This is a genomic window from Stenotrophomonas sp. SBJS02 (assembly GCF_020428325.2).
In the GTDB taxonomy this organism is placed as follows: domain Bacteria; phylum Pseudomonadota; class Gammaproteobacteria; order Xanthomonadales; family Xanthomonadaceae; genus Stenotrophomonas; species Stenotrophomonas africana.
Genome location: NZ_CP109812.1, coordinates 4,190,509 through 4,246,596, shown reverse-complemented (window position 1 = coordinate 4,246,596; position 56,088 = coordinate 4,190,509). Strand labels below are relative to the sequence as shown.

At 66.3% G+C, this 56,088-nt stretch carries 49 protein-coding genes and 2 pseudogenes (2 of these 51 cut by a window edge); 31 read left to right on the top strand and 20 right to left on the bottom strand.

Annotated elements, in window-relative coordinates; translation table 11 throughout:
* On the top strand, positions 1-315 hold the 3' portion of the coding sequence (locus tag FQS62_RS19580; protein WP_208043878.1) for a PA2169 family four-helix-bundle protein. It extends 138 nt beyond the left edge of the window; only the last 315 of its 453 coding nucleotides appear in the window; the start codon falls outside the window, past its left edge; the stop codon is at positions 313-315.
* A 253-nt stretch (positions 316-568) separates the two neighbouring features.
* Positions 569-1,756 (top strand): CmlA/FloR family chloramphenicol efflux MFS transporter, encoded by a 1,188-nt coding sequence (gene cml, locus FQS62_RS19575; RefSeq protein WP_088480050.1) that lies wholly within the window; start codon positions 569-571, stop codon positions 1,754-1,756.
* Between the two features lie 72 nt (positions 1,757-1,828).
* Here the strand turns inward: cml and FQS62_RS19570 are convergent, their stop codons facing one another.
* Positions 1,829-5,215: an autotransporter domain-containing protein gene (locus tag FQS62_RS19570; RefSeq protein WP_049449081.1), complete on the bottom strand. Its 3,387-nt coding sequence runs from the start codon at positions 5,213-5,215 to the stop codon at positions 1,829-1,831.
* Between the two features lie 188 nt (positions 5,216-5,403).
* Between FQS62_RS19570 and FQS62_RS19565 the strand changes: the two genes are divergently transcribed.
* Positions 5,404-5,604, top strand: coding sequence for a hypothetical protein (locus FQS62_RS19565; protein WP_049449083.1), 201 nt, complete (start codon positions 5,404-5,406; stop codon positions 5,602-5,604).
* Between the two features lie 122 nt (positions 5,605-5,726).
* On the top strand, positions 5,727-6,077 hold the full coding sequence (locus FQS62_RS19560) for a VOC family protein (protein WP_049449085.1): 351 nt from the start codon (positions 5,727-5,729) through the stop codon (positions 6,075-6,077).
* Between the two features lie 15 nt (positions 6,078-6,092).
* On the opposite strand, the gene FQS62_RS19555 is transcribed toward FQS62_RS19560, so the two are convergent.
* On the bottom strand, positions 6,093-6,713 hold the full coding sequence (locus FQS62_RS19555) for a TetR/AcrR family transcriptional regulator (RefSeq protein WP_049449088.1): 621 nt from the start codon (positions 6,711-6,713) through the stop codon (positions 6,093-6,095).
* 126 nt (positions 6,714-6,839) lie between these two features.
* Between FQS62_RS19555 and FQS62_RS19550 the strand changes: the two genes are divergently transcribed.
* Positions 6,840-8,312: an MFS transporter gene (locus FQS62_RS19550; RefSeq protein ID WP_208043877.1), complete on the top strand. Its 1,473-nt coding sequence runs from the start codon at positions 6,840-6,842 to the stop codon at positions 8,310-8,312.
* 10 nt (positions 8,313-8,322) lie between these two features.
* On the opposite strand, the gene FQS62_RS19545 is transcribed toward FQS62_RS19550, so the two are convergent.
* On the bottom strand, positions 8,323-8,628 hold the full coding sequence (locus FQS62_RS19545) for a KGG domain-containing protein (RefSeq protein ID WP_049449091.1): 306 nt from the start codon (positions 8,626-8,628) through the stop codon (positions 8,323-8,325).
* Between the two features lie 244 nt (positions 8,629-8,872).
* On the opposite strand from FQS62_RS19545, the gene FQS62_RS19540 reads away from it, so the two are divergent.
* A complete protein-coding gene (locus FQS62_RS19540) occupies positions 8,873-10,357 on the top strand; it encodes a DUF4434 domain-containing protein (RefSeq protein ID WP_208043876.1) in 1,485 nt (494 codons plus the stop codon).
* Positions 10,358-10,362: 5 nt separating this feature from the next.
* Here the strand turns inward: FQS62_RS19540 and FQS62_RS19535 are convergent, their stop codons facing one another.
* Entirely contained in the window at positions 10,363-10,827 is a 465-nt protein-coding gene (locus FQS62_RS19535; RefSeq protein ID WP_107380472.1) for a MarR family winged helix-turn-helix transcriptional regulator, read from the bottom strand.
* Positions 10,828-10,876: 49 nt separating this feature from the next.
* Between FQS62_RS19535 and FQS62_RS22325 the strand changes: the two are divergent.
* From FQS62_RS22325 to FQS62_RS22320, 3 genes and pseudogenes are all read left to right on the top strand, one after another.
* Positions 10,877-11,789, top strand: a pseudogene (locus FQS62_RS22325) (S41 family peptidase).
* Between the two features lie 98 nt (positions 11,790-11,887).
* Positions 11,888-12,781, top strand: coding sequence for an NAD-dependent epimerase/dehydratase family protein (locus tag FQS62_RS19520; RefSeq protein WP_088480976.1), 894 nt, complete (start codon positions 11,888-11,890; stop codon positions 12,779-12,781).
* 210 nt (positions 12,782-12,991) lie between these two features.
* A complete protein-coding gene (locus FQS62_RS22320; RefSeq protein WP_049449099.1) occupies positions 12,992-15,523 on the top strand; it encodes a methyl-accepting chemotaxis protein in 2,532 nt (843 codons plus the stop codon).
* 78 nt (positions 15,524-15,601) lie between these two features.
* Here the strand turns inward: FQS62_RS22320 and FQS62_RS19505 are convergent, their stop codons facing one another.
* Entirely contained in the window at positions 15,602-15,988 is a 387-nt protein-coding gene (locus tag FQS62_RS19505) for a DUF2628 domain-containing protein (RefSeq protein ID WP_049436940.1), read from the bottom strand.
* Between the two features lie 213 nt (positions 15,989-16,201).
* Between FQS62_RS19505 and FQS62_RS19500 the strand changes: the two genes are divergently transcribed.
* Positions 16,202-16,372: a hypothetical protein gene (locus FQS62_RS19500; RefSeq protein WP_162838397.1), complete on the top strand. Its 171-nt coding sequence runs from the start codon at positions 16,202-16,204 to the stop codon at positions 16,370-16,372.
* 60 nt (positions 16,373-16,432) lie between these two features.
* Here FQS62_RS19500 and FQS62_RS19495 read toward each other — a convergent pair whose 3' ends face one another.
* The gene (locus FQS62_RS19495; RefSeq protein ID WP_208043708.1) at positions 16,433-18,478 is read right to left on the bottom strand and encodes a TonB-dependent receptor domain-containing protein; all 2,046 of its coding nucleotides are present in this window, start codon (positions 18,476-18,478) and stop codon (positions 16,433-16,435) included.
* 490 nt (positions 18,479-18,968) lie between these two features.
* On the opposite strand from FQS62_RS19495, the gene mdoH reads away from it, so the two are divergent.
* From mdoH to hemC, 5 genes are all read left to right on the top strand, one after another.
* Positions 18,969-20,894 carry a glucans biosynthesis glucosyltransferase MdoH gene (gene mdoH, locus FQS62_RS19490; RefSeq protein WP_057499680.1) on the top strand — a complete coding sequence of 642 codons (1,926 nt, stop codon included), beginning with the start codon at positions 18,969-18,971 and terminating at the stop codon, positions 20,892-20,894.
* 50 nt (positions 20,895-20,944) lie between these two features.
* Positions 20,945-21,604, top strand: coding sequence for an alpha/beta hydrolase (locus FQS62_RS19485; RefSeq protein WP_208043709.1), 660 nt, complete (start codon positions 20,945-20,947; stop codon positions 21,602-21,604).
* Positions 21,605-21,607: 3 nt separating this feature from the next.
* Complete coding sequence (locus FQS62_RS19480) at positions 21,608-22,651, top strand: sensor histidine kinase (RefSeq protein ID WP_208043710.1); 1,044 nt, start codon at positions 21,608-21,610, stop codon at positions 22,649-22,651.
* A gap of 10 nt (positions 22,652-22,661) precedes the next feature.
* Positions 22,662-23,393: a LytR/AlgR family response regulator transcription factor gene (locus tag FQS62_RS19475; RefSeq protein ID WP_049449107.1), complete on the top strand. Its 732-nt coding sequence runs from the start codon at positions 22,662-22,664 to the stop codon at positions 23,391-23,393.
* A gap of 554 nt (positions 23,394-23,947) precedes the next feature.
* A complete protein-coding gene (gene hemC / locus FQS62_RS19470) occupies positions 23,948-24,859 on the top strand; it encodes a hydroxymethylbilane synthase (RefSeq protein WP_208043754.1) in 912 nt (303 codons plus the stop codon).
* Positions 24,860-24,996: 137 nt separating this feature from the next.
* On the opposite strand, the gene FQS62_RS19465 is transcribed toward hemC, so the two are convergent.
* Positions 24,997-25,773, bottom strand: a complete 777-nt coding sequence (locus FQS62_RS19465) for a DUF481 domain-containing protein (protein ID WP_049448000.1) — start codon at positions 25,771-25,773, stop codon at positions 24,997-24,999.
* Between the two features lie 106 nt (positions 25,774-25,879).
* A complete protein-coding gene (locus FQS62_RS19460; RefSeq protein ID WP_099589468.1) occupies positions 25,880-26,482 on the bottom strand; it encodes a LolA-like protein in 603 nt (200 codons plus the stop codon).
* 80 nt (positions 26,483-26,562) lie between these two features.
* On the opposite strand from FQS62_RS19460, the gene FQS62_RS19455 reads away from it, so the two are divergent.
* Together FQS62_RS19455 and FQS62_RS19450 are read left to right on the top strand one after the other, a co-directional pair.
* Positions 26,563-27,534, top strand: a complete 972-nt coding sequence (locus tag FQS62_RS19455; protein WP_010481302.1) for a helix-turn-helix transcriptional regulator — start codon at positions 26,563-26,565, stop codon at positions 27,532-27,534.
* A gap of 24 nt (positions 27,535-27,558) precedes the next feature.
* A complete protein-coding gene (locus FQS62_RS19450; RefSeq protein WP_049447998.1) occupies positions 27,559-28,353 on the top strand; it encodes a MetQ/NlpA family ABC transporter substrate-binding protein in 795 nt (264 codons plus the stop codon).
* Between the two features lie 135 nt (positions 28,354-28,488).
* Here the strand turns inward: FQS62_RS19450 and glpK are convergent, their stop codons facing one another.
* The 3 genes from glpK to FQS62_RS19435 form a co-directional block, all read right to left on the bottom strand.
* Positions 28,489-29,988: a glycerol kinase GlpK gene (gene glpK, locus FQS62_RS19445; protein ID WP_049447996.1), complete on the bottom strand. Its 1,500-nt coding sequence runs from the start codon at positions 29,986-29,988 to the stop codon at positions 28,489-28,491.
* A 79-nt stretch (positions 29,989-30,067) separates the two neighbouring features.
* Complete coding sequence (gene glpD / locus FQS62_RS19440) at positions 30,068-31,549, bottom strand: glycerol-3-phosphate dehydrogenase (RefSeq protein ID WP_099589469.1); 1,482 nt, start codon at positions 31,547-31,549, stop codon at positions 30,068-30,070.
* 188 nt (positions 31,550-31,737) lie between these two features.
* Positions 31,738-32,373, bottom strand: coding sequence for an OmpW/AlkL family protein (locus tag FQS62_RS19435; RefSeq protein ID WP_057500508.1), 636 nt, complete (start codon positions 32,371-32,373; stop codon positions 31,738-31,740).
* A 186-nt stretch (positions 32,374-32,559) separates the two neighbouring features.
* On the opposite strand from FQS62_RS19435, the gene FQS62_RS19430 reads away from it, so the two are divergent.
* The 3 genes from FQS62_RS19430 to lpdA all read left to right on the top strand — a co-directional run bounded on the left by FQS62_RS19430 (position 32,560) and on the right by lpdA (position 36,871).
* The gene (locus FQS62_RS19430; protein ID WP_080354816.1) at positions 32,560-33,075 is read left to right on the top strand and encodes a DNA-deoxyinosine glycosylase; all 516 of its coding nucleotides are present in this window, start codon (positions 32,560-32,562) and stop codon (positions 33,073-33,075) included.
* 167 nt (positions 33,076-33,242) lie between these two features.
* Positions 33,243-34,955: a dihydrolipoyllysine-residue acetyltransferase gene (gene aceF, locus FQS62_RS19425; protein ID WP_099589470.1), complete on the top strand. Its 1,713-nt coding sequence runs from the start codon at positions 33,243-33,245 to the stop codon at positions 34,953-34,955.
* A 107-nt stretch (positions 34,956-35,062) separates the two neighbouring features.
* The gene (gene lpdA, locus FQS62_RS19420; RefSeq protein WP_208043593.1) at positions 35,063-36,871 is read left to right on the top strand and encodes a dihydrolipoyl dehydrogenase; all 1,809 of its coding nucleotides are present in this window, start codon (positions 35,063-35,065) and stop codon (positions 36,869-36,871) included.
* 654 nt (positions 36,872-37,525) lie between these two features.
* Here lpdA and FQS62_RS19415 read toward each other — a convergent pair.
* On the bottom strand, positions 37,526-38,344 hold the full coding sequence (locus FQS62_RS19415; RefSeq protein WP_049445053.1) for a hypothetical protein: 819 nt from the start codon (positions 38,342-38,344) through the stop codon (positions 37,526-37,528).
* Positions 38,345-38,801: 457 nt separating this feature from the next.
* Between FQS62_RS19415 and FQS62_RS19410 the strand changes: the two genes are divergently transcribed.
* The 9 genes from FQS62_RS19410 to FQS62_RS19370 all read left to right on the top strand — a co-directional run bounded on the left by FQS62_RS19410 (position 38,802) and on the right by FQS62_RS19370 (position 46,018).
* The gene (locus FQS62_RS19410; protein ID WP_006394654.1) at positions 38,802-39,167 is read left to right on the top strand and encodes a hypothetical protein; all 366 of its coding nucleotides are present in this window, start codon (positions 38,802-38,804) and stop codon (positions 39,165-39,167) included.
* Between the two features lie 30 nt (positions 39,168-39,197).
* Positions 39,198-39,998, top strand: a complete 801-nt coding sequence (gene atpB / locus FQS62_RS19405; RefSeq protein ID WP_057500511.1) for a F0F1 ATP synthase subunit A — start codon at positions 39,198-39,200, stop codon at positions 39,996-39,998.
* 73 nt (positions 39,999-40,071) lie between these two features.
* Positions 40,072-40,377 (top strand): F0F1 ATP synthase subunit C, encoded by a 306-nt coding sequence (atpE, locus tag FQS62_RS19400; RefSeq protein ID WP_005411133.1) that lies wholly within the window; start codon positions 40,072-40,074, stop codon positions 40,375-40,377.
* Positions 40,378-40,483: 106 nt separating this feature from the next.
* Positions 40,484-40,954, top strand: a complete 471-nt coding sequence (locus FQS62_RS19395) for a F0F1 ATP synthase subunit B (RefSeq protein WP_005419512.1) — start codon at positions 40,484-40,486, stop codon at positions 40,952-40,954.
* A gap of 2 nt (positions 40,955-40,956) precedes the next feature.
* Positions 40,957-41,484, top strand: a complete 528-nt coding sequence (locus tag FQS62_RS19390; RefSeq protein ID WP_049445057.1) for a F0F1 ATP synthase subunit delta — start codon at positions 40,957-40,959, stop codon at positions 41,482-41,484.
* Positions 41,485-41,528: 44 nt separating this feature from the next.
* Entirely contained in the window at positions 41,529-43,076 is a 1,548-nt protein-coding gene (gene atpA / locus FQS62_RS19385) for a F0F1 ATP synthase subunit alpha (RefSeq protein ID WP_014038567.1), read from the top strand.
* 97 nt (positions 43,077-43,173) lie between these two features.
* Positions 43,174-44,037, top strand: a complete 864-nt coding sequence (gene atpG / locus FQS62_RS19380; RefSeq protein WP_049445058.1) for a F0F1 ATP synthase subunit gamma — start codon at positions 43,174-43,176, stop codon at positions 44,035-44,037.
* A 38-nt stretch (positions 44,038-44,075) separates the two neighbouring features.
* The gene (gene atpD, locus FQS62_RS19375; protein WP_010481327.1) at positions 44,076-45,482 is read left to right on the top strand and encodes a F0F1 ATP synthase subunit beta; all 1,407 of its coding nucleotides are present in this window, start codon (positions 44,076-44,078) and stop codon (positions 45,480-45,482) included.
* Between the two features lie 113 nt (positions 45,483-45,595).
* Positions 45,596-46,018 (top strand): F0F1 ATP synthase subunit epsilon, encoded by a 423-nt coding sequence (locus FQS62_RS19370; RefSeq protein ID WP_005419509.1) that lies wholly within the window; start codon positions 45,596-45,598, stop codon positions 46,016-46,018.
* 245 nt (positions 46,019-46,263) lie between these two features.
* Here the strand turns inward: FQS62_RS19370 and FQS62_RS19365 are convergent, their stop codons facing one another.
* Positions 46,264-46,647 carry a GtrA family protein gene (locus FQS62_RS19365; RefSeq protein WP_049445060.1) on the bottom strand — a complete coding sequence of 128 codons (384 nt, stop codon included), beginning with the start codon at positions 46,645-46,647 and terminating at the stop codon, positions 46,264-46,266.
* Between the two features lie 83 nt (positions 46,648-46,730).
* On the opposite strand from FQS62_RS19365, the pseudogene glmU reads away from it, so the two are divergent.
* A pseudogene (gene glmU / locus FQS62_RS19360) lies at positions 46,731-48,097 on the top strand (bifunctional UDP-N-acetylglucosamine diphosphorylase/glucosamine-1-phosphate N-acetyltransferase GlmU).
* Complete coding sequence (locus FQS62_RS19355; RefSeq protein ID WP_049445063.1) at positions 48,066-48,599, top strand: GNAT family N-acetyltransferase; 534 nt, start codon at positions 48,066-48,068, stop codon at positions 48,597-48,599. The pseudogene glmU and the gene FQS62_RS19355 overlap by 32 nt, the downstream one beginning before the upstream one ends.
* A gap of 55 nt (positions 48,600-48,654) precedes the next feature.
* Here the strand turns inward: FQS62_RS19355 and FQS62_RS19350 are convergent, their stop codons facing one another.
* From FQS62_RS19350 to FQS62_RS19320, 7 genes are all read right to left on the bottom strand, one after another.
* Positions 48,655-50,007: a sensor histidine kinase gene (locus FQS62_RS19350; RefSeq protein ID WP_049445065.1), complete on the bottom strand. Its 1,353-nt coding sequence runs from the start codon at positions 50,005-50,007 to the stop codon at positions 48,655-48,657.
* Complete coding sequence (locus FQS62_RS19345; protein ID WP_049445068.1) at positions 50,004-51,350, bottom strand: sigma-54-dependent transcriptional regulator; 1,347 nt, start codon at positions 51,348-51,350, stop codon at positions 50,004-50,006. Before FQS62_RS19345 ends, FQS62_RS19350 begins: the two co-directional genes overlap by 4 nt.
* Before the next feature lie 123 nt (positions 51,351-51,473).
* Entirely contained in the window at positions 51,474-51,851 is a 378-nt protein-coding gene (locus FQS62_RS19340; protein ID WP_099589477.1) for a PDZ domain-containing protein, read from the bottom strand.
* Between the two features lies 1 nt (position 51,852).
* Positions 51,853-53,055, bottom strand: a complete 1,203-nt coding sequence (locus FQS62_RS19335; RefSeq protein ID WP_208043592.1) for an ABC transporter permease — start codon at positions 53,053-53,055, stop codon at positions 51,853-51,855.
* A gap of 21 nt (positions 53,056-53,076) precedes the next feature.
* On the bottom strand, positions 53,077-54,381 hold the full coding sequence (locus FQS62_RS19330) for an ABC transporter permease (protein ID WP_049443921.1): 1,305 nt from the start codon (positions 54,379-54,381) through the stop codon (positions 53,077-53,079).
* Positions 54,382-54,391: 10 nt separating this feature from the next.
* Positions 54,392-55,117, bottom strand: a complete 726-nt coding sequence (locus FQS62_RS19325) for an ABC transporter ATP-binding protein (RefSeq protein WP_032129038.1) — start codon at positions 55,115-55,117, stop codon at positions 54,392-54,394.
* Positions 55,118-55,152: 35 nt separating this feature from the next.
* Positions 55,153-56,088 carry the 3' portion of an efflux RND transporter periplasmic adaptor subunit gene (locus FQS62_RS19320; RefSeq protein WP_049443924.1) on the bottom strand. 342 nt of this gene lie beyond the right edge of the window, so 936 of the gene's 1,278 nt are visible here — the last part of the coding sequence; its start codon lies off the right edge, out of view; the stop codon is at positions 55,153-55,155.

Genomic DNA, 56,088 nt, shown 5'->3' with positions numbered 1-56,088 from the left:
GTCAAGGGCCGCATCGTGGCCGCATTGAGTGGCTCGGTTGCAGCCAGCGGTGGCAAGCCTGCCGAGCATGGCACCGTGGTCGGCTCGATGCAGCAGTTCTACGGCAAGGTCCGCGCCGCGTTCGGCGATACCAACTACGGCTATGTGGCCGAGTTGGAGGAATCCGAAGACCGCCTGCTGGGTGCGTTCAAGGACGTGCTGAAGGACAACGAGCTGCCGCCGTCAGTGCGTCAGGAAGTGACCCAGCTGCTGCCGGAAGTGCAGGAATGCCACAACGTGATGCGCGCGCGCAAGCATGCGATGAAGGCGGCTTGATGATCATCGGCGGCCCACTCCCCGGGGTCGCCGCGGCCGGGGCGGCATCGCTGCCCCGGTCACCCTGAACCGGTCGCTGCTACACTCTGACCGGTTCCGCACGGTCAACGATGGACACCATGAACAACGGGAACGGTCCGCAGACAGTTCGCTGAGCCGCAACAACGAAGCAGACGTTGTTGCGGTGCCCATCCCTGCGATGCACGCGAGATGGATGGATCACCGCCGGATTCACTCTGGGCGGAGACTCCCCGTGTTCAATCGACAGGCCCCGCGTTGGGCCCATACCCTGCCATCGGCCATTGCGCTGATGGCGCCGTTCGACCTCCTGGCCTCGCTGGCCATGGATATCTATCTCCCCGTAGTGCCCTTGATGCCCAATGCGTTGGGTGCATCGCCTACGCTGGTGCAATTGACGCTGAGCATCTACATGCTGTTGCTCGGCATCGGCCAACTGCTGTTCGGCCCGTTGTCCGACCGCATCGGGCGGCGGCCGGTGCTGCTGCTGGGGGCGTTGCTGTTCACCGTTGCGTCGTTTGCGTTGGCGCTGTCCAGCAGTGGCGGCGCATTCCTGGCTTGGCGCACCGTGCAGGCGGTGGGGGCGTCGGCGGCATTGGTGGCGACCTTTGCCACGGTGCGTGATGTATACGCGGATACAGCGGAAGGCGCGTCGCTGTACGGGCTGTTCGCTTCAATGCTGGCCTTCGTACCGGCGCTGGGGCCGATGCTGGGGGCACTGGTGGCAACGGCAGCGGGGTGGCGCGTGATCTTCGTGCTTCTGGGCGTGCTTGGCGCGGTTGCCGGCCTGCGCGCGCAACGCCAGTGGCAGGAAAGCCGCCCAGCATCTGGTGCAGAAGCGGGACCGGCACTACAGAGGGTGCTTCGCAGTGGCGCCTTCTGGGCATACACGCTGGGATTCAGTGCGGCGATGGGTACGTTCTTCGTGTTCTTCTCGATTGCACCGCGCGTGCTGGTCGAGCGCATGCAGTATTCGCAGATCACGTTCAGCCTGGCGTTCGCGACCGTGGCACTGGTGATGATCCTCACTTCGCGCGTGGCGAAGCGGTTCATTGCACGCTGGGCGGTACGTGGCACTTTCCTGCGCGGGCTCTGCGTGATGATGGTGGGTGTGCTGCTGATGGCGCTCGCTGCGGTGTTTCCACTGTCATTTGCCAGTGTCGTGCTGCCGATGTGGGGCATTGCGGTGGGGCTGGTGATGGTCGTTTCGGTGGCCGCCCATGGCGCGTTGCGTGATTTCGCCGACGCGTCGGGTACGGCGGTGGCGCTTTACTACGCCGTACAGAGCGTGATCGTGGCCGGCTTCGGGACACTGGCTACCGTCTTGTTGCCAGGGGACACGGTGTGGCCGCTGGTGGCCTATGGCCTGCTGTTGCCCCTGGCCAGCCTGATCGCTGTGGCGGCGTTGCGGTGCCGCACGTAGCCTTGGGCAGTGAATAAAAAATGGGGCGGCCAAGAGGCCGCCCCAACCCGTCAATCGATCATGTGCGTGGCGTTAGAAGCGCACCGACCAGCGCACGTTCGCACTGTGGTCTCGGCTCTCGCTGCCGTACTGGCCGCTGTAGCCCAGATCCAGCTGCTGACGCGGTGTCAGCCACGCGGACAGGCCCAGTTCGGCCACCACGGCGTTGTCGGCAATCGGAGCACCCTCGACCACGAAGGTGGTGCTGCTGTTGGCGAAGGCCAGGTTGGCCACCTGGTTGCGATCACCCGAGGCACGGCGGTAGCCGACACCGCCACGCAGGTGCAACCAGCTGTCCTGCTGGAACGATGCCTTCAGGCCCTTGTCGAAGCGCAGGCCAGCGGTGGCGACCGTGGTGCCGGTGTCGTCCACCTCGCCGTGCAGGGCCGCCGCACCGCCGCGCTCGTTGATCTGCTTCAGATCCACCTCCACGCGCGCGACCTGCAGGTACGGCTCCAGCCCGGCTTCCGGACCACCGAAACGGTAGCCGGCTTCGATGAAGGCCTGGCGGGTGCGGGCGTCGTAGCGTGCGCTCAGGCTGTCGCTGAAGCCCGCGAAGGCCACATCGCGTGTGCTCTTCACCTCGTGCTTGCTCCAGGCCACGCCGCCGCGCAGGCCGAAGCCGCCCCAGGTGTGGCTGGCGTAGGCGCCGAAGTGCGTGTTGTCGATCTTCGACTTGGCGCGGCGGTCCTGCTGCTTCACGTCGGTACGGCCGGTGCCGGCCAGCACGCCAACCTGCCAGCCGGAGAACTCGCGGTCGATGCCGACCAGCAGGCCGTTGCTGTTGGCTTCGGTGCGGGCGGTGTTGGCGTTGCCATCCAGCTTGCTGTTGCCGCCCAGGGCCTGCACCCATGCGCCCGTGGCGTCGCCCGCATCGGCACCGGGTGCGGTGGCACCGGCACGACGTGACAGTGCGGCATCGCGCACATAGCGGCTGCCCTCGACCAGGGCCAATGCCGTGGCCGGATGCAGCTCGCCGCTGAGGCCATCGAGCACGCCACCGACCTGTTGCGGGAACAGCTGCGTCAGCGGCTTGGGCAGGCCCTGGTTGATTGCCAGCACGTCAGCGGCGCCGGCCACCGCGCGTTGATTCGGCGTGGTGGCGGCACTGGCCAGCGAGGCGCCGCGGGCCACGTCGATACGGGTGCCATTGGCACCGTAGGCGAGGCTGAACTGCAGGAACGGCGAGAACGCACTGAAGTCGGTTTTGGCGAACTGGCCGCTGACGCCGCCATCGGCGCGGATGAAATTGAACTGCTCGCCGAGGTAGTAGGTGCCCGGCTCCGGCAGTGCGACCAGAGTGCCGCCGAGGGTGGCGGTGCCGGTCACGTGCAGCTGGTCACTGCGCCCGCCCGGAGCGAGTTCGGCCGCGTAGACACCGGTTGCGCCCTGCACATAGTCGCCATTGATGGTCAACGTGCCGATGGAGTTGCCGGGCGCGATGATGCCGTCCACGCGGGTGTTGCCCAGCGTACCGACACCCTTCAGCAGGCCGTTGGCACCGACCGTGGTGGTGCCGCCGGTCTGCGTGCCGTTGAAGGACACCACGCCACCGTTGACGGTCAGGTTGCTGTCCTTCAGCAGGCCGCTTGCGCTGACCGTGCTCACGCCCCCGGTGGTGTTCAGCGCGGTGGAGACCAGGCTGCCGTTGAGCAGGAACTGGCCACCCTGGACCTCGACCGCAGACGTGAGCGTGTTGGCACCGTTCAATTCCAGCGTGCCGTCCTGCAGCACTGCGCCGTTGAAGGTGTTGTCGCCGCTCAGGCGCAGCCAGCCGATGCCGGACTTGGTCAGCTTGCCGGGGCCACCGATGTCGTTGGTCCAGTCATCCCAGGCATCGCCCTCCCACACCTTCAGGCCACCAGCCTTCTGGTTCATCACCACGTAGGTATCCACGCGCAGCGAGCCATAGCCTTCGATGGCCTTGCGCAGGTCCATCAGGCCCCAGCCGTAGATCTCGTCGATGCCCGGTGCGCCCAGATCGCGCGCGGTGGTCAGCAGCACGTCGCGGACCTGTGCGCTGTCCAGATAGGGGAAGCGTTCGAACAACAGGCCCAGCGCACCGGTGACGTGCGGTGCGGCCATCGAGGTGCCGCTGAGCAACCCATAGCCGTAGGTGGGCACACGCTGGGTGACGTCAAGCGACAGATTGCCGTTGGCATCCACGCCCAGCGCCGCCGCCACTGCGGAATCATCGCCATAGACTGTGGAGTTGATGCCTGAGCCGGGAGCGGCCAGGCACCAGTTGGCGCTGAGGCCGCACTTGTTGGAGGTCAGGCTGAGCGTGAAATCCTGGCCGACGTTGACGACACTGAGCCAGTACTTCTCGATGTCAGCGAAGGCACGCGGAAGGGTGGCATACATGCCGGCGATCGGGCTGGCCGATACGGGAGCCGCAACATCGCGTGCAGGCGAATTTCCCGCTGCCCAGACCTGGATCATGCCATTGGCGCGGGATCCGTCGGCATAGGTTGCGAGGTAATCGCGATCATCCGGATCGTTGTAGATCTGATCCATCAGTACCGCATTGGGCTCATTACTCAGACCCCAGCTATGGTTGACCGCGCGCACGCCCTGGGCGTTCATCTGGGCGTACATGTCGACCACGGCGGACGAATCGGGGCCAACGCTACCCAGTGAGACCACCGAATAGCCGGTTGCCGTACGCTGCCATTCGCTGGCGCTGTTGAAGAAGAGGCGGGCGACGCTGAGATCCGCCCCGAAGGCGACCCCATGCATACCATTGCCGTCGCGGTTGGCGGCGATGGTGCCGGCCACATGGGTGCCGTGTACTTCAAAGCCGATGCCGGGCTGAACATAGGGGCCGGCCATGATCAGGTCGCGAATGTTCTGTGGGACGTTGGCGTTGAAGCCGACGTAGCTTACCTGCACGTCGTCGCCATCGCTGGAGAAGCAGGCGCCGGGACCCGTGAGCTGTGTGGTGTTGGTGCAGTGCGAACCGTCGGCCAGCAAGTCGGCAATGTGGATGCTGCGATGGTTCTTCCCGGCGAACTCTGGATGGTCCAGGCCGGTGCCGCTGTCGAACACACCCAGGCGGATGCCGGTACCGGTCAGGCCCCGCGCATAGGCGTGGTCTGCGTTGGTCGCGGCCAGTCCCCAGTCGGCGTTGAATTCGTTCGTGCGCCAGCTGGCCGGATCACCTGGCTTACCGGGAATCGACGTGGCGCTGGCTGCTGCTACGGGTGTTGCGGCCGACAGGTTCGCGTCGGTCGATGAACTCGCCAGCGGTGTGGGCTGCGCCCACGCGGCCTGCAGTTGGCGCTGCTGCTGCCAGGCATCGAATGATTCGCTGGCCATGGCCGGGAGTGCGGTGGCCAGCAACAGCGAGCTGGCGACGGCAAGCGCCAGCGGGCGATGTGAGAGGGAGCGGGACGAACGGCCGTACAGCGGGTGATTCATCAGACAACTTCCTTGATTGACGGACATCAAAGGCCGTTAACCCCGCAGCGCGCCGATCACCCCCAGTGGCGTGAAGAAAATTTAATGAACAGGTTAAGATTGGGTGACATCGGCTTTCACTTCGTCTCCCTGCGGTCCCGCTACCGTGACCCAGCCTGGGCTCACCAGGCCTATCAGGGAGTGATGCAATGCGAGTTTTCAGGAAAGTGATCGCAGGGGCTGTGTTCGCGCTGGCATGTACTGGTTCGGTGGCGGTGGCAGGGCCGGTCGAGCCCTGCGACAAGCCGTGCTGGCGGGCTTACCAGATGTGCCTGGCCAGTGGTGCCGATGCCGGTGAATGCCAGCAGGCGTACAACACCTGCGTGGTCGACCTGTGCATGGGCGTGTGAGTCGCGCCGTTTGAGCGTTGCGTTCTATGGAGCCCCGTCATCGACGGGGCTCTTCTGTTTCAATCGAGGATGCCGGCATCGATACGGTAGTCTCGGCATGTCTTCATGGGCAGAGGAGTGCCATGGCCGTCAAACGTGTCGTCGCCAACATCGCCACGCCTGACCCTGCGCGTGCCGCAGCGTTCTATGGCGAACTGCTGGGCATGCCGGTGGTGATGGACCACGGTTGGATCGTCACCCATGGCGGTGAGGGCAGCGCGCTGGCGCAGATCAGCTTTGCCAGTGAAGGGGGTTCCGGCACCACAGTGCCGGACCTGTCGATCGAAGTGGACAATCTGCAGCAGGTACTGGAACGGATGCGCGCGGCCGGCATCCCGCTGGAATATGGCCCGGCCGATGAACCCTGGGGCGTGCGCCGCTTCTTCGTCCGTGACCCCTTCGGGCGGTTGTTGAACATCCTCGCCCACACCTGAGCGACAGACGGTTCGTCAGCGCCGCTTGGCACCGGCCGGTGGCACGCCGACCATGCGCAGGCAATCGGCCTGCACGGCTTCGATGAACGCGTCGGCATCCTGTGCCGGTGTGGCGATCAGGTCGTCGGTAGCGCCGTGCACGCCGGCATAGATCAACGAGGCGGTAACCTGCGGCGCCGGAAGCTGCCACAGACCGGCCGCGTTGCCCGCTTCGAGGATGCCCAGCAGGTGCCGCTGGATTGCATTGCGTTCGGCGTTGCCGCGCTGGTGGTGATGATGGTTGGCGTACACCACATCGTGCAGCGCGTGGGTGCGCACGTAGAGCTCGATGTTGGTACGGATCCAGGCACGCAGGCGTGCCACGCCATCGCCGGCGGGGTGTTGCTGCACGGCCTGGTCGACCGCTTCCATGAACTGCCGCGTGTAGCGTTGTGCCAGCGCCTGCAGGATCTCGGTGCGCGAGGCGAAGTAGGTATAGAAGGTGCCCTTGGCCACATCAGCCGCGGCGACGATGTCGCTGATGGTGGTGGCGTCTACCCCCTTTGACAGGAACAGTGCCTGCGCGGCGTCCATCAGTTCTTCCTGACGGGTTTCCGCGGGCTTGGTGCGAGGCCTGGCGACAGCTGGGGTCTGCATGGTGGGCAAGGTTCGGGTGCGACGGTAGCCATTCTAGCTGTCCTTCGGCATTGACTGACCGCCGGTCATTGACCGACGGTCAGTCAGTAGCTACGATGCGCGCACGTCCTCCCCCGGGATCCACACATGCAACGTTTCCAACGTCCGGCCCTGGTGTTGGCCGCCTACCTCGGCACGTTTCTCGCCTCGCTGGACATCAGCATCGTCAACGTCGCGCTACCCACCCTGCAGCAGGCGTTGAGCACTGACATGGCCGGGCTGCAATGGGTGATCAATGCGTATGCGATCGCGTTGTCGGCGCTGATGCTGTCGGCAGGGCCGCTCGGGGACCGTTACGGTCATCGGCGGATGTGGTTGATCAGCGTCGCCACCTTCACTCTTGGTTCGTTGCTCTGCGCCTGTGCCAACACTCTTGCGACCCTGGTGGCTGGACGCGCAGTGCAGGGCATCGCGGGCGCATTGTTGATTCCCAGCGCCATGCCGATCCTCAGCCACGCCTTCCCCGACGCGCGACTACGCGCACGCGCGATCGGCGGCTGGTCGGCGTTCAGTGCGTTGGCCCTGGTGCTGGGCCCGCTGCTGGGGGGCGTGCTGGTGCAGCGCGCCGGATGGCCCAGCATCTTCCTGATCAACCTGCCGCTGGGCCTGCTTGCGCTGGCGCTGGGCGCCTGGGGAATTCCGGAGCGGCGGCATCCGCAGCACGCTGCACTGGACCCTGCCGGGCAGCTGCTCAGCATCGTCGCGCTGGGTGCGCTGAGTTACGGGCTGATCGCGATCGGCGCGCATGGCCTGCTGGCCCCGGTGACGCTGCTGGCGTTGGGCGTCGCAGCCGCTGGACTGATCCTGTTCGGCATCGTCGAACGCCGCGTGGCACGCCCACTGCTGGCGCTGGACCTGTTTGCCGACCGCCGCTTCGGCATGTTCAACCTGGCATCGTTCGTGCTGGGCTTCACTGCCTATGCCAGCCTGTTCTTCCTGTCGCTGTTCTTCCAGCAGGCGCAGGGGCACAGCGCTGCGCAGGCCGGCGCCCAGTTGGCGCCGCAGTTCCTGTTGATGGGTGTCGTCTCGCTGTTGTTCGGTCGTCTGGTCGCCCACCTCGGGCTGCATGCCGCGCTGGCGCTGGGCTACGCCCTGGCCGGGACAGCGCTGTGCGCGATGGCTACGTTTGAACCGGCTACTTCACGTGCCTATGCCAGTGCTGTACTGGTGCTGCTTGGCGTTGGAATGGGGCTGGCAGTGCCGGCGACCGGCATGGCCGTCATGGCCAGCGCGCCGGTCGAGCGCGCGGGTATCGCTTCAGCCACGATGAACGCATTGCGCCAGGCAGGCATGAGCCTGGGCATCGCGCTGCTGGGCAGCCTGATGGGCCAGCGCGCCGTACAACAGTTCGCTACTTCCGCACAGGCGGCCGGGCAGCGGGGGCTGGTGGCACAGGCGCGCGAAATGATCCTGCAACCGAGCTCGACGCACGCCACGCCGCAGATGCTGGCGTGGTATCGCAGTGCGATGGCCAGTGGTTTCGGCTGGGCGATGGCGGTGGCCGGTGCGCTGGCCCTGCTTGTGGCGCTGGGTCTGTATCGGCAGCGCGCACCGGCCTGACGCGCGGCATTCAGCCCTGCTGGCGTTGCGGGCCCTCTGTCGTGCGTTCGGTCTCCTGTTGCTGCTGTTGCTGCTGGCGCGCATTGGCGTGGCGAGCGTGTCCACCTTCACGACCGATCGCGGCCATGTGCTGGCGGTTGCGGCTGATCGCCTCGCCGCCCTTGCGGCCTGCGACACGTGCTTCGGCCGGACTGAATTCGTGCGCGTTGCCGGAGGCGTGCGCGGCCCGCCCGCCCTTGGCAGCGATCGCGCGCTGCTTGTCCTGGTCCATTGATGCGAAGCCCCGGTTGGAGCTGCGCGGGTTCTGCTCAGTCATGTGAAATCTCCTGCAGTGTGGACGCCGCCTTCGTAGACGACAGCATCCATGCTTGGCCATCGCACGCTAAGTCCAGGTCGCCATCTTCGCCACAGCTTTCACGCGCCCTGCGCACGGGGCTGATGGCGCAGCCATTCAGGCGGGTGCTGCAACCCGGAAGCGCTTTCGCTCAACCGAGGTCACCGCCGCTGTTGATAGCATGCGCAACAACGCCACTCGGCTGGCCACGACAGGGACGTAGAACATGAACAGGATTGGAGTGATCGTATTGCTGGCCTGTGCCGCCCCCGTCCATGCAGCCAGCCCCCTGTTGTCCGGCAGCTTTGTCCACGTCGGCTATTCGGCCACCGACGAACAACTGCCGGCATCGCAGTTGCCGCTGTTCCTGGATGAGCTGCAGGACCTGGGCAACGACACGATCATCCTCGGTCAGCTGCGTGCCACCCGTGCTGGCGTGGGATGCGCCAGCGGCGTGCAGGATTTCGAATGGATTGCCGGCTTTCCCGGCAAGCTCGGCACTGTGCTCGACGCGGCAGCCGCGCGCGGCATGAAGGTCGTGGTCGGCACCACCTACAGCTCGGGGCAGTGCGCCACCTTCTGGCAAGGCCAGAACGCAACGGCCGTGGCACAGGATGCGGCGCAGTCGCTGGCCCAGCTTGGCCAGCAGTACGGATCGCATCCGGCGTTCGCAGGCTGGTACATCACCGACGAGCCGGCACAGGTGCCGGCTGATCGCGCGCCGTTCTACCGCGCGATCGTGGCGGCGCTCAAAGGCAGTACACCTTCGCGGCCGGTGATGGCGGCACCCTACCTTGCGTCATCCACCGTTGATCCGGCCAGCGTGGGCCGGGCTGCTGTGCAGTTCCGTACGGCCACCGGCGTGGACGTGCAGATCTGGCAGGATGGCATCGGTGCCGCCTCGCATGCCCGATTGTTCCAGTGGGATCGCGCCGGCCATTCCACCGAGGCGTATTACGAGGCGCTGTCGGCGGCGCTGGGTGCCAGCGGCCTGTGGGCCGACATCGAACTGTTCAACCATGGCAGTCCCTTGTTCCTGGACACCGGCAATGGACTGTCCGGCGCCTATCGTCCGGCCTCGGTACAGCGCATCAACCAGCAGTTGTGGAGTGCGCGCTCGGCCGGCAAGCGCGTTGCCTGGCTCAACCAGTACCACATGTCCGAGGTGGTCGGCCCCGGCCAGGGCTATGGCGAATCGCCGCGGCTGATGAACACCTATCGCGGGTTGTATGGCCTCGGTGCGTCCTACAGTGTCGATCCGGTGCAGACCACCTACAGCTACAGCGTAGCGCCAGATGCGAACTATCCCGACAGCAGCGGTCACGAGCTGTTTGATCGCCGCGTGGGAGATCCGCGCAATCCGATGGATGCCGGCTGGGTGGGCGTGCATGGCAACGTCAGCATCACCATCGACCTGGGCCAACGCAGGCGGGTGGACTGGATCGGCCTGCATACGATGACCCGCCCGGCGTGGGGCATCGTCACGCCGACGTCGGTGGAGGTGATGTGCGCTGAGCCGGGCACTGCCGCAACCCGCATCGGCGTGCTGTCGGCACCATTCACCCAGGCAGGGCTGAGCGGTTCGACCGAAGAGGAATACGTGCTGGGCAATGCCGCGCCGATGGCTGCGCAGTGCCGCACGCTGGAGCTGCGGTTGGCCAATGGCAGCTGGACCTTCCTGAGTGAGATCGAGATGGCGGCGGAGCAGTAGGCGCCTCAGCCCTGCGGTGTGTCGCGCAGTCGCTGCGCGAACGGCCGCTGCTCAAGCGCCTGCAGTGCGTCGCGCAGCACCTGCTCCAACGGCTGTCCAAGATCGGCATCGAGGCTGCGCGCCGCGCGCGCCGTGGCTTGCCATTGCGCCTGCAGCGCCGGCAACGCCTGCAGCGCGCGCGGGCTCAACTGCAGGATGCGCTCGCGGCTGTCTTCACCGACCGCAGCGTGCAGCCAACCGTCGCGGACCATCGCTGAAACCGTCTGGCTGAGCGCCGAATGGCTGAGTCCGCAGGCCAGTGCCAGGTCCTTGATGCGGCAGGGGCCCTGCGCCATCAGCGTGCGCAGCACTGGGGTGTAGCGCGGCCGGTAGTCCAGCTTCAGGTGGCGGTAGGCCTGCTCGACCGCCGGGTCGAGCTGGTCGAGCAGGGCCCGCAGCAGCGTCCCCAGCGTGGCGTGTTGGAGATCCATGGAGGCGATGATATATAAGTACTTATATATCATCAACGGGGGTGCGGTCATGGCGGTTTCGTGGATGCTGGGCGCGCTGCTGGCGGCGTCCTGCCCGGCCCAGGACGCGGTGCTGCAGGCGGCGGCCACGGCGATACAGGCGCAGTACCTGGACGTGGCCGAGGGCGCGCGCATTGCCGAGGCGGTGCGCGGCTGGTCCAGCCAGCAGCGCTATGTGGACAGCTGCGCGGACCCGAAGGCGTTCAGCGCACGCCTGAACCAGGATCTGGACGTGTTCGATGGCCACTTCCATGTCGAGCGGGTGGATGCCAGCGGCGACCAGGACGACTGGCTGATGGCCTGGCGCGCGGATGCGCGCAGCACGGGTGCGGGCGTGCGCGAGGTGCGGGTGCTGGAGGGCAATATCGGTTACCTGCGCCTGAGCACCTTCTATCCGCTCGATCTGGCCCGGCCGAAGCTGGCCGCAGCTTTCACCCTGCTGGCCGACACCGATGGCCTGGTGCTGGACCTGCGCCAGAACGGGGGGGGGCGATGACGGCAGTGCGGACCTGCTGGTGCGTACCCTGCTGGAGTTAGATGTCACCGCAGTGCAGGTGCTGGAGCAACGTGGACGGCGTACTCCCGTGCCACTGCCGCCAGCGAGCCTTCCGCCGTACCTGAAGCCGTTGGTGATCCTGATCGACCGCCGTACCGGATCGGCCGCGGAATTTGTCGCGTACTCGCTGCAGGCGCAGGGGCGGGCACGTGTCGTTGGTAGTCGAAGTGGGGGCGCGGCACATATGTTCGATGATCCTGTGCTGCTGCCGGATGGCTATCAGATCAGCATTCCCGACCGGCAGCCGATCAACCTGCGTACCGGTAGCAACTGGGAACGTACCGGTGTCACGCCTGATGCAGCAGGCGGTGACGATCCGCTGTTCGTCGCGCGGCAGTTGCTGGCCCGATCGGCATTGCAGAAATGAACGCACAATTGCAACCGCGCCCTATCGCAGACGACATGCTGCATGCCTAGAATCGAAGCATCCCGGTAGTTCCCGGGCGCTTCGAGTGAATGGACTCAATGAAGATTCTGTTGACCGGCAGTTCCGGGCGGATCGGGCGTGCGATCTTCGGCGCGTTGGCGGCGGCCCATGAAGTGGTGGGGTTGGATCGCAGTCCGTTCGCCACTACGCGCATCATCGCCGATGTCACCGACCGTCATGCGGTCACGCGGGCGGTGCAGGGCGTCGACGCGGTCATCCATGCTGCGGCGCTGCACGCCCCGCACGTCGGGCTGGTGCCGGATGCGGTGTTCCAGCAGATCAATGTGGACGCCACCGCGCACCTGCTGCAGGCGGCGCGCGAGGCCGGTGCACGGCGCTTCGTGCTGACCAGCACCACCGCGCTCTATGGTCACGCGGTGGTGGCCGGCGGCTGCCGCTGGATCGACGAGGACACCGAACCCCTGCCGCGCACCATCTACCATCGCAGCAAGCTGCAGGCAGAGGCGTTGGCTGAAGCTGCCGCCGCGCCGGGCTTCAGCGTGCGCGTGCTGCGCATGGCCCGCTGCTTCCCCGAGCCACCGGAGCGGATGGCGATGTTCCGCCTGCACCGTGGCATCGACGCGCGCGACGTGGCCAGCGCGCACGCCGCGCTGCTGCACGATGAGGGCGCGGCCTTCGCGCGCTACATTGCCTGCGCTCCGACGCCGTTCCAGCGCGATGACTGCCTGGAACTGGCGACCCAGCCGCGCAACGTGCTGGCCCGTCGCGCGCCACAGCTGCTGGCCGAGTTCGAGCGCCGCCGCTGGCCGTTGCCGCTCAGCATCGATCGCGTCTACGACAGCGCCCGTATGCGCAGGACGTTGGGCTGGCAGCCGCGCTTTGGGCCGGACGATGTCCTGCAGCAGTACGCCGCTGGCAGCATCGAAGTTCTGCCGCGGGCGCAATGGATCAAGGACCGCGTGGCCGAATAGGGCGGCAACGGGGCGGCTTCCTGACCCGACCCTGAGCAGGTTCAGGAATGTGCAGGCCCGCCGCCTCAACCTCGTTGGCAGGCGGCCGCTAACCCGGTGCGCTTCCAGTGCCGGGCACGACCCGGCGGCCGGTGGCCTGCGCGATGGATCGCGCGCCTGCGCGGTGCCTTCGCGGCGCCGGTCGTCCTGAACTGCCTTGCGGACCTTTCCATGCCTCCTTCCCGCTCCGCCGCTGCCCGCCGCCCGGGCAGCATTGCCCACAAGCTGATGCTGGGCACCGCTGTGATCGCACTGCTGTGCTTCGGCCTGACCGCATTCCTGATCTACCGACAGGCCAGCGCCAGTCTGATCAGCGCCTCGCGCCAGACCATGACCAGCGAGGCCAACGCCGAAGCGCGCCAGGTTTCGGCCGACCTGGGCACCGCCTTCGCCAGCAACGATGCCATGGTCGAAACCGTGCTCGCCCAGCGCGCGCGCGGTGACGTGCCCGATCGCGCCAGCCTGGCGGCAGTGCTTGGCGAACAGCTGCGTACCCACCCGGAGTGGCTGGGCAAGAGCACCATGTGGGAGGCCGATGCCTTCGACGGCAAGGATGCAGAGTTCGTCAACACCGAAGCGCACGATGCTACCGGTCGTTACATGAGCTACTGGGCCTGGCACGACGGCAAGCCGCAGCAGTCGACGATGACCGACTACACCGAGACCGCCAGCGGTTCGGGTGACTGGTACATGGTGCCCAGCCGCGACAAGCTGCCGAAGGTCAGCGAACCCTATGCCTATGACATCGCCGGGCAGCAGGTGCTGATGAGTACGCTGAGCACGCCGATCATCGAGAACGGCAGGTTCCTTGGCGTGTTCACCGTGGACTTTTCGCTGGCAGCGCTGCAGAAGCACCTGGCCACGTTGAAGCCGATGGGGGCCGGCCGCGTCGAACTACTGTCGCCGAAGGGCGTGGTGCTGGCTTCGGCCAATGCCGCCGAGATCGGCAAGCCGCGCAACGATGCATTGACCCGCAGCATGCTGGCCGACATCGCCGCCGATCGTCCGTTCGAGGCCTTCAGCCCCGATGCGGCCGGCAATGTGCGCGTGTATGTGCCGCTGCGCGTGGGCGACGCCCCTCAGCGCTTCGCGCTGGGCGTGGTGATGCCGCATGCGGTGATCGTGGCCGAGGCGCGTCAGCTTCTGTGGCTGACCCTGCTGGTTGGCGTGGTGGCCGCGCTGACGCTGAGTGCCGGTGTCTATGTGCTGCTGCGCCGGTTGGCGATCCGCCCGTTGGCCGAAGCCGTGCGTGTGGCCGGCGATGTCGCCGCGGGCAAGCTGGACAGCACCCTGCCGGCACGCAGCGACGATGAAGTGGGGCGTTTGCTGGAAGCGATGCAGGGCATGCGCGGCCAGCTGCAGGCGGTGATGGCTGCGCAGGCGGAGATGGCGCGCCGCCACGATGCCGGAGAGCTCAGCTACCGCATGGATGCCTCGGCGTTCCCCGGCGAATACGGTCGCATGGTGGCCGACAGCAACCAGTTGGTGGCGTCCAGCAATGCAGTCACCCAGCGCTTGGTTGAAGTGATGCAGCGCTACGCCGTGGGCGACCTCAGCGTGGACATGGAAGCGCTGCCGGGCGAGAAGGCGGTCTTCACCGCTGCAATGGCCACCACCAAGAGCAACCTGGCCGCGATCAATGAGCAGATCCAGCAGTTGGCCGCAGCCGCCGCAGCCGGTGATTTCGCGGTGCGCGGCGACACGCTGCGCTTCGACCACGACTTCCGCCGCATGGTGGAAACCCTCAACACCATGATGCAGGTCAGCGACCACAACCTGGCCGAGCTGTCGACGCTGCTGCGCGCGATCGCCGCAGGCGACCTCAGCGCGCGCATGCAGGGCGACTTCCACGGCGTGTTCGCGGTGATGCGCGACGACGCCAACAGCACCGTGCAGCAGCTGACCCAGATCGTCGGACAGATCCAGCAGTCGGCGGCCAGCATCCGGCTGGCGGCGGGTGAGATTGCCGCGGGCAATAGTGACCTGTCGCGCCGCACCGAGCAGCAGGCGGCAAACCTGGAAGAGACCGCGGCCTCGATGGAGGAGCTGACCTCCACGGTGCGCCAGAATGCAGACCATGCGCTGCAGGCCAATACCCTGGCCGGTTCCGCGGCCGGCGTGGCCAGCGAAGGCGGCCAAGTGGTCAGCCAGGTGGTGCAGACCATGGAGCAGATCGAATCCTCTTCGCAGCGCATTGCCGAGATCATTTCGGTGATCGATGGCATCGCGTTCCAGACCAACATCCTGGCGTTGAACGCGGCGGTGGAAGCGGCGCGTGCCGGTGAGCAGGGCCGTGGCTTCGCCGTGGTCGCCAGCGAAGTGCGCGCGCTGGCACAGCGCTCGGCGGGCGCTGCGAAGGAAATCAAGGCGCTGATCGACGCCTCGGTGGCGCAGGTCGGTGCCGGTGCGCAGCTGGTGCACGGCGCGGGCCGCACCATGCAGGAGATCGTGGGTCAGGTCGGTCGGGTCAACGAGATCATGGCCGAGATCTCGGCCGCATCACGCGAGCAGTCGGCCGGCATCGAGCAGGTCAACCAGACCGTGGTGCAGATGGACGAAACCACCCAGCAGAACGCCGCGCTGGTGGAGGAAGCCAGTGCCGCCGCGCGGGCGATGGAAGAACAGGCCGAGCAGCTGGCGGTGGCGGTCTCGCGCTTCCGTCTGCACGCCGAACCGGCAGCCGTGGCACGCCGCGCGGCCTGACCCCGCAAACGAAGACGCCCGGCGGGGGCCGGGCGTCGATTGCATCCTTGCCGCGCATCCCTGCGCAGTTCTGAGGGCTCAGAACATGCCTTCAAACGGGTTCCAGCTGGCGCGTCCTTCCACCTTCTCCAGGTAATAGCTGTAGTTGGTGCTGGAGGCGACCAGCAGGTTCATGGCGATGAACAGCATCCGCCCCACGACGTCCGGAAGGAACATGGAGACGATGGCCAGCACGATGTTGATGCCGATCAGCACCAGTGCCTTGCGCCACATGCCCAGGATCAACAGGTAGATGGCGCCGAAGAACAACGCAAAGAAGTTCAGGTTGATCTTCAGGCGGTCACCGAAGGACAGCGCCTTCCAGGCCTGCTTGAAGCCGGGATTCTTGGGGGCGCCGTGCTGGCGGAAGAAGTTGAAGCGGAACTGCCACTTCGGGCTGAACTGGGACAGGTCAGTGGTATTCATGGGAAACATCCCTGTTGGAAAACGTTTTCATGATAGGGCAAGTCCTATTCAGGATCCAAGCTTCGGCGTCAAAAATGTGACGCCTGCCGTGTTCCACGTGGTGTGGCGGGGCGCCGCACCGTCACCCATCCGCCTTGTTTTTAGGATAGGGTGCGCAGTTCCGCTGCCGCCCCTGCTGGATCTGGGTGGCAGCGGGATGTCCATGGAGGTTGCATGACCACACCTGCTACACCGGAAAACGCACCGGGACCGGTGCTCCTGCCGACACCTGAAGTGGTGCAGGCACAACAACTGCTCGCTCGCCAGCAACTGGCGGTGGCGATGGACCGTGCGCGCACGGCCGCCACGCAGGATGCGGCACCGGCCGCGCTGCAGAGCGAGTAATCCGCAACACGGCCGATCGCGCTGGCCAGCCGCCAGCGCGATCGCGGCGCGCGCCGGCGGTCAGAACCGCGCGGTCATGCTCAGGAAATAGCTGCGTCCGGCCACGAAGTAGTCGGTGGAGCCTTCGGCATACAGCTTCTTGTCGGCCAGATTGCTGACGCCGCCGCGCAGGGTCAGCACCTCGTTGAGGTTCCATGCCGCGGTCAGGTCATACAGGGTGTAGGCCTTGAGGAACGTCGTGGCGGTGCCGGTCTGCTTGCCGGTGTACTGCGCCGACAGGCTGCTGGAAAACACCGTGTTGGGCGCCCAGTCCAGCGACGAGTAGCCGGAGAATTCCGGCGTATCGATCAGGTTCCTGCCGGTGGTCAGGTTCTTGGCCTCCTTCATCCAGGTGGCCGAAGTGCGCCAGCGCCAGTGCTCGCCGAAACGGAAGTTGAGGTTGCCTTCCATGCCGCTGGTACGGGCGCGCTGCACGTTGCTCATGCGCGTCCACCAGATGCCGTTGAACCGGCCCAGCGGCGCGTACTCGATCTTGTTCCTGAAGTCGGTATGGAAGTAGGTCAGGCCCGCATCGACCAGGTCGTTGTCGAAGCTGATGCCGATCTCGCGGTTGGTGCTGGTTTCCGGGTCCAGGTCCGGGTTGCCGGCCATGTAGCAGCCGCCGCGGGTATAGCCGAACGGGATCAGCGAAGTGCAGCCGCGGCCGCCGGACTGGGTGGCCGCGCTGGGCGAATTCTCGGTCAGGCTGGGCGCGCGGAAGCCTTTGGAAACGCCACCGCGGATCGTCCACTGCTCGGCCGGATGCCAGACCAGGTAGGCTCGCGGGCTGACGTGGCCGCCGAACGTCTCATGGTGGTCCAGGCGTGCGCCCAGCGTCAGCGCCAGGGTGCGGTGCAGCTTCAGTTCGTCCTCGACGAACAGCGCCCAGGTATCGACCTCCAGGTCCGAGCCACTGACCGCGTTGCCGGCGTAGTCGATCGGCGCGCGGCCGATGGTGTCGGTGTTGGTCAGCTCCTGACGCTTCCACTGGCCGCCCACGGCGAACTGGTGTTCAACGCCAAGGGTGAAGGGCGTGGTCAGGCTGCCTTCGATGATCGTATCGGTGGCCTCGGAACGGCCGGTGGCACCGATGTCGTTCCTGTACTCGGTCCAGTAGGCGCTGAGCTTCGAGTTGCCGAAACGCCACTTGCCATCGTGGCTGAGTGCCAGCGAGCTGCGCTTGAGTTCACTGGCACCCCAGGCGCCTTCGTCCTGCCTCTCCAGCGATGCATCGATGAAGGCCTGCTGCACGCCGTGGCCGGCCTCCAGCGACAGTTCCTGCGCATCGCTGAGCCTCCACTGCAGCAGCGCGTCGACATTGCGGTCCTTCTCGCCGGCGTAGGCGTTGCCGTAGACACCGCCGTTGGAGCGGTCCGAGTCGCGGCGCATGCTGTTGGCGCCGATGCGCAGCCCGAAGCGCTCGCCGAGCGGGCCGGAGAACGTCGCGCCGATCTGCTGGGTATCCCCGCGCTTGCCGTCGCCCGGGCGGGTGTAGCTGTGGGTGGCGCTGCCGTTCCAGTCATCGCCGATGCGCTTGGTGATGATGTTGATCACGCCGCCCATCGCGTCAGAGCCATACAGCGACGACATCGGGCCGCGCACTACCTCGATGCGTTCGATCTGGTCGGGAGAGATCCAGTTCAGGTCCTGGCGGCCCAGGTCGGGACGGTAGTTGGTGGAGGCAGAACTGCCCATGCGCTTGCCGTCCACCAGCACCAGCGTGTAATTGGAGGGCATGCCGCGCAGCTTGATCTTGGACTGTTCGCCCGCGGCGCTGAGGCCGCCGGTCACGCCCGGCACGCGGCTGAGCAGAGTGGCCAGGTCGTGCACCGGCTGGCGCTCGATGTCCTCGCGGCTGATCACGCTGATGCTGGCCGGCGCATCCTTGATCCATTGCTGGGTGCCCGAGGCGGTGACCACCACGGTATCCAGATCCTTGGTGGAGGCATCGGCGCTGGCCTCAGCGGCAGCCAGCCCGGGCAGGGCCAGCAGGCAAGCAGTGGCCAGGGCAGTGGCCAGGCGGGTACGCGGCAGGCGCGCGGAGCGGAAAGGGTACGGCAGGGACATGACGGCTTCCATGGGAGAGAGAAGGGACCCGGTGGAAGCAGCAGGTGCAGCGGACAGCAGGCAGCCCCTTCCCTGGGTCGTCGGCGCGCGGTGTGTACGGCGCAGCTGGGTGGGTCTGTGCCGTGCGGAAGACGGTGACCTGCCTGGTTAATGAAATGATAACCGTTCGCGTTTGTTACGATCCAGTACCCCCGGTGACGAAGTGACAACCTCCTGCGCCGCCACGGCACGCCTGCTGTTTGCTGAATGGGGATAAATCCCGGCGTAGACCTTCGCACGCGGCTTACATCCGGCGCCCTAGACTGGGCCGCATTTTCGATTCCGCCCCGTTGGAGATCGTGTGGGTTCCGGTAGTGACAGACATCGACTGTGTGGCCCAGCGCCGACACAGCCAGGACAAGTGCGGGCGCCGGGAAGGCGCGCCGGGAACCTTCGTGCATGCAGCCCGGCCGGGACGGCCGGCCGTGCCGATCGTGGGGAGTAAGCGGTGATGGGGGGGCAAACCATCCACGCAGGCGCGGAGGCACCCGGGCTCGACGCCGGGTGGGCGCTGCTGCCGGCCGAGTCGCCGCTGCAGATGCCCGAGCAGACCCTGCGCGCAGGCGAACTGAAGGTCCGCCGTCACCGCACCTCGCCGCGGCTGATCGGCCTGCGCCGGTTCTATATCTTCGGCGGCACGCTGGCGATGACCGCCATCGCCACCCGGATGATGTGGCGGGTGCTGTCGGCCAATGGCATCAGCGTGCTCGAAGCCTGCCTGCTGGTCCTGTTTGTCGGCCTGTTCGCCTGGATCGCGCTGTCTTTCGCCAGCGCCCTGGCCGGCTTCCTGACCGCCGTGTTCGATCGTGGCTACCGCCTCGGCATCGACCCGGACAAGCCGCTGCCAACCGTGCACAGCCGCACCGCGCTGCTGATGCCGACCTACAACGAAGACCCGCGTCGCCTGTTGGCCGGCCTGCAGGCCATCTACGAATCAGTGGCCGCCACCGGCCAGCTGGAGCGCTTCGACTTCTTCGTGCTCAGCGACACACGCCGCGAGGACATCGCGCGCGCCGAGGAACAGGTGTTCGCCGAGCTGCGCGATCGCGTACCGGACGGCCGGGCGCGGCTGTTCTATCGCCGCCGTGGCGACAACAGCGGGCGCAAGGCCGGCAACATCGCCGACTGGGTCCGCCGCTTCGGTGGGGCCTACCCGCAGATGCTGATCCTCGACGCCGACAGCCTGATGACCGGCGACAGCATCGTGCGCCTGGTGGCCGGCATGGAACACAACGCCGATGTGGGCCTGATCCAGACCCTGCCGTCGGTGATTGGTGGCCGCACCCTGTTCGCCCGCATGCAGCAGTTCGGCGGCCGCGTGTACGGCCCGGTGATCGCCCGTGGCGTGGCCTGGTGGCATGGCGCTGAGAGCAACTACTGGGGTCACAACGCGATCATCCGCACCCGTGCCTTTGCCGACCACGCCGGCCTGCCGGCGCTGCCGGGGCGCAAGCCGTTCGGCGGCCACGTGCTCAGCCATGATTTCGTCGAAGCGGCACTGATGCGCCGCGGCGGCTGGGCCGCGCACATGGTGCCGTACCTCGGCGGCAGCTACGAGGAAGGGCCGCCGACCTTGACCGACCTGCTGGTGCGCGACCGCCGCTGGTGCCAGGGCAACCTGCAGCATGGCAAGGTGGTCGGCAGCCGTGGCCTGCACTGGATCAGCCGTACCCACATGCTGATCGGCATCGGCCATTACTTCACCGCACCGATGTGGGCGATGCTGATGTTGATCGGCATCGCCATTCCGCTGTTCCAGGAGGGCATCGATTTCAATGCCCTGCTGCACCTGTCACCGAGCGTGTACTGGCGCGCCCAGGATGAGGAGCAGGTGGTCCGCCTGTTCGCGGCGACCATGGCGGTGCTGCTGCTGCCCAAGGTGCTGGGCTACTTGGCGATGCTGCTGGACCCGGTCGACCGCCGTGGCTGTGGTGGTGCGATCCGCGCGTTCGTCTCGATGCTGGTGGAAACCGTACTGGCCGCGCTGATGGCACCGGTGGTGATGTACGTGCAGTCGCGCGGCGTCGCTGAAGTGTTGTCCGGCCGCGATTCCGGCTGGGATGCGCAGCAGCGTGACGACGGCGGCATTTCATGGATGGCACTGATCCGTGGCTACGGCGGCCTCGGCGTGTTTGGTGCGTTCATGGGCGTGCTGGCCTGGGCGGTGTCGCCGTCGCTGGCAGCCTGGATGGCACCGGTGGTGATCGGCATGGTGCTGGCGGTGCCGGTGGTGGCGCTGACCTCCTCGCGCGGCCCGGGTGCCTTCCTGCACCGTCTTGGGCTGCTCGATATCCCCGAGGAGAACATCCCGCCGCCGGTGCTGGTGCGTGCGGCACAACTGCGCCGGGAAGCCGCCGAGCAACCGCCGCTGTACTGATCCGCCTGCGCCAGCGGCATAATGCGGCTCGAACTTGAAGGAGCCGCATCATGCTGCAAACGGTGGAACAGGAAACCGGCGCCTCGCCGCAGTGGTCGGTGATCTGGCTGCACGGCCTCGGTGCCGACGGCCATGACTTCGCGCCGATCGTGCCGGAACTGGTGCGCCCGCACTGGCCGGCGCTGCGCTTCGTGTTCCCGCATGCACCGGTGCGGCCGATCACGATCAACAACGGCGTGCCGATGCGTGGCTGGTACGACATCGTCGGCATGGATTTCCGTTCGCGTGCCGACATGGCCGGCGTGCAGGAATCGGTGGTGCAGCTGGATGCACTGATCGCCCGCGAGATCGAGCGTGGCATCGCGCCGGAAAGGATCTTCCTGGCAGGTTTTTCGCAGGGCGGCGCGATCATCCTGACCGCCGCGCTGTCGCGCACTGCGCCGCTGGCCGGCCTGATTGCGTTGTCCACCTACCTGCCCGAAGCTGAAGGCGCCAAGCGCGTTGACGGTGCCGTGCAGGTGCCGGTATTCATGGCCCATGGCAGCAGCGACCCGGTGATTCCACAGGCGGTGGCCGTACACAGCGCGCAGGCGTTGCAGGCGCTGGGCCTGGATGTGGAATGGCACAGCTACCCGATGGCCCACCAGGTCTGCGCCGAAGAGATCCAGGCGCTGGGTGACTGGCTGCAGGAACGGCTGGGCGTCGCCTGAGCCATGCCCCCGGCCAGCACGCCGCCGTGGATGCCGGAACTGTGCCGCCTGCCGCGGCTGGCGGCGATGCTCGGCCTGGCCGAGCTGGTGGTGGTAGTGCTGGCGCTGGCGCCCGATGGCAGCCGTCACTGGACCTTCGGCGAACTGTTGTCGGCCAGCGGCTTCGCGTTGTGGCTTGCGCTGGCGGTGACCGCCAGCCTGTGCCTGCTGCGGCAGGCGCTGTCGAGGCTGCCGCAGCTGCTGGGGGCCGTCGCGGCGATCACGCTGGCGACCCTGATCGCGGTGGTCTGCGCCGGCATCGTGCATGCGCTGTACGCGGTGCTGGGGGACAACTTTGCTCGGGGAATCAGCTTCTGGCGCTTCACGCTCGGCAGCGCGGCCACCACCGCGCTGATCACCGCGCTGGCCCTGCGCTATTTCTACGTGAGCGACCGCTGGGCCGCGCAGGTGCAGGCCAATGCCCGTGCCCAGGCCGACGCGCTGCAGGCGCGGATCCGTCCGCATTTCCTGTTCAACAGCATGAACCTGATCGCCAGCCTGCTGCATCGCGACCCGGCTGTGGCCGAACGTGCGGTGCTCGATCTGTCCGATCTGTTCCGTGCCGCGCTGGGTGCCGGCGAGGGCGATTCCACCCTGCGCGACGAATGCGAGCTGGCCGAGCGCTACCTGTCGATCGAATCGCTGCGCCTGGGCGAGCGCCTGCAGGTGCGCTGGCAGCGCGACGAGCCGCTGCCGTGGGACCTGCCATTGCCGAGGCTGGTGCTGCAGCCGCTGGTGGAGAACGCCGTGCTGCACGGCATCTCGCGCCTGCCCGAAGGCGGCACCATCGAGCTGCAGCTGGCGCGCGAGGGCAATGAGCTGCAGATCCGCGTGCGCAATCCGGCGCCAGACCCGCAGGCACCCGGGCTGGCCCTGGCGCGCGGTGCCGGCCATGCCCAGCACAGCATCGGCCATCGGCTGGCCTGGCGCTTCGGCAGCGCCGCCCGGATGACGGCTGGCTGGAGCGGGGGCTACTATGCCTGCCAGGTGACAGTGCCGATCCAGTGAGGGGACGATCGTGAGGGTAGTCATCGCCGATGACGAACCGCTGGCGCGTGAGCGCCTGCGCAGCCTGTTGGCCGCGCAGGACGGCGTGGATGTGGTGGCCGAGGCCGGCAATGGCGAGCAGGCCCTGCACGCGTGCGCGGAGCTGCAGCCGGACCTGGTCCTGCTGGATATCGCCATGCCTGGGCTGGATGGCCTGGAAGCCGCCCGCCACCTGGCCAGCTTCGAGCCGCGCCCGGCGGTGGTGTTCTGCACTGCCTACGACGCGCATGCACTGTCGGCGTTCGAGGCCGCAGCGATCGACTACCTGATGAAGCCGGTGCGCGCCGAACGCCTGGCAGCGGCGATTGCGCGTGCACGCACGTTCCTGGCCGGCCGCGACGGCCAGCCGCAGGAACACAGCGGGCAGCAGGCCCGCAGCATGCTGTGCGCGCGCCTGCGTGGCAGCCTGCGGCTGATTCCGCTGGACGACATCCATTACCTGCAGGCCGAAGAGAAGTACGTGGTAGTACACCACGCGCGCGGCGAGGACCTGATCGAGGAATCGCTGAAGTCGCTGGAAGAAGAGTTCGCCAGCCGCTTCATCCGCATCCATCGCAACTGCCTGGTGGCACGCCATGAGCTGGTGGAGCTGCGTCGTGGCACGGGCGGCCAGGTGCAAGCGATGCTGCGTCATGGCAAGCAACCGCTGGAAGTCAGCCGCCGCTGCGTGGCGACGCTGAAGCAGGAACTGCGGCATCTGTGAGTGTTCCGCGCGGCCTGCGGCCGCGACTGCTTCGAAATCAACAGCAACAGCAACAGCGGGTTGGTCGGCTCTGTATTGCTGCGCGTATGGCGCAACGGTGTGGACATGCAGGGGACGCCGTGAACCCATCCATGGGGGCTTGGTCGCCGCATTCATGCGGCTCACACCCCTGCATGCCCACACCGTTCCGCCTTCGACAGATTTCAGCGTCGGACGGCAAAGGCATTGTTGTTATCGGGCGGGGAAAGAGGGGTCAGATCCCTTTTCCTGCGGAAAAGGGATCTGACCCCGGAAGCCGTCGGCTGTTGCTTTTGCTTCTGCTTTTTCTTTTGATCTTCCGTGGCTGACGCGCACGGAAGCTGTCAGAGGCCGGGCGGGGTGGGGTCGCGGGGGTGTCCGCGGCATGGATGCCGCGGCCAAGCCTCCACGGACGGATTCACGGCGTCCCCCGCGAGCCACCCCGCCCGGCCTAGCGCAATGAACCAGCCGTTCGCCCCAGCCACGAGGGGCTCCGCCGTTGGCCGTATCCGCGCCGAAGGCGCGATAATGACCGGATGGAAACCGTCCGCATCGCCACCCGCAAGAGCCCGCTCGCCCTCTGGCAGAGCGAACACGTCGCCGCCCGCCTGCGCCAGGCCCATCCCGGCCTGCATGTGGAACTGGTGCCGATGAGCACCCGCGGTGACGAGGTGCTCGACCGTTCGCTGGCCGCCATCGGTGGCAAGGGCCTGTTCCTGAAGGAACTGGAGCTGGCCATGCTGCGTGGCGAGGCCGACTGCGCCGTGCATTCGCTCAAGGACGTGCCGATGGAACTGGACACACCGTTCGCGTTGCCGGCCATGCTGACCCGCCACGATCCCGCCGATGGCTTCGTTTCCAATCTGTACGCCTCGCTGGACGCGCTGCCGATCGGCGCGCGGGTCGGGACCTCGTCGCTGCGTCGCCAGGGCCAGCTGCGCGCGCTACGCCCGGACCTGGAGCTGCTGGACCTGCGCGGCAACGTCAACACCCGCCTGGCCAAGCTCGACAACGGTGGCTACGACGCCATTGTCCTGGCCGTAGCCGGCCTGGAGCGTCTGGGCCTGGGCGAGCGCATCGTCGCGCGCCTGCAGCCGCCGCAGTGGCTGCCGGCCCCGGCGCAGGGCGCGGTGGCAGTGGAGTGCGATGGTGGCAATGCGCGCCTGATGGCGCTGTTCGCCCAGCTTGATGACGCGGCCACGCGTGCCTGCGTGGAGGCCGAGCGGGCGATGAACCGTGCGTTGCATGGCAGCTGCCATGTGCCGGTAGCGGCCATCGCGCAGTGGCAGGGCGACGACCTGCACCTGCAGGGGTTGGTTGGCAGCGCCAGCGACGGCCGTGCGGTGCGTGCCGAGGCGGTGGGTCCGGCCAGTGACCCGGAAGCGCTGGGCCAGCGTGTGGCGAAACTGTTGCTGGATGCCGGTGCAGGCGAACTGCTGAACGTCTGAGCCACGCATCTGTAGAGTCGAGCCATGCTCGACTGCTGTTGGCCGGCCCGTCGAGCAGGCCCGCCTCTGCGAAAAGAGCAGTCGAGCATGGCTCGACTCTACAAAAGGAAGAACGGGCGCCCTCGCGCCCGTTCTGCTTATTTGAACTTGTAGACCACGTTCATCGTGGTCAGCGTATCGGTCTTGCGCTTGTCCTCGGCCACGTCACTGTTGTAACGCGCCTGCCAGCCGGCCTTCAGCGCCAGATGCTCGTTCATGCTCACCGAAACACCGAAGTCGTTCTGGCCAAAGGTGTTGTAGGAACCCGATTCGACCAGCAGGGTGTTGACCAGGTCGGTGTTGTCGGTCAACGAGTACTTCATGTCGAACAGGCCGCGGCCGATCATGCCGGTGCGGGTGCGGTCGTCCTCGGTGCTGTGGGTGCGGCGCACACCGGGGCCGATCTGCGCGTCGAACGAGAAGCGCTCGGTGTTCCACAGGCGGGTGCCGTAACCCAGACCGAACGAGCTCTGGCGGTCGTAGGTGGCGAAGTCGTCGCGTTCGGTACGCACCGTCGCGGTCAGCTGGCGGTGCTCGCCCAGCTGCAGCGCGCTGCCGGCACTGCCGGTGTAGCGGTTGGCGGTGGTGTTGTTGCGGCGGGTGGTGGTGCCGTCGTCGTTGGTCTCGGTCACCTTGGAGCTGGAGCGCAGGCCGAACAGATCCATGCTGTGCACCCAGTCGCCGTCGGTGTAGCGCAGGCGCAGGCGGCCGTTGAAGCTCTCGGTGCTGCTGTTGCCACGTGCCGAAGCGAAACCGAGCTCGCCGCCACTGCCGCTCCACGGCGAGGACATCGCCGCCAGTTCGGAGGCATCCTGCGCATATGCGAGCGGTGCGCACAGCAGCAGGGGGATCAGCAGGGACACGCGCAGGGACATCGGGGCTTCTCCGAAGCGATTGACAGCCGGTGATGATACTGGAAGCGTGATGGCGGTCCGAATCGATCCAATGCGCGCTTCAGCGAACGTTGCCGCGATCGCCTATTCAGGGCAGATCGACGCGCAATGCCGGGTCGTTGAAGCGCGAATAGCGCAGGCGCAGCTGGAAGCTGCGGCCATTGCTGCTGCCGCTGCGCACGATCTGGCGTGGCAGGCCCTGGGCGTCCACCCAGTATTCCAGGCGTTCGCCGGGCTGGGCGCCACGCAGCCGGTAGTGACGGGTTTCGACGCCACCCAGGGACTGGCTTCCCAGGTCTTCGGCCTGCAGGTCGGCGGGCAGGGCATCGGCCGGCAGCGGATTGCGCCACTGCTCGAGCAGGCCCGGCGGGGTTGGCACCTGGCGGACCGCACCCTCGGCCTGCAGGAACATGGTGTCGCCGATGATGGTCTGCGGCCCGGCCGGGGTCTGCACCCGGAAACGGTCGGGGGCGACGAAGTCCATGGCGCTGCGCACCGGCTGCGGCGCACCCAGCACCTCCAGTTCGGCGTGGAAGCTGCGCAGGGCCGAGAAGCGCTGGCTGGCGCCCAGCACTGCCTGCGCCGGATCCGCAGCCGGCACGGGCGCTTCGGTGCTGGCCGGCGCGGCCGCGCGATCACAGGCGGCCAGCAGCAGGCAGGCCAGCAGGGACAGGGCAGGCAACCGGCGCATCGGGTGTTCCAGAGGGGGGGGGCGACCACGATAGCCCAAACGTCCCACACAAGACCCGCGACTCGGACATAATCGGGGGTATGGACCGATACGAACGCATCACCGCCCTGCATCGTCTGCTCAAGTCCGCACGCTATCCGGTGACGGTGGCGACCCTGCAGGACAAGCTCGGTTGTTCCCGTGCCACCGTCTACCGCGACCTGGCCTTCCTGCGCGATGCGCTGATGGCACCGATCGAAGGCGACGGCGAGGCGGGCTTCCGCTACCAGGCCGACGAGAGCGACCGCTTCGAGCTGCCCGGCCTGTGGTTGAGCTCGGAGGAACTGCATGCCCTGCTGGCCTCGCAGCATCTGCTGGCGCGGACCGGCGGCGGTGTGCTGTCCTCGGTGCTGGCACCGCTGCAGCAGCGCATCGAGAGCCTGCTGGCCGCCCAGGCCGGCGTCTCCAGCTGGCCGGTGGACCGTGTGCGGGTGATTCCGCACCGCGGTCGCAAGTTCGATGAAGGCAGCTTCCGCAGCGTGGCTTCAGCCGTGCTGGAGCGCCGCCAGCTGGCGTTCGAGTACCGCGCCCGTTCCACCGACGAGCCGACCAAGCGCACCGTTTCGCCGCAGCGCCTGACCCACTATCGCGACAACTGGTACCTGGATGCCTGGGACCATGACCGCGAGGCGCTGCGCAGCTTTGCCGTGGATCGCATCCACAAGGCGCGGGTGATCGACAGCACCGCCCGCGATGTGGCCGACAGCGAACTGGACGAGCAGCTGGGGGCCAGCTACGGCATCTTCTCCGGCGCGCCGAAGGGCTGGGCGACCATTCTGTTCAGCGCCAAGGCCGCGCGCTGGGTGGCCGACGAGCACTGGCATTCCAAGCAGCAGGGCCGCTTCCTGGCCGATGGCCGCTATGAACTGAAGGTGCCGTACAGCGTCTCGCGCGAGCTGCTGATGGACGTGCTGCACTACGGCTCGGATGCCGAGATCGTCGAGCCGGTGATGCTGCGCGAACAGGCCAAGGCGCTGCTTGAGCTCGCCCTGAGCAATTACGACAACTCCTGACCTCCCCCGAGAAGCCTTCCGCCCATGAAGAAGACCCTGTTGCTGCCCCTGCTTGCCGCTGCGCTGGCCCTGACTGCCTGCGGCAAGTCCGGCGAACCCTCGCAGAAGCTGGTGGTGGCCGCCACGGCCGTGCCGCATGCCGAGATCCTTGAAGTGGTCAAGCCGATCCTGAAGCAGGAAGGCGTGGACCTGGACGTGCGCGTGTTCAACGACTACGTGCAGCCCAACGATCAGCTGGTGCAGAAGCAGGTGGACGCCAACTACTTCCAGACCGAGCCGTACCTGGACGCCTACAACCGCGATCGCAAGACCGATCTGGTGAAGGTGATCGGCGTGCACATCGAACCGTTCGGTGCGTACTCGCGCAAGATCAAGTCGCTGGCCGAGCTGCGCGAAGGGGCCGACGTGGTGATCCCGAACGATCCGAGCAACAACAGCCGCGCGCTGATCCTGCTGCACAAGGCCGGCGTGATCGAGCTGAAGGATCCGACCAACGCGCTGTCGACCCTGCGTGACATCACCGCCAATCCGAAGAACCTGAAGTTCCGCGAGCTGGACTCGGCGATGCTGCCGCGCGTGCTGGACCAGGTCGACCTGGCCCTGATCAACACCAACTACGCGCTGGACGCCGGCCTCAACCCGACCAAGGATGCCCTGGCGATCGAGAGCAAGGACTCGCCGTATGTGAACTTCCTGGTCGCACGCCCGGACAACAAGGACGACGCCCGCGTGCAGAAGCTGGCCAAGGCGCTGACCAGCCCGCAGGTGAAGGCCTTCATCGAGACCAAGTACAAGGGCGCGGTGCTGCCGGCGTTCTGACGCCAGCGCCCATTCCCCTGTAGAGCCGAGCCTATGCTCGGCTCTGCTTTTTGCGGTATCCCGCCAGCGGCAGCCGAGCATGGCTCGGCTCTACAGTGTCACTCCACGTGCCGCAGCCGGGCGGGCATTGAAGTTTCAATCGACGTGGAAGGCGAGGGTGGCCGCCACGGCCTGCTGCCATCCTGCATACAGTTTCTCGCGCCGGGCCACGTCCATCTGTGGCTCGAAGCGCCGGTCCAGGCCCCACTGCGCGGCGATCTGTTCGCGGCTGGACCAGAACCCCACTGCCAGGCCGGCCAGGTAGGCCGCACCCAGCGCGGTGGTCTCGGTCAGTCGCGGCCGCAGCAGCGGCACACCGAGGATGTCGGCCTGGAACCCGGCCAGGAAGTCGTTGCCGATCGCACCGCCGTCGGCGCGCAGTTCGGTCAGCGCGATACCGGCATCGGACTGCATTGCATCGAGTACGTCGCGGGTCTGGTAGGCCATTGCTTCCAGCGCGGCGCGCACGAAGTGCGCCTTGCGCGTGCCACGGGTCAATCCGAACATCGCGCCACGCACATCACTGCGCCAATAGGGTGCACCGAGGCCGACAAATGCCGGCACCAGGTAAGCGCCGCCGCTGTCGGGCACCTGCGCGGCCAGTGCCTGGCTGTCGCTGGCGCGCTCGATCATGCGCAGCCCATCGCGCAGCCACTGCACCACCGAGCCGGCGATGAAGATCGAGCCTTCGAGTGCATATTCCACGCGCCCGTCCAGGCCCCAGGCGATGGTGGTCAGCAGTCCGTTGCGCGAACGCACCGCCTGCGTACCGGTGTGCATCAGCATGAAGCAGCCGGTGCCATAGGTGTTCTTGACCATGCCCGGCTGGAAGCAGGCCTGGCCGAACAACGCCGCCTGCTGGTCTCCGGCGATGCCGGCGATCGGGATCGGATGATCGAAGAAGAACTGCGGCCGCGTGTGTGCGTACACCGCGCTGGAGTCGCGCACCTGCGGCAGCATCGCGCGCGGGATGTCCAGCAGCGCCAGCAGGTCGTCATCCCAGTCCAGCGTGTGGATGTTGAATAGCAGGGTGCGCGCGGCGTTGCTGTAGTCGGTCACGTGCGCCTGGCCACCACTGAGGTTCCACACCAGCCAGCTGTCGATGGTGCCGAACAGCAGTTCGCCGCGCTCGGCGCGCTGCTGCGCGCCCTCCACGTGGTCAAGAATCCAGCGCACCTTGGTGGCGGAGAAATAGGCGTCGATCAGTAGACCGGTGCGCTCGCGGACCAGCGCCTCGTGCCCTTCGGATTTCAGCCGCTCACAGATGGCGTGGCTCTGCCGCGACTGCCAGACGATGGCGTTGTGGATCGGCTGGCCGGTGGCACGGTCCCAGACCACGGTGGTTTCGCGCTGGTTGGTGATGCCCAGTGCGGCGATATGGCGCGGGTCGACCTGGGCACGGCTGAACAGTTCGGTCAGCGTGGCATAGACGCTGGTAAGGATCTCGCGCGGGTCATGCTCGACCCAGCCGGGCTGCGGGAAGATCTGCGCGAACTCACGCTGCGCACTGCCGACGATGTCGCCAGCGCGGTCGAACAGGATCGCGCGGGAACTGGTGGTGCCCTGGTCGATGGCCAGCACGTAGCGGGGCGTCATGCAGCGTCTCCGATGGCGATGGTGTTGGTAGAGTCGAGCTTGCTCGACTGCTTTTCATGTCAGTCGAGCAAGCTCGACTCTACCGTCTATCGATCCACGCCTGCAGCCGGGCCACCTGCGCAGCATCCAGCCGCAACCCCAGCTTGCTCCGCCGCCACAGCACGTCCTCGGCATTCAAGGCCCATTCGTGGTCGCGCAGGAAAGCCACTTCGCGCGCATGCAGGCCGCCGCCAAAGTCCTCACCAAGATCGTTCACGCCCTGCAGGCCATGCAGCAGCTCCGCGCTGCGGCTGCCGTAGGCGCCGGCCCAGCGGCGTGCAATCTCGGCGGGCAACCACGGTGCCAGCGCCTGCAGGCGGGAGCGCGCCTGTGTGGCGTCACCCCAGTCGCTGCCCGGCAGCGGGTCTCCGCGTGCTGTCCACGCCGGGCCCATCTGCGGCAGGGCCGGTCGCAGCAGCTCCAGCGCTTCCTCGGCCAGCACCCGGTAGGTGGTCAGCTTGCCGCCCAGCACGTGCAGCGCCGGCGCCGGGTTGGACTGCAGCTGAAGGCGGTAGTCGCGGCTCAGCTTTGCCGCACGCGGGTCCGGGTCGGCCAGCAGCGGACGCACACCGGCGAACTGCCAGACCACATCATCTGCACTGATCGGTTCGCGCAGGTAGCGATTGGCCGCTTCGCACAGATAGGCGACCTCGGAGGGCAGCACGCTGCAGCGTGCCGGATCGCCGCGGTAGTCGGTGTCGGTGGTGCCGACCAGCAGATGATCGTGGGCGAACGGCAGCAGGAACACCACGCGGCCATCGGGTTGCTGCAGCAGGCAGGCACTGTCATCGGGCCAGGGACGGCGCAGCACGATGTGGCTGCCCTGCACCAGTCGCAGTGCGGGACCGCCGCCGCTGCGTGCCTCCATCTGCTCCAGCAGGCCACCGGCCCATGGGCCGGCCGCATTGGCGACGGCACGCGCGGTCACATGCTGCTGGCCATCGGCGGATTCCAGTACGGCCTGCCAACGGCCCTGCACAGGGCGCAGTTCGATGCAGCGGCTGCGCACATGCACCTGTGCGCCACGCTGGGCAGCGTCCAGGGCGTTGAGCAGTACCAGCCGCGCGTCATCCACCTGCGCGTCGGCGTAGCTGAAGGCCTGCCGCAGATCCGGGGCGAGCCAGGGGCCGAGCGGATCACGCTGAAGGTCCAGAGCGCGCGATGCGGGAAATGCCGGGCTGCGCCGGCCCAGGTGGTCGTACAGCCACAGTCCCACGCGCAACATCCAGCGCGGGCGCAGGTGCGGTTCCCACGGTAGTACGAAGCGCAATGGATGGACCAGATGGGGCGCCTGCCGGCGGACCACCTCGCGTTCGCCGAGGGCCTTGCGCACCAGGCCCAGCTCGCCCTGTTCCAGATAGCGCAGGCCGCCGTGGATCAGTTTGCTGCTCGCACTGGAGGTGTGCGCGGCCAGATCGTGCTGCTCGCACAGCATCACCCGCAGGCCCCGGCCGGCCGCATCACGGGCGATGCCGGCACCGTTGATGCCGCCACCGATCACCAGCAGGTCGATTTCGTGCATCGCGCCTCCGCATTCTGTGTGTGCGTAGAGTCGACCGTCAGTCGACTGTTCTTTCAAAAGTCGAGCATGGCTCGACTCTACAAAAGGCAGTCGACTGACAGTCGACTCTACAGACAGCAGGTGACGGAAACGACGACGGGCCCCGAAGGGCCCGTCGCGTTACATCAGTGAAGCAGGTGCAGCCTGGATCAGAAGCGGGCGCCGATGCCGAAGCCGACGGTCCACGGATCCATCTTGGCTTCGCCGATCTTCTCGCCGCCGACCTTGATGTCCGGGCGGGCGCGCATGTAGCGGGCGTCGGCACGGGCGAACCAGGTGGAGTTGATGTTCATGTCGACGCCGACGGTGCCGATCACGCCCTTGGCATCCTTGAAGCGGATGTCGGTGTCAGCGCCGTTGCCCAGCTTCTCGTTGCTGAAGGTCGACTGGTAGTAGCCCACGCCCACGAACGGACGGAACACGTTGTCGGCCTGGCCGAAGTGGTACTGGCCGCTCAGGGCGACCGGCTGCTGCTCGACCGAGCCAACGCGGGCGTTGTTCGGGCCCTTGAAGGTGTTGTCGAACTTGTCGGCAGCGCCCCACAGTTCAACGGCCCAGTTGTCGTTGATGTAGTAGCTGAAGCTGACGGTCGGCGCCGGGCCGCCATCGGTCTTCTTCACGCCGGTGATCGGGTCGTTCTTCGGTTCCAGCAGCGAGATGCCGCCAACAACGGCAAAATGCTTGCCCGAAGCGGTGTCGGTGCTGCTGCTGTCCTGGGCGAAAGCGGCCGGCGCGAACGCGGCGGAGGTCAGCAGGGCGAGACTCAGGATACGGATGGAGCGCATGGGGGTATCTCCTAATGTTTCTTGTTTTGGGCCCCCGGTTGCGGGGCGAGCACACCGTAGTCGCCTCAACATGAATCGAATCCGACGCGCGTTAAAAAATAGTTGTCCTTGTTCAGCGATCAGCGCGAAAAGCCTGTATTGATGGGGTTTCCGGTCATCGGCGGCATTCATTCAGTTGGAGAAGATGTGAGCGCGGCAACGATGTGCATTGGCCTGCAAGCGCAGGTGAATGTGGATTGCAGGGTGCTGCTGCTGGGCTCGATGCCCGGCGTGGCGTCGCTGCAGGAGCAGCGTTACTACGCGCATCCGCGCAATCGTTTCTGGCCGCTGCTGGCGGATATCTGCGGATTCGACGCGGGTCTGCCCCATGCGCAACGACTGCAGGCACTACAGGCGGCAGGTGTTGGCCTGTGGGACGTGATCGGCCGGTGCGAGCGGCGCGGCAGCCTCGATGCGGATATCGTGCGCGGCACGGAAGTGCCCAATGCGCTGCCGGCATTGATCGCTTCGCTTCCTGAGCTGGAGCTGATCGGCTGCAACGGCGCCGCATCGCTGAAGGCATTCCAGCGTTGGGTGCTGCCCTGCCTGGAGGCCCCGCCAAGGCTGCTGGCACTGCCGTCCACCAGCCCGGCCAATGCGGCCTGGTCGCTGCCACGGCTGCGCCAGGCCTGGCAGCCGGTAGCCGACGTACTGGCGACATGAAGCGGACATCGTCCGGACAATACGCTACCGACTGGATGCAGCCACAACCCATGGACAACAGCGTGTCCCGGCTGCGTGCGTACTGAAAACACCTGTAACGGTTGGCGCTGGCCCCCGCTGGCCGCACAATAGACGTTTCCCTACACCAGATTGCCGGAGTTATCCCCATGGCCGAAATCAAGGAAGCACTTGTCCCCGATATCGGTGACTACAGCGATATCCCGGTAATCGAGGTGCTTGTCGCCGTCGGCGACACGGTCAAGAAGGACCAGGGCCTGGTGACGCTGGAAAGCGACAAGGCGACCATGGAAGTGCCGTCTTCGGTGGCTGGCGTGGTCAAGGAACTCAAGGTCAAGGTGGGCGACAGCCTGTCCGAAGGTAAGGTCGTGGCCCTGATCGAAGTGGCCGAGGGCGAAGCCGCCAAGCCGGCGGCTGCTGCGCCGGCACCGGCCAAGGCCGCTGCCCCGGCTGCCGCCACCCAGAGCGCGCCGGCCCCGGCCGCAGCTGCGCCGGCCGCTCCGGCTGCCAGCGGTGGTGCGGTGGAAGCGCTGGTGCCGGATATCGGCGACTACGCCGGCATTCCGGTCATCGAAGTGCTGGTCGCCGTCGGCGACACGGTCAAGAAGGACCAGGGTCTGGTCACGCTGGAAAGCGACAAGGCCACCATGGAAGTGCCGTCGTCGGTGGCCGGCGTGGTCAAGGAGATCAAGGTCAAGGTCGGCGACACGCTGTCGCAGGGCAATGTGGTCGCCATCATCGAAGCCGAGGGCGCTGCCGCGCCGGCGCCGACCAAGGCTGCCGCTGCGGCCGCTCCGGCTGCCGCCGAGACCGCCACCAAGGTCGAGCCGGTCGCTGTGCCGGCGCAGCCGGACAAGCTGGCGGCCCGCGAGATCGCCTCGGCCGGTACCCCGTCCAGCCCGCCGGTGCAGTTCAACGCCGATGGCGTGCTGCCGGCCAAGGTGCCGTATGCCACCCCGGCGGTGCGTGTGTTCGCCCGCGAACTGGGCGTGGATCTGCTGCAGATCAACGGCACCGAGAAGGGTGGCCGCATCACCAAGGGTGACGTGCAGAAGTTCGTCAAGGCCGCACTCAGCGGTGGCGTGCCAGCGGCCGGCGGTGCTGCAGTCGCTGCCGGTGGTGGCCTGAACCTGCTGCCGTGGCCGAAGGTCGATTTCAGCAAGTTCGGCGAGACCGAAGTCCAGCCGCTGTCGCGCATCAAGAAGATCTCCGGTGCGAACCTGGCCCGCAACTGGGCCATGATCCCGCACGTCACCCAGTTCGAGCAGGCCGACATCACCGACCTGGAAGGCCTGCGCGTGGCGCTGAACAAGGAGAACGAGAAGGCCGGCATCAAGCTGACCATGCTCGCCTTCCTGATCAAGGCCAGCGCCGCAGCGCTGAAGAAGTTCCCGGAATTCAACGCTTCGCTCGATGCCAGCGGCGAGAACCTGACCCTGAAGAAGTACTTCCACATCGGCTTCGCCGCCGACACGCCGAACGGTCTGGTCGTGCCGGTCATCCGCGACGTGGACAAGAAGGGCGTGGTGCAGATTGCGCAGGAAACCGGCGAACTGGCCAAGAAGGCGCGCGACGGCAAGCTGGGTCCGGCCGACATGAGCGGCGGCTGCTTCTCGATCAGCTCGCTGGGCGGCATCGGCGGCACCGCGTTCACCCCGATCGTCAATGCACCGGAAGTGGCCATCCTCGGCGTCTCCAAGTCGTCCATCCAACCGGTCTGGAACGGCAAGGAATTCGCACCGAAGCTGATGCTTCCGCTGTCGCTGAGCTACGACCACCGCGTCATCGACGGCGCCCTGGCCGCACGCTTCACCACGTACCTGTCGCAGGTACTGGCCGACATGCGCCGCGTGCTGCTGTAAGGCACCGCTTCGCCCCCACCGTGCGGCCGCTGCCCCTGGCGCGGCCGCGTGAACAGATGCAGTGACAGCCCGCCGGCACCGCCGCGCGGGCACGAGGAAAACCCACCATGGCCACGATTGAAGTCAAGGTTCCCGACATCGGCGATTACAGCGATGTGCCGGTGATCGAAGTGTTGGTCGCCGTCGGCGACACGGTGAAGAAGGATCAGGGTCTGGTGACCCTGGAATCGGACAAGGCGACCCTGGAAGTGCCGTCCTCGGCCGCCGGCGTGGTCAAGGAAATCAAGGTCAAGCTGGGCGATACCCTGTCCGAAGGCGCCGTGGTCGTGGTGCTGGACGCTGAAGGTGCCTCTGAAGCCCCGGCCAAGGCCGCTGCGCCGGCCCCGGCGGCAGTCGCCCCGGCCAGCAAGCCGCCGGTGACCCCCTCGCACCGCGCCCCGGCAGAGCCGGCGGCACCGAAGCCGGCGCTGTCCAGCGGCAAACCGGCCGACATCGAATGCGAAATGGTCGTGCTGGGCTCGGGCCCGGGCGGCTACACCGCCGCCTTCCGCGCCGCTGACGTCGGCCTGGATACGGTGCTGGTCGAGCGCTACGCCAGCCTCGGCGGCGTCTGCCTCAACGTGGGCTGCATTCCGTCCAAGGCACTGCTGCATGCTGCAGCGGTCATCGACGAAGTGGCCCATGCCGGTGATTTCGGCGTCGAGTTCGGCAAGCCGACCATCACCCTGGACAAGCTGCGCCAGTACAAGGAAAAGGTCGTCAACCAGCTGACCAAGGGCCTGGCTGGCATGGCCAAGCAGCGCAAGGTCCGCAGCGTGCAGGGCGTCGGCAAATTCGTTTCGGCCAACGAGCTGGAAATCACTGCTGCTGACGGCAGCACCCAGCTGCTGCGCTTCCAGAAGTGCATCATCGCCGCCGGTTCGCAGGCAGTGAAGCTGCCGAACTTCCCGTGGGACGACAAGCGCGTGATGGATTCCACCGACGCGCTGGAGCTGGCCGAAGTGCCGGGCTCGCTGCTGGTCGTCGGCGGCGGCATCATCGGCCTGGAAATGGCCACCGTGTACAGCGCGCTGGGCAGCAAGGTCACCGTGGTCGAGTTCATGGACCAGCTGATGCCGGGCGCCGACAAGGACCTGGTCAAACCGCTGGCCGACCGCCTGAAGAAGCAGGGCATCGAAGTGCACCTGAAGACCAAGGCCTCGGGCGTCACCGCCGACGCCAAGGGCGTCACCGTGACCTTCGAAGCGGCCGAGGAAGGCCAGGCGCCTGCGCTGGCGCAGGGCACCTTCGACCGTGTGCTGGTGGCCGTGGGGCGCTCGCCGAACGGCAAGAAAATCGATGCCGAAAAGGCCGGCGTGCAGGTCACCGACCGTGGTTTCATCCCGGTTGATCGCCAGATGCGCACCAACGTGCCGCACATCTTTGCCATCGGCGACATCGTCGGCAACCCGATGCTGGCCCACAAGGCCACGCACGAAGGCAAGCTGGCCGCCGAAGTGGCTGCCGGCCACAAGAAGGAATGGGTGGCCCGCGTGATTCCGTCGGTGGCCTACACCAACCCGGAAATCGCCTGGGTCGGCGTGACCGAGACCGAAGCCAAGGCCAAGGGCCTGAAGGTCGGCGTTGCCAAGTTCCCGTGGGCCGCCAGTGGCCGTGCGATCGGCATCGGCCGTACCGAGGGCTTCACCAAGCTGATCTTCGACGAAGAGACCCACCGCATCATCGGTGGTGCGATCGTTGGCGTGCATGCCGGTGACCTGCTGGCCGAGATCGGCCTGGCGATCGAGATGGGTGCCGAAGCCGAAGACATCGGCCACACCATCCACGCCCACCCGACGTTGAGCGAATCGGTGGCGATGGCCTCGGAAATCTACGACGGCACGATCACCGATCTGTACATGCCAAAGAAGAAGTAAGGCGCCCGCGCCGCTCCGAACGAAAAGCCCCGGTTTCTGCCGGGGTTTTTTGTTGGCTGCAGGAATGTCTTCGGCTGTTGTCATCGCGAGGGTCCGGGCCACTGCGCGGGTGGCAGGCATTTCGACAAATGTCCCCCGTCGCCCGCCTGTGGCGGTCGCCTCCTCCTTTACTTTGTCGAATGCCTGCACCCGCGCAGCGGCTTGGCTTGCGGATAGTCGAGAACCGGTGCTCAGGCGTCTGAATGCCTGACAGGCGGAGGGAGCGGGGGCTGTGTGCGAAGTAAAGGAGGAGGCGTCGGCTGCAGGCCGGCGCCGGGGGACATTCGCACGCAGCCCCCGCTCACTCCGGCGCTCGACCACGCTTGCATCTGCGGCAACTGCCACCGCTCGCAGTCGGCTTGGCTTGCGGATAGTCAGAGCTAGTGCCAAAGCCGCCCGGATGCCTGACACGCGGGGGGAGAGGGGCTTGTGTGCGAAGTAAAGGAGGAGGCGTCGGCCGTAGGCCGGCGCCGGGGGACATTCGCAGGCAAGCCCCTCTCCCCCCGCGCTCGACCAATCTGCTTCTCTGCTCGACGATGCCACAAAAAAACGCGGCCCCGATGTTCCGGAGGCCGCGCCAGGAGAGAGAGAGTGCCGTGGAGAAGGGGCGGGGGATCAGAACACGAAGCTGATACCGGCCACGGGGCCCTTGAATTCCTGCTTCAGGCCGACAGTACCGTCGCTGCCCTTCTTGTCCACGTCCAGCTTGAACCAGTCGTAGCCGGCGAACACACCGAAGTTCTTGGTGAAGCGGTAATCGACGATGGCATTGGCGCGGCTCAGGTCGCCCTTATAGTCATCGAAGCTGCCCCAGCGCGTGTTCAGGTACTGGCCCTGCAGCGTGATCATCCAGCGCTCGGACGGAGTGAAGGTCATGCGCGCACCCACCACAGGGGCCACGCCATCGGCCTTCTCGTTGAGGAACTGGCCTTCGTACACCGTGCCCAGGTCGGCATAGCCCTTGGTGCTGACCTTGGCGTACTCGCCACCGATCTGCAGGCCCAGGTCGAAGGTGTCGGTATCGACGACCGAATAGTCGTAGACCAGGCTTGCCACCTGATACTTCAGCTCGCCCTTCACGAAGCTGCCGGCCGGCACGTTCTCACCGCCGAAGGAAATGCCCTGGTCGAGCGTCTCGCGACGGTCCTTGTCGTACTTGAAGTAGTTGAACAGCAGGCGCTGACGGTTGCTGATGCGGAACATGCCGTCAATGCGCGGCTCCCATTCCTTGCCACCCAGCTTGAAGTCCTGGTTCAGGGAGATGTCCTGGCCGGCCACAGTGGTGCTGCCGCGGAGGGTGTTGTCCGAATCGATGTTCATCGCACCCAGACGGATGGCAAAGCGGTCGTCGCCTTCGGCGGCGTGGGCGGCATTGGCGAACGAGGCGCCGGCAGCGAGCAGGGAAAGGGCGAGCAGGGTGGGTACGGGGCGCATCGAAGAGTCCTTGCAGTGGTTCATCAGAATGAAGACCACTGTGCCGGACGCCGCCGTCCACCATCCGTGAACGTATGGTCCACGGAGTGTGCACGGTTCAGCGCTGTCGTGACCACGCAAAAAGATGGCCCCGGAGCCGGGCTTCGGGGCATCGTGGGACCTGCGGGGCGGAGCGTCGACGAGGTTGCTGCAGGCAGGTCGAAAGATCGGACCGGCGCATTCGTCGAAAGTTCCGCGCCTGCGACCAAAGTTCAATACTGCGGTGCAGCATCACGCGGACGTCATTGTCCCCCGGGTGGTACGCAAAAATGTAACCGTTACCGCAACTTGCGGCTTCCAGGGATGAACAGGGAGCGGTTGTCTCGCAAATTGTCCCATTGCTATAATTTGGCGGCTCGATGAGGCCCCCCTGCTGTAGCCGCCTCAGCCCTCCACTTGCAACCACGCGGGACGTCCTGTGCTGAACTCCGTTGATGCGGGTCGGCGACTGATGCTGCGCGCCGCGGTCTACCCGCTGGCCGCGGTGGCTGTCCTGGCCCTGGCCTTCCTGCTGGTAGGTCCGAAGTATGCCCTCGGCGCGCTGGCGTCCGGTGTGGCCATTTCGGCCGGTGGCTGGGTGGCGGCGCGGATGGCACTGGGCGGTGGGGCACTGGCCGCAGGATCGGCGATGGCTCGCCTGATCATTGCGATCGTGGCCAAGTGGGTCGTGGTTTTCGGCGTCCTGCTGGTGGGGTTCCTGGTCTTCAAGCTGCCTGCGTTGGCGCTGTTGGCCGGTATCGCCGTCGGCTTGATGTTCCAGGTCCTGGCCATGGCCAGGCGTTGACAGAATTCAATTAACTAAGGTTCCGGACACATGGCGGGCGAGGCTCTAACCCCTACCAGCTACATCCAGCATCACTTGCAGAACCTGACCGCTCCGGTCGGCAAGGGAGAGGGTATGTTCTGGCATATCCACGTCGATACCTTCCTCACCGCGGTCCTGATGGGCCTGGTGATCGTGGTCGCCTTCTGGCTGGGCACCCGCAAGGCCACCGCCGGTGTGCCGGGCAAGTGGCAGGCCTTCGTGGAAATCTGCCTGGAGTTCGTTGACCGCCAGGCCAAGGACACCTACCACGGCAAGAGCAAGCTGGTCACGCCGATCGCCATCACCATCTTCTTCTGGATTCTGTTGATGAATCTGCTGAAGATGATCCCGGCCGATTTCATCGCCAAGCCGCTGGAATGGGCAGGCGTGCACTACTGGAAGCCGGTGCCTACCGCTGACGTCAATGCCACCCTGGGCATGGCCATCAGCGTGTTCTTCCTGATGCTGTTCTTCGCGCTCAAGTCCAAGGGCCTGGGCGGCTTCATCAAGGAATTCCTGACGGCGCCGTTCGGCAAGTGGATGATGCCGTTCAACCTGATCCTCAACATCGTCGAGTGGCTGAGCAAGCCGATCTCGCTGGCGATGCGACTGTTCGGCAACATGTTCGGCGGCGAAATCGTGTTCCTGCTGATCTGGGTGCTGGGTGGTGCCGGTTTCTTCGGTGCCATTGCCGGTGGTGTGTTCGGCCTCGGCTGGATGCTGTTCCACCTGCTGGTGATCCCGCTGCAGGCCTTCATCTTCATGATGCTGTCGATCGTGTACCTGAGCCTGTCGGAAGACGCTCACTGAGTTTCAAGCTTCAACGCGTTTCAACCTTCATCCGTTTCATCACCCTTAGCAACTTAAGTTCCTGGAGATAACCATGTACTTCGCCGTCCTGACCAACTTCGCGCAGATTCAGAGCTCCACCGCCCTTGCCGTCGGCATCATGATCGGCCTGGCCGCGCTGGGCGCCGGTCTGGGTCTGGCCATCATGGCTGGTAAGTTCCTGGAGTCGGCCGCCCGCCAGCCGGAACTGATCCCGGTCCTGCAGGTCCGCATGTTCATCACCGCTGGCCTGATCGACGCCGCGTTCATCATCTCGGTCGCTGTCGGCCTGCTGCTGGCCTTCGCCAACCCGCTGTCGGCTGCCTTTGCTGGCGCCGTCACCAAGGCTCTGGCCGGCTGATACAGCGGTTTGAGACGACCGGGTGCTGATGCACCCGGTTTCGGATGAAGGCCGGATGTGCCGCTTCGGCGGCACGTCCACCCCGAAACCAGCGATCGAGCTAACCATGAATATCAATTTCACCCTTCTTGCGCAGGCGCTCGCCTTCGCTGGTCTGATCTGGATCATCGCGACCAAGATCTGGCCGCCGCTGATGAACGCGATCGAAGAGCGCCAGCAGAAGATTGCTGAAGGCCTCGCTGCTGCCGACCGCAGCCAGAAAGATCTGGCCCAGGCGCAGGAGAAGGTCAACGAAGCGTTGAAGGAAGCACGCACCAAGGCCAACGAGATCATCGATCAGGCCCACGCGCGTGCCAACCAGATCGTCGATGCTGCACGCAACGAAGCGATCACCGAAGCCACCCGTCAGAAGGAACTGGCCCAGGCTGAAATCGACGCCGCCGCCAACCGTGCCCGTGAAGATCTGCGCAAGCAGGTGTCCGCGCTGGCCGTGACCGGTGCCGAAAAGCTGCTCAAGCGCGAAATCGACGCCAACGCCCACAAGGCGCTGCTCGACGAGCTGGCCTCGGAGATCTAAGGATGAGCCAGGCCCTCACGCTTGCCCGCCCGTACGCCCGCGCCGCGTTCGCGACCGCGCGCGACGAAGGCGCGTTCGCGCCGTGGTCGGACGCCCTGGCGTTCTCCGCCCACGTCGCCGCCGATCCGCGCGTGGCGGCCCTGCTCGCCAACCCGGAGCTGGGCCGTGACGACGCCGTCGCCCTGCTGGCGCCGGTGTCCCACGGCGAGACCTACTCGCGCTTCCTGGCCATCCTGGCCGAATCGCATCGCCTGCCGCTGCTGCCGGAAATCTCCGGCATGTTCGACGCCCTGCGCGCCGAAGCCGAGCACGTGGTCAAGGCCACGGTGACCTCGGCTTCCGAGTTGTCGGCCGGAGAGCTGGACGCGATCAAGGTTGCGCTGCGCAAGCGCTTCAACCGCGAGGTCGAAGTGACCACCGCGGTCGATGCTTCGCTGATCGGCGGCGCCGTGATCGACGCCGGCGACGTGGTCATCGATGGTTCGCTGAAGGGCAAGCTGGCCCGTCTGCAGACCGCGCTCGCTAACTGAATTCATTTAACGTCCGGCCCCGCTGCCGGCACTAGGACTTGACGATGGCAACCACGCTCAACCCCTCCGAAATCAGCGAACTGATCAAGAACCGCATCGAGAAGGTCAAGCTGGCCGCGGAATCGCGCAACGAAGGCACCGTGACCAGCGTGTCCGACGGCATCGTGCGCATCTTCGGTCTGGCCGACGTGATGCAGGGCGAAATGATCGAACTGCCGAACAACACCTTCGCCCTGGCCCTGAACCTGGAGCGCGACTCGGTCGGCGCCGTGGTCCTGGGTGACTACGAGAACCTGCGCGAAGGCGACGTCGCCAAGACCACCGGCCGCATCCTGGAAGTGCCGGTCGGTCCGGAACTGCTGGGCCGCGTCGTGAACGCACTGGGCGAGCCGATCGACGGCAAGGGCCCGCTGGGTACCGACCTGACCGCTCCGGTGGAGCGCGTTGCTCCGGGCGTGATCTGGCGCAAGTCGGTCGACCAGCCGGTGCAGACCGGTTACAAGTCGGTCGACTCGATGATCCCGATCGGCCGTGGCCAGCGCGAGCTGATCATCGGTGACCGCCAGACCGGCAAGACCGCGATGGCGATCGATGCGGTGATCAACCAGAAGGGCACCGGCATCAAGTGCGTGTACGTTGCGATCGGCCAGAAGGCTTCGACCATCGCCAACATCGTGCGCAAGCTGGAAGAGAACGGCGCGCTGGCCCACACCATCGTGGTGGCCGCGACCGCTTCCGAATCGGCAGCCATGCAGTACATCAGCGCCTACTCGGGCTGCACCATGGGTGAGTACTTCATGGACCGCGGCGAAGACGCGCTGATCGTGTACGACGATCTGTCCAAGCAGGCCGTTGCCTACCGCCAGATCTCGCTGCTGCTGAAGCGCCCGCCGGGCCGTGAAGCCTACCCGGGTGACGTGTTCTACCTGCACTCCCGTCTGCTCGAGCGCGCTGCCCGCGTGTCCGAGGAATACGTCGAGAAGTTCACCGAAGGCAAGGTCACCGGCAAGACCGGTTCGCTGACCGCGCTGCCGATCATCGAAACCCAGGCCGGCGACGTGTCCGCCTTCGTTCCGACCAACGTGATCTCGATCACCGACGGCCAGATCTTCCTGGAAACCGACCTTTTCAACGCCGGCATCCGCCCGGCCGTCAACGCCGGTATCTCGGTGTCGCGCGTCGGTGGCTCGGCCCAGACCAAGATCATCAAGAAGCTGTCCGGCGGCATCCGTATCTCGCTGGCCCAGTACCGCGAGCTGGCTGCGTTCGCGCAGTTCGCCTCGGACCTGGACGAAGCGACCCGCAAGCAGCTGGAGCGCGGCCAGCGCGTCACCGAGCTGATGAAGCAGAAGCAGTACGCGCCGATGTCGATCGCCAACCAGGCGCTGTCGATCTACGCCGTCAACGAGGGTTACCTCGACGACGTGCCGGTCAACAAGCTGCTGGCGTTTGAAGAAGGCCTGCACGCCCACTTCGCCAACACCCAGGGCGAGCTGATCAGCAAGGTCAACGCCACCGGCGGTTGGGACAACGACATCGAAGGTGCCTTCAAGAAGGGCATCGCCGAGTTCAAGACCACCGGCAGCTGGTAATCGCGGTCCTGTAGAGCGGAGCCGCTGGCTCCGCTGGACCAGATGACAAACGGTTGAACAACGCGGGGCATCAGCCCCGCGCCACGGGAAACAAGAGATGGCAAGCGGACGCGAAATCAAAACCAAGATCAAGAGCGTGCAGAACACCCGCAAGGTGACGCGCGCCCTGGAAATGGTCTCGGCCTCCAAGATCCGCAAGGCGCAGGATCGGATGAAGACCTCGCGTCCGTACGCGCAGGCGATGAAGCAGGTGATCGGTCACCTGGCCCAGGCCAGCACCGACTACCAGCATCCGTTCCTGGTCGAGCGTGAGCAGGTCAAGCGGGTCGGCTTCATCGTGATCTCCTCCGATCGCGGCCTGGCCGGCGGCCTGAACAACAACCTGTTCCGCCGGATGCTGGGCGAAGCCAAGACATGGCAGGACAAGGGTGCGGAAGTGGACCTGGTGACCATCGGCCAGAAGGCATCGACCTTCTTCCGCCGCGTGAAGGTCAACATGGTCGGCAGCGTGACCCACATCGGCGACGTGCCGAAGCTGGAATCGCTGATCGGTGTGATCAAGGTCATGCTCGACGCCTTCACCGAAGGCAAGGTCGACCGCGTGTACCTGGTCTACAACCGCTTCGTGAACACCATGACGCAGAAGGCCAGCTTCGATCAGCTGCTGCCGCTGCCGCCGGCTGAGAAGCAGGTCGCTCACCACGACTGGGATTACCTGTACGAACCCGATGCCGCGACCGTGCTCGAGCACGTGATGACGCGTTACATCGAGTCGCTGGTGTACCAGGCACTGCTGGAAAACGTCGCCTCCGAGCATGCCGCACGCATGGTCGCGATGAAGGCGGCGAGCGACAACGCCAACAAGCTGATCGGCGAACTGCAGCTCGTCTACAACAAGGCGCGCCAGGCAGCGATCACCCAGGAAATCTCCGAAATCGTCGGCGGCGCGGCAGCAGTCTGACCGCGTTCGTTCAAAGCACACATTTAGAGGATGCAGCAATGAGTCAGGGCAAGATCGTTCAGATCATCGGCGCGGTCGTCGACGTCGAATTCCCGCGTGAGTCGGTGCCGAAGGTGTACGACGCACTGAAGGTCGACAACACCGAAATCACCCTCGAAGTCCAGCAGCAGCTGGGCGACGGCGTGGTGCGCACCATCGCCCTCGGTTCCACCGACGGCCTGAAGCGCAACCTGGTTGCCACCAACACCAACCGCGGCATCTCCGTGCCGGTCGGCGCTGGCACCCTGGGCCGCATCATGGACGTGCTCGGCCGTCCGATCGACGAAGCCGGCCCGGTGGCCGCCAGCGACAGCTGGGAAATCCACCGTGCGGCCCCGTCGTACGAAGACCAGTCCCCGGCCACCGAGCTGCTGGAAACCGGCATCAAGGTCATCGACCTGATGTGCCCGTTCGCCAAGGGCGGCAAGGTCGGCCTGTTCGGCGGCGCCGGCGTCGGCAAGACCGTCAACATGATGGAACTGATCAACAACATCGCCAAGGCGCACAGCGGTCTGTCCGTGTTCGCCGGCGTGGGTGAGCGTACCCGTGAGGGCAACGACTTCTACCACGAAATGAAGGACTCCAACGTCCTCGACAAGGTGGCGATGGTGTACGGCCAGATGAACGAGCCGCCGGGCAACCGTCTGCGCGTCGCCCTGACCGGCCTGACCATGGCCGAGTACTTCCGCGACGAGAAGGACGAAAACGGCAAGGGTAAGGACGTCCTGTTGTTCGTCGACAACATCTACCGCTACACCCTGGCCGGTACCGAAGTGTCGGCACTGCTGGGCCGTATGCCGTCCGCCGTGGGTTACCAGCCGACCCTGGCCGAGGAAATGGGCGTCCTGCAGGAGCGCATCACCTCGACCAAGAACGGTTCGATCACCTCGATCCAGGCCGTCTACGTTCCCGCGGACGACCTGACCGACCCGTCGCCGGCGACCACCTTCGCCCACCTGGACTCGACCGTCACCCTGTCGCGTTCGATCGCCTCGCTGGGTATCTACCCGGCCGTCGATCCGCTGGACTCCACCAGCCGCCAGATGGACCCGCTGGTCATCGGCCACGAGCACTACGACACCGCCCAGCGCGTCCAGCAGACCCTGCAGAAGTACAAGGAACTGAAGGACATCATCGCGATCCTGGGCATGGACGAGCTGTCCGAAGAGGACAAGCAGGCCGTGTCGCGCGCCCGTAAGATCGAGCGCTTCTTCAGCCAGCCGTTCCACGTGGCTGAAGTGTTCACCGGTTCGCCGGGCAAGTACGTGCCGCTGAAGGACACCATCCGTGGCTTCAAGGCCATCGTCGATGGCGAGTACGACCACCTGCCGGAGCAGGCGTTCTACATGGTCGGCGGCATCGAAGAAGCGGTCGAGAAGGCCAAGAAGATGGCCGAGAAGGCCTGATCCGGGACGGGCGGGAGCGATCCTGCCCGACCTGACGCCGGTGCCGGGCAACTGCCCGCGCCGGTGGACTCCCACGGTGGCATTGCGCCGCCGCGAACAGCGAAGAGATTTGCATGAGCACGATCCGTTGCGACATCGTCAGCGCCGAGCAGGAAATCTTCCGTGGCGAAGCGACCCTGGTCGTGGCCACCGGTGAGCTGGGCGAACTGGGCATCGCGCCCAAGCACGCGCCGCTGATCACCCGCCTGAAGCCGGGCAAGGTGGTGGTGACCACGCCGAACGGCGAGCAGCTGGATTTCGCCATTTCCGGCGGCATCCTGGAAGTGCAGCCGCAGGTGGTGACCGTGCTGGCCGACACCGCGATCCGCGCGCAGGACATCGACGAAGCCTCGGTCCGCAAGGCCAAGGAAGAAGCCGAGCGCATCCTGGCCAACCGCGGCGAAGCGATGGAAGTGGCCGAAGCCCAGCAGAAGCTGGCCGAAGCCGTCGTCCAGCTGCAGGCGCTGGAGCGCCTGCGCAAGAACCTCAAGCACTGAGGTTCGCGCTGCACCCACGAGAACGCCGGCCCCGTGCCGGCGTTTTTTGTTTGGAGCGGGGCAGGCCCGATTGGGTAGAGCCGACGGGGTCGAGTCGACTGTGTAGAGTCGACTGTGTAGAGTCGACTGTGTAGAGTCGACTGTTAGTCGACTAACGCGCGCAGCGCGGGGTTTTCGCGGCCTGATGGAAGAGCAGTCGACTGACAGTCGACTCTACCGATCCCGATCCCGATCCTGGTGCCGTCTCAGCGATACACCACGTAGCGCATCAACAGGAACGACACGCAGGCCAGCCCGCCCTCCACCAGCGGCTTGGCCAGCCACGTGTACTGCAGGCCCAGCGCCTGGTCGACCAGACTGACCAGCAGCGTGCTCGCCGCGGTCAGCAGCAGCCACAGCCCGAAGAAGCGTGCAAAGCGCTTCCATCCCAGCTTGCGGGTGCCGGCCTCGGCAAAGGTGTAACGGCCGTTGAGCCAGAAGCCCAGCAGCATGCCGGCCAGGCGACCGGCGATGTTGGCCGGCGCTACCGGCATGCCCAGCGCGGTGGCGACCACGAACACCAGCCAATCGACCAGCAGCTGCACGAGCCCGATCACGAGGTAGGCGCTTCCCTGGCGGACGAGGCTCATCGGCATGGTGAAAGAAGAGAGATGCCCATGTTAACGGCCCACACTCTAGAATCATCGGCAACGAACCACGGACTGCCGTTCCCATGACCCAAGCCCTGCACGTCATCATCCTCGCCGCCGGCGCTGGCAAGCGCATGAAGTCGGTGCTGCCGAAGGTGATGCAGCCGATTGCCGGCCAACCGATGCTCGCGCACGTGATCGATACGGCCCGCGAGCTGCAGCCGGCTGCTATCCACGTGGTCTACGGCCATGGTGGCGAGGTGGTGCGTCAGTACTTCGCTGACCAGCCCGATCTGCAATGGGCTGAACAGGCGCAGCAGCTGGGTACCGGCCATGCGGTGGCCCAGGCGATGCCGCAGGTGCCGGATGCCGCACAGGTACTGGTGCTGTACGGCGATGTGCCGCTGATCCGCGCGCAGACCCTGCGCGACCTGCTGGCGCAGCCGGGACGGTTGGCGGTGCTGGTCGCCGACGTCGATGACCCGACCGGCTACGGCCGCGTACTGCGCGATGCAGAGGGCAGGGTGGGTTCGATCGTCGAGCAGAAGGACGCCACCGACGACCAGCTGCGCGTGCGCACGATCAACACCGGCATCATCGCCGCCGAGTCGACCGCGCTGCGGCGCTGGCTGTCGCAGCTGTCCAACAGCAATGCACAGGGCGAGTACTACCTGACCGACGTGTTCGCGTTTGCCGCGCATGAGTACACTCCGGCCGAAATGGCGCTGGTGGCCGATGCGCAGGAGGCCGAGGGAGCGAATGATCCGTGGCAGCTGTCGCAGCTGGAGCGTGCCTGGCAGCGCCGGGCGGTGCGTGCGCTGTGCGCACAGGCGCGCGCGTGCGCGACCCGGCACGGCTGGACATCCGCGGCATTGTCACCGTGGGCAGCGACGTGCTGATCGACGTCGACGTGGTGCTGGAAGGCAACGTCGTGCTGGGCGATGGCGTGACCGTCGGTCCGTTCAACCGCCTGAAGGACGTCAATCTTGGTCCTGGCACCGAAGTGCGCGCGCACTGCGATCTGGAAGGTGTGGTCACCGAAGGTGCGGCGCAGATCGGCCCGTTCGCGCGGCTGCGCCCGGGTACCGTGCTCGCCGATGGCGTGCATGTCGGCAACTTCGTCGAAACCAAGAAGGTGACGCTGGGCGTGGGCAGCAAGGCCAATCACCTGACCTATCTCGGCGATGCCGTGATCGGCAGCAAGGTGAACATCGGTGCCGGCACCATTACCTGCAACTACGACGGTGTGAACAAGTCGACCACCACCATCGGCGACAACGCGTTCATCGGCTCCAACAGTTCGCTGGTTGCGCCGCTGACGATCGGCGAGGGTGCGACCATCGCCGCCGGCTCGGTCATCACCCGAACCGCACCGGACGGCAAGTTGACACTGGCTCGTGCACGACAGGAAACCATCGATGGCTGGAAGCGCCCGGTCAAGAAGTCCTGAGCCCCGTCTCCCGTGCGCCGACGAGCTCGGCGTGCTGCCGGAGATCGAACGGCGTGCCGGTGAGCTGCTGAAGGGCCACGAAGCCTGCCCGGTGTTTGCCGGCCACGGCCTGGACCTGCCGACGCTGCAGGACGGCCTTCAGCGTGGACAGTTGTGGGTGGTGGATGCGGCTGACGGTGGCATCGCCGGCTATCTGCTTGCCGGCGAACTGGCAGGTGAGTTCCACGTGCTGCAGATGGATGTGGATCCTGCTCACGCGCGGCAGGGTCATGGGCGCACGTTGTTGCGCCATGCATTGGAACAGGCCCGGGCGGAAGGCTATCGCTCGGCTGTGCTGACCACGTTGTCCGACGTGCCGTGGAATGCGGCCTTCTATGCCAGCGAAGGGTTCGAGGTAGTGCCCGAGGCGCAGTGGAGCGATGGCCTGCGCGCGGTGATGGCTGAAGAAGCCGCGCTGGGATTTCCAATGCATCTGCGCGTGGCGATGCGGCAGGTCTGGTAGGTGCCGACCTTGGTCGGCACATCCACGCATCGGTGGATCCATTCGCTGGGCCGGCTCAACCCACCGGCAGCAGGATCGACACGCACAACCCGCCATCGCCGCGGTTCTGCAACGACACCCGCCCACCGTGCGCTTCCACGATCTCGCGGGTCAGCGCCAAACCCAATCCAGTTCCATTGCGCTTGGTCGAATAGAACGGCATCAGTGCGTTCTGCAGCACCTGCTCGTTCATGCCCTTGCCGCGGTCAAGTACGTCCAGGCGCAGCCACTGCGGCAGCCGCGTGAGGTGCACCTGTACGTCATCGTTGGGCGGATCAGCGTCGGCGCAGGCTTCATGCGCGTTCTTCAGAAGATTCAACAACGCCTGCCCGAACTGCGCGATGTCGATGCGGCTGCTCAGCTCCTCGTCCGGTTCGCGATCCATGGTGAACGGGATCTGCTGGCGCAGGCTGGACAGGAACGGTGCCCAGTGCACGGTCTGCAGCTGCGGCTGCGGCAGCTTGGCAAAGCGTGCGTAGCCGCGGATGAAGCCTTCCAGATGGCGCGCGCGGTCTTCAATGGTGGTGAATATCTCCGGCAGCCTGTCGAAGCGCTCGCGCTGCACCAGCACGCCACCGGAATGCGCCAGTGATGCGATCGGTGCCAGCGAATTGTTGAGCTCGTGGCTGATCACCCGGATCACCTTCTTCCAGGTCTGCACTTCCTGGCGGCGCAGTTCGGCGGTCAGCAGGCGCACCAGCAGCAGGTCGTGCGGGCGGCCATTGAGCTGGAACGCGCGGCGCGACAGGTGGTAGACCTGCTCGTCATCCTCATCGCCGTCTTCGCCTTCCGCATGCACCGCGAACAGGCTGTCACCGCCCCGGGCGATGGCATCGCGCAGTTCCACCGGCACCTGTTCCAGCACGTCTTCCAGGCGCTGGCCTTCCAGCTTCCAGCCGCCGTGCAGGAGCTTGCGCGCAGCCAGGTTGGAGAACACCACGCGGGCGATGCCATCACCGCCGGAGGCGATCAACAGCATCGCAACCGGCGTGTTCTGCACCATGGTGTCCAGCAGCAGCTCACGTTGCACCAGGCCCTGCCGCTGCTCACGCAGTACATCACCCAGTTCGCGGTGTGCCTGCACCAGGTCGCCGAGCTCGTCATTGCCGGGCCAGTGCACGCCGAAGTTGTATTCGCCGTCGCGATAGCTGCTGGTGGTGCCCGCCAGGGCCCGCATCAGTGACCGCACCGGGGCGGTAGCCCGACGCAGGGTCCACCACATCAGTGACAGCAGGATCAGCGCCGATACCGTGGTCACCACCCAACCATGGTCCATCCAGTAGGCCAGCAGCCACGGCAGTGCCGCAGCCAGTGCCAGCACCGGCAGCAGGCGCAGGAACAGGCGGAAAGTGAAGGAGCGCCGCTTCATTCGCGTGGAATACCGTGGCGGTCCATACGCCGGTACAGCGCCTGACGGCTCAGGCCGAGCTCGGCGGCAGCCTGGGCGATGACGCCATGGTTGCGCGCCAGCACATCCTCGATGCGTGCGCGGTCAGGGTCATTGCCTGCGCTGGGTGCCGGTCGTGGTGCGACGGCTGCGCGCGGCAGGTTGAGATCGGCCACTTCGATGCGGTTGCCGGTGGCCAGCAGCTCGGCGCGCTGGATCACGTTGCGCAGCTCCCGCACGTTACCCGGCCAGGAGTGCCGTTGCAGGGCCGCGGTGGCGGCGCTGGACAGGGGCTTGCCCGCGGTCAGGAAGCGCTCGGCCAGCGGCACGATGTCACCCGGACGTTCGGCCAGCGGCGGCAGCACCAGTTCCACCGTGTTGAGGCGGTAATAGAGGTCTTCGCGGAAAGTGCCGTCGCGGATCATGGCCGGCAGGTCAGCGTTGGTCGCGCTGACCACGCGCACCTTGACCTGGCGCTCGCGGTTGGAACCCAGGCGCTCAAAGCGGCCGGTTTCCAACACGCGCAGCAGCTTCATCTGCCCGCCGAGCGACAGGTTGCCGATCTCATCCAGGAACAGGGTGCCACCATCGGCGGCCTCGAACTTGCCTTCGCGCGCCTTGTTGGCGCCGGTGTACGCACCGGCCTCGGCACCGAACAGTTCGGCTTCGATCAGCTCCGACGGCAGTGCACCGCAGTTGACCGTGATGAACGGACCCTTGGCCACCAGCGAGTTGGCCTGGATGATCTGCGCGATCTTTTCCTTGCCGGCACCATTGGGGCCGGTGATCAGTACCGGCAGTTCCGAGCGTGCGACCTGGCAGGCCAGGGCGATCACGCGCTCGCTGGCGGGGTCGGCGAAAACCGCGCCGCACAGGTTGTACTTCTCTTCCAGCGCGTTGCGCTGGCGTAGTTCACGGCTGCGGCGCCGGTCCAGTTCGCGGCGCGCCTCGGACAGTTCCAGCAGGTTGTTGACCGTGGTCATCAGCTTGCGATCGTCCCACGGCTTGGCCAGGTAGTCGGCCGCGCCGGCCTTGACCAGATCCACCGCGCTGCTGAGGTGGGTCCAGGCCGTCAGCAGGATCACCGGCAGATCGGGATGGCGCGCGCGGATCTGCGCGAACAGGGCCTCGCCTTCCTCACCGGAGGTGGTGTCTTCGCTGAAGTTCATGTCCTGGATCACCAGGTCGACCGGCTGCGACTCGAGCAGGGCCAGCCCTTCGGACGGACTCTGGGCCTGCAGGGTGTCGATGTCGTGCAGGGAGAACAGCACGTCCAGTGCGGTGCCCACACTGGCGTTGTCGTCGATGATCAGGATTGCAGGCATCACATGGTTCTGCAGAAAGGGATGGGCGGCGCCGATGGAGCCGTTCGTGTCCACGTACCGGGAGAGCCCGGCGCCACCCATCAAGCATAGCCAAAGCCGTGGCCATGCAGGCGTTGCCGCTTCTCAGGGGCGGGGCGGAGGAGGCGGCGGCGGCGGAGCATCCAGCGCCTGGCGCCAGGCGTCCGCATCCACCGCCACGCTCACCAGCCGTCGCTCCCGCCGCAGCAGCAGGTAGGCCCGCGCGGCGGGGGAATCGATCAGGGCCCGGGACAGGTGGTCGATCTGGTACACGGGCGTGTCATCCACCCGCAGGATGCGGTCCCCGCGGCGGACACCGAATCGGCCCTCCGGGCGCGCGGCCTCCACCTGGATCTGCCCTTCGGTCGAGTGCAGCGCCAGCCGGGCCTCGCCCTGCTGCCACTGCAGGCTGCTTGCGCTGCCACCGCCGGCAAGTGCCGGCAGTGGCAGGAGCATCAGCAGAGTCATCAGCCGTGCGCGCATCTCAGGCTCCGCGCGTGGCGACTGCGGGGGGGACCGCCGCGGCGCGGCGCGCCGGGCCGAACACCGCGACCTGGCCCAGCGTCCACAGCAGCAGGGCGCCCAGCGGCAGGTACAGCAGCGGCATGCGCGGCAGCTCGTACAGGTTCATCAGTGCCAGGTTGATCGCGTAGGCGGCCAGCATGCCCAGCACGATGCCCAGCGTTGCCAGCAGGAAGTTCTCGGTCTGGAAGTAGCGCAGGATCTGGCCACGGGTGGCACCGAGTGCGCGGCGGATGCCGATCTGCTTGCTGCGCTGCTGCACCCAGAAGCTGGCCAGCCCGACGATGCCGAGTGCAGTGACCACCAGCAGCGCTACGCAGACGGTGATCAGCAGGCCGACCATTGCACGGTCGTTCTTGAAGAAGTCCTCGCGCTGGTCGGTGAACGACTGCTTCTCGCGGATCAGGCGGTTGGGATCGTTGCGCTCCAGGGCGGACAGTGCGGCCTGGAGCACCTCATCGCGGCGCGCAGGATCGGTGCGCAGCATGTAGATGCCATCGCCGAAGACGCGGCGCACCGGCATGATCATGGTGTCATCCCAGTTGTTGCCCCAGCCATTGGGCGTGGCCAGCGTATCGACGATGCCGATCACGTTCACCGTCTGCTTGCCCATGTAGTACGTCTTGCCCAGCGCATTGCCGTCCGGCGCCATCTTGTGCGCGGCGGCCTGGCTGAGGATCACCGGCGTGCCGTTGGCCTTGCTCAGGTTGTCGAAGTCGAAGTACTCGGCCGGCTGGAAGTCGCGGCCGGCAACCAGGTTGAGGCCCAGCGTCCGCAACGCGTCTTCGGAGAAGGTGTACATGCCGACGCTGGCCGTCGGCCGTTCCTGGTTCATTTCGCGCGAGATGCTGGTGTTGGACGAACTGTTGCGGAACGGCACCTGGTTGATCACGCTGACCGCGGTGACCCCGGGGATGGCGCGCAGCGATGCCAGGTCTTCGCGGGTGCGGGCGGCGGCATCGGTCTGCTTGCCGACGCCGGTCGCGCGGACCAGGACCAGCTCGTTTTCGGCCATGCCGCTGGTCCGGCTGATGCGCTCCACGCGCTGGCTGACCAGGAACAGGGCATTGCAGACGATGGCGCAGGTCAGGGCGATTTCAAGCACGATCAGCGCGGCAGCGGTCTTATGCCGGCGCAGGGTGCTGAGGATGGGGCGGATGTCCATGGGAGGTCCTCGTTCTCGTGCTTACTGCGACTTGAGCTGGATGGCGGGAGTGACCTGCATCGCGCGCCAGGCGGGCAGGAAGCCGGCGGCGAGGCTGGCGAGCAGGGTCAGGCCCAGCGCAAGCAGCAGCATGCTGCCATCCAGGTGGGCCAGCTGTGCGTAGCTGACGGGCTGCTGGCGGACCGCGTACAGCCCCAGCAGGGCCAGTCCGATGCCGAGCACGCCGCCGACCACACCCACGGCACCGGCTTCGACCAGGCACTGCAGGAAGATCTGGCCGCGGCTGGCGCCCAGCGCGCGGCGCACACCGATCTCGCCGCTGCGGCGCAGGAACTTGGCCAGCAGCAGGCCGACCGTGTTGACCAGGCAGACCCCCAGGAAGCCCAGGGCCAGCCACAGCTGCAGCCGCACGTCGCTGGGTACCGCGCCCTTGAAGTCCAGCCACTCCATCACGTTGCGCAGGCGCACGTTGACCGGGCGTTCGAAGCGGCCGGCCTGGCGCTGCAGGCTGGAGTAGTTCTCCAGATAGCGCCGGTAGTCGCCGGCCTTGGACGGATCCATCTCTGCCCAGTACTGCAGGTAGGCGCAGGGCGCGTTGACGGAGTAGCTGTTGGCGCCGTCGGGATTTTCGCCGAAGCAGTTCATGTTGCCATTGCTGCCCAGCTGGAGATCGAACGAGGTGGAGATCGGCGCCAGCAGATCCTCTTCCTTGCCGAACGCGCCGGTGGTGAGGTCGAAGAAGTGCGGCTCCGGGTTCCAGGCCTTCATGACGCCGACGATGCGCAGCGCATTGCCCTCAAGCCGGATTTCGCGACCGACACTGTTCGCGCCCTGGAACAGCTTCTCGTTGAGCGCCTTGGAGATGACGGCCACGCGGGCCCGCCCGTTGTCGTCCTCGCGGGTCCACGGCCGCCCGTACTGCATGGGCACGTTGAACATCGGGAAGAAGTCGGCCGAGGTCCAGCGGGTGTCGATGGAGAACGGCTTGAGCGTACTGTTATCCGGTTCGATCGTTGCATCACCGGCAGTCATCATCACCTGGCGCTCGGCTTTCGCTTCGCGCAGCAGGGCTTCGGCGTCATAGCGCGTCATCTGCTCTTCCGGTTCCTCCTCAAGGCCGAAGCCGTTGCGGGGCCGCGGGTCGATCTGCGCGTAGAACAGGCGCTCGCTCTTGTCCGGAATGGGGTTGCCGGACAGGACGTGGAACACGGTCAGGGTGGTCATCGAGGCACCGATGCCGAGCGCGATGGCCACCACCATCAGCGCGGTCAGGACCTTGTTGCGGCGGAAGCTGCGCACCGCCAGTCGAGCGTAGTAGGCGAACATGGTCGTGCCCTCACTCGTTGACGGCGACGATGTGGCGCGGCGGGGTGGCCAGCACCGGCTCGCGCACCAGGTCGGTCACCTGGCCATCGACGATGTGCACGTTGCGCTGCGCGCGCGCGGCCAGTTCCGGGTCGTGGGTGACCATCACGATGGTGGTGCCGGCGGCATTGATCTCCTCCAGCAGTTCCATCACGCCGCGGGCCATCTGCGTGTCCAGGTTGCCGGTCGGTTCGTCGGCCAGCAGCAGGCGCGGGCTGCCGGCCAGGGCACGCGCGATGGCCGCGCGCTGCTGCTGGCCACCGGACAGTTCATTCGGGTAGTGCTTCATGCGTGAGCCGAGGCCGACCTGACTCAGCGCCTTCTCGATACGTTCGCGGCGCTCGTTGGCGCTCATCTTCCGATAGCGCAGCGGCACGTCCACGTTGTCGAACAGGTTCAGGTCGGGGATCAGGTTGAAGCCCTGGAAGATGAAGCCGATCTTCTGGTTGCGCAGGCGGCTGCGGGCGTCGTCGCCCAGCGTGCTCACGTCCTGGCCGTCGAGCATGTAGGTGCCGCTGGTGAAGGTTTCCAGCAGGCCGGCGATGTTGAGGAAGGTGGTTTTGCCAGAGCCTGACGGGCCGGTGACGGCAACGAACTCACCTTCCTTGACCTGCAGTTCCAGCGAGCGCAGTGCGTGGGTTTCCACTTGTTCGGTGCGGAAGACTTTGGCGACCGAACGCATTTCGAGCATGTACATGGCGTGTCCTCTCTCCAGGATTCAGGTATCAGGTATCAGTTGACGGAGACGCGTTCGGCGTCCTTGAACAGGTCGCTGCCGGAGACCACGATGCGGTCGCCCGGCTGCACACCCGACTTGATTTCCACTTCGCCCAGGCTGCTGACGCCCAGTTCCACCGGACGCCGCACCGCGGTGCGGCCATCCATCACGTAGGCCACGCCATTGCCCTGTTCGACGAACGGGCCGCGCTCGACCTTCAGCACGTCCTTGCGGGTGTCGAGCAGCACGCGCACCGACATCCGCTGGCTCTGGCGCAGGCCTTCCGGCTGTGCGCTGGCGAAGCGCACGCGGGCATTGACCTCGCCGTTGACCACTTCCGGTGACACCGCGCTGATCTCGCCCGGGAAGGGCTTGCCGTTGCCGCCGGTCAGCTGCGCCGGCATGCCGATGGCCAGGTCGCGGGCGAAGCTTTCCGGCACCTTGATCTCGACTTCGAACTTGGACAGATCGACCACGCCCAGCACCGGCGCATTGGCGGCCAGGTTGGTGGACTGGACGGCCTGTACCTGGCCGACCTGGCCATCGAACGGTGCGCGCAGGGTCAGTGCATCGACCTGGCGCTGCACTTCAGCCACCACGGCCTTCTGGCGGTCGGCCAGCAGGCGCTTGTTGCGGGCATCCAGGTCAGCGCCCTGGCTCTGCAGGCGGGCATCGGTGGTGGCATTGGCCAGGGTGATGTCGGCCTTCTTCAACGAGTCCTTGGCCTTGGCCAGATCGATCTGCGGTACTGCGCCGCCGTCGTAACCGCGCTGGTAGCGCTGCAGGTCGCGGTCGGCGGCCTGCCGTTCGATGGTGGCCTGGTCGGTTTCCTTGCGCGACTTGGCGCGGGCCAGGGTGGCATCCAGCGCGGCGCGGCTGGCCTCTGCCTCCAGGCCGGCCAGGGTTGCCTGTTCCTGGGCCAGCTTGCTGCGCAGTTCCGGGCTGTCGAT

Excerpts from the sequence above, each read along its gene's own strand:
- FQS62_RS19540 (WP_208043876.1), top strand. The coding sequence starts at position 8,873 with ATGAACAGGATTGGAGTGATCGTATTGCTGGCCTGTGCCGCCCCCGTC.
- FQS62_RS19350 (WP_049445065.1), bottom strand. The coding sequence starts at position 50,007 with ATGAAGCGGCGCTCCTTCACTTTCCGCCTGTTCCTGCGCCTGCTGCCG.
- FQS62_RS19545 (WP_049449091.1), bottom strand. The coding sequence starts at position 8,628 with ATGACTGAGCAGAACCCGCGCAGCTCCAACCGGGGCTTCGCATCAATG.
- FQS62_RS19370 (WP_005419509.1), top strand. The coding sequence starts at position 45,596 with ATGAGCACGATCCGTTGCGACATCGTCAGCGCCGAGCAGGAAATCTTC.
- lpdA (WP_208043593.1), top strand. The coding sequence starts at position 35,063 with ATGGCCACGATTGAAGTCAAGGTTCCCGACATCGGCGATTACAGCGAT.
- FQS62_RS19505 (WP_049436940.1), bottom strand. The coding sequence starts at position 15,988 with ATGAATACCACTGACCTGTCCCAGTTCAGCCCGAAGTGGCAGTTCCGC.
- FQS62_RS19330 (WP_049443921.1), bottom strand. The coding sequence starts at position 54,381 with ATGTTCGCCTACTACGCTCGACTGGCGGTGCGCAGCTTCCGCCGCAAC.
- FQS62_RS19340 (WP_099589477.1), bottom strand. The coding sequence starts at position 51,851 with ATGCGCGCACGGCTGATGACTCTGCTGATGCTCCTGCCACTGCCGGCA.
- FQS62_RS22320 (WP_049449099.1), top strand. The coding sequence starts at position 12,992 with ATGCCTCCTTCCCGCTCCGCCGCTGCCCGCCGCCCGGGCAGCATTGCC.
- FQS62_RS19535 (WP_107380472.1), bottom strand. The coding sequence starts at position 10,827 with ATGGATCTCCAACACGCCACGCTGGGGACGCTGCTGCGGGCCCTGCTC.
- FQS62_RS19335 (WP_208043592.1), bottom strand. The coding sequence starts at position 53,055 with ATGGACATCCGCCCCATCCTCAGCACCCTGCGCCGGCATAAGACCGCT.
- glpD (WP_099589469.1), bottom strand. The coding sequence starts at position 31,549 with ATGCACGAAATCGACCTGCTGGTGATCGGTGGCGGCATCAACGGTGCC.
- FQS62_RS19435 (WP_057500508.1), bottom strand. The coding sequence starts at position 32,373 with ATGCGCTCCATCCGTATCCTGAGTCTCGCCCTGCTGACCTCCGCCGCG.
- FQS62_RS19390 (WP_049445057.1), top strand. The coding sequence starts at position 40,957 with ATGAGCCAGGCCCTCACGCTTGCCCGCCCGTACGCCCGCGCCGCGTTC.
- FQS62_RS19495 (WP_208043708.1), bottom strand. The coding sequence starts at position 18,478 with ATGTCCCTGCCGTACCCTTTCCGCTCCGCGCGCCTGCCGCGTACCCGC.
- aceF (WP_099589470.1), top strand. The coding sequence starts at position 33,243 with ATGGCCGAAATCAAGGAAGCACTTGTCCCCGATATCGGTGACTACAGC.
- FQS62_RS19465 (WP_049448000.1), bottom strand. The coding sequence starts at position 25,773 with ATGTCCCTGCGCGTGTCCCTGCTGATCCCCCTGCTGCTGTGCGCACCG.
- FQS62_RS19345 (WP_049445068.1), bottom strand. The coding sequence starts at position 51,350 with ATGCCTGCAATCCTGATCATCGACGACAACGCCAGTGTGGGCACCGCA.
- FQS62_RS19520 (WP_088480976.1), top strand. The coding sequence starts at position 11,888 with ATGAAGATTCTGTTGACCGGCAGTTCCGGGCGGATCGGGCGTGCGATC.
- FQS62_RS19480 (WP_208043710.1), top strand. The coding sequence starts at position 21,608 with ATGCCCCCGGCCAGCACGCCGCCGTGGATGCCGGAACTGTGCCGCCTG.
- FQS62_RS19355 (WP_049445063.1), top strand. The coding sequence starts at position 48,066 with ATGGCTGGAAGCGCCCGGTCAAGAAGTCCTGAGCCCCGTCTCCCGTGC.
- FQS62_RS19500 (WP_162838397.1), top strand. The coding sequence starts at position 16,202 with ATGACCACACCTGCTACACCGGAAAACGCACCGGGACCGGTGCTCCTG.
- atpB (WP_057500511.1), top strand. The coding sequence starts at position 39,198 with ATGGCGGGCGAGGCTCTAACCCCTACCAGCTACATCCAGCATCACTTG.
- FQS62_RS19485 (WP_208043709.1), top strand. The coding sequence starts at position 20,945 with ATGCTGCAAACGGTGGAACAGGAAACCGGCGCCTCGCCGCAGTGGTCG.
- glpK (WP_049447996.1), bottom strand. The coding sequence starts at position 29,988 with ATGACGCCCCGCTACGTGCTGGCCATCGACCAGGGCACCACCAGTTCC.
- FQS62_RS19550 (WP_208043877.1), top strand. The coding sequence starts at position 6,840 with ATGCAACGTTTCCAACGTCCGGCCCTGGTGTTGGCCGCCTACCTCGGC.
- atpD (WP_010481327.1), top strand. The coding sequence starts at position 44,076 with ATGAGTCAGGGCAAGATCGTTCAGATCATCGGCGCGGTCGTCGACGTC.
- FQS62_RS19450 (WP_049447998.1), top strand. The coding sequence starts at position 27,559 with ATGAAGAAGACCCTGTTGCTGCCCCTGCTTGCCGCTGCGCTGGCCCTG.
- FQS62_RS19560 (WP_049449085.1), top strand. The coding sequence starts at position 5,727 with ATGGCCGTCAAACGTGTCGTCGCCAACATCGCCACGCCTGACCCTGCG.
- FQS62_RS19455 (WP_010481302.1), top strand. The coding sequence starts at position 26,563 with ATGGACCGATACGAACGCATCACCGCCCTGCATCGTCTGCTCAAGTCC.
- FQS62_RS19555 (WP_049449088.1), bottom strand. The coding sequence starts at position 6,713 with ATGCAGACCCCAGCTGTCGCCAGGCCTCGCACCAAGCCCGCGGAAACC.
- atpE (WP_005411133.1), top strand. The coding sequence starts at position 40,072 with ATGTACTTCGCCGTCCTGACCAACTTCGCGCAGATTCAGAGCTCCACC.
- mdoH (WP_057499680.1), top strand. The coding sequence starts at position 18,969 with ATGGGGGGGCAAACCATCCACGCAGGCGCGGAGGCACCCGGGCTCGAC.
- atpA (WP_014038567.1), top strand. The coding sequence starts at position 41,529 with ATGGCAACCACGCTCAACCCCTCCGAAATCAGCGAACTGATCAAGAAC.
- FQS62_RS19460 (WP_099589468.1), bottom strand. The coding sequence starts at position 26,482 with ATGCGCCGGTTGCCTGCCCTGTCCCTGCTGGCCTGCCTGCTGCTGGCC.
- FQS62_RS19570 (WP_049449081.1), bottom strand. The coding sequence starts at position 5,215 with ATGAATCACCCGCTGTACGGCCGTTCGTCCCGCTCCCTCTCACATCGC.
- FQS62_RS19365 (WP_049445060.1), bottom strand. The coding sequence starts at position 46,647 with ATGAGCCTCGTCCGCCAGGGAAGCGCCTACCTCGTGATCGGGCTCGTG.
- FQS62_RS19395 (WP_005419512.1), top strand. The coding sequence starts at position 40,484 with ATGAATATCAATTTCACCCTTCTTGCGCAGGCGCTCGCCTTCGCTGGT.
- FQS62_RS19565 (WP_049449083.1), top strand. The coding sequence starts at position 5,404 with ATGCGAGTTTTCAGGAAAGTGATCGCAGGGGCTGTGTTCGCGCTGGCA.
- FQS62_RS19415 (WP_049445053.1), bottom strand. The coding sequence starts at position 38,344 with ATGCGCCCCGTACCCACCCTGCTCGCCCTTTCCCTGCTCGCTGCCGGC.
- hemC (WP_208043754.1), top strand. The coding sequence starts at position 23,948 with ATGGAAACCGTCCGCATCGCCACCCGCAAGAGCCCGCTCGCCCTCTGG.
- atpG (WP_049445058.1), top strand. The coding sequence starts at position 43,174 with ATGGCAAGCGGACGCGAAATCAAAACCAAGATCAAGAGCGTGCAGAAC.
- FQS62_RS19325 (WP_032129038.1), bottom strand. The coding sequence starts at position 55,117 with ATGTACATGCTCGAAATGCGTTCGGTCGCCAAAGTCTTCCGCACCGAA.